The sequence below is a fragment of the Aestuariispira insulae genome, from assembly GCF_003385955.1.
GTDB lineage: Bacteria > Pseudomonadota > Alphaproteobacteria > UBA8366 > Aestuariispiraceae > Aestuariispira > Aestuariispira insulae.
In genome coordinates, this window is sequence record NZ_QRDW01000016.1 from 1 (window position 1) to 57,399 (window position 57,399).

Here is a 57,399-nt window from a genome sequence, read left to right on the forward strand (position 1 = left end):
TGACGCGGGATGGAGCAGCCCGGTAGCTCGTCAGGCTCATAACCTGAAGGTCGCAGGTTCAAATCCTGCTCCCGCAACCAAATAAAAACCCCCGCAAAAAAGCGGGGGTTTTTGTCTTTTATCCCCTAGTAATTGTTCAAACTGGACTCTTGGAAACGGCCTGATGTCAGGTGGTTTAACGTGATTGAAAATAATTATACAAATGTAAAATAGTAATTGACCCCAGCACTGGAGTTGCGTCATAACAATGCGGTAACACCTATTGAGGATGGAAAGGAATGGCATTATGGCGCCTATGATCAAATCCCTGTCAGCGGCCGGACGTTTTCTTGAAGTGAGTTGGGAAGGAATGGATCAACCGGTCCTGTATCCGGCCCTTTGGCTGCGTGATCATTGCCATGCGCCGCACAGCATGAATCAGGAAACCAATCAGCGCTCGGTTGACACCTTTGCCATCCCCACGGATATCGAACTAGAAACCGTTTCACTGGATCATGACAAAGTGACCGTGCATTGGCGCGCGGAAGATCCGGCCAGCGAATATCCCGTTTCTTTTCTGTGGAAGATGTCCGACCGGAAAACACAAGCGGAGACACATGAAAAGGCCCATTGGGCGGCAGCCGACCTGAAAGGCGCGCTGCCGGAGGAAGATTGGGCTGCCGTCATGGCGGAAGATAACAATGGTCTGAAAAGTTGGATGGAGAAAATTGACCTCCATGGCTTTGCCCTGGTCAAAGGGGTTCCCGCAACGCCGGAAGCAACCCAGGATGTGCTGCGCCGGATCGGCTACATCCGTGAGACCATCTTTGGTGGTTTCTGGGACTTTACTGCCAATCTAGCCTTTGCGGACACCGCCTATTCGAATGTCGAGATCGGGCCCCATACAGATGGTACCTATAGCATCGATTCACCAGGCTATCAGGCTTTCCATTGCCTGGAGTTTGACGGCACCGGCGGCGAGAGCATCTTTGTCGACGGGTTCAAGGTGGCGGAGGATCTTCGGCAATCCGATCCGGAGGCGTTTGAAACCCTGACCCAGGTCATGGTGCCGGCGCAATATCGTGGGGATGGTGCCCATCTGATGGCAGAGCATCCAGTGATTGGACTGGACCGGCAGGGGAATTTGAAAAAAATCACCTATAATAACTATGACCGGGCGCCCTTCCGGCTGGAGAATGATCTGCAGGATCGTTTCTATCGCGCGATCGGGCTGTTCCATGAAATGATTAATGATCGGGCCTATCAGCTGCGTTTCGGATTGCGTCCTGGCACGGTGGTGCTGTTTGACAATTGGCGGGTTCTGCATGCAAGGGAAGCCTATCAGGGCCATAGGCGGCTTTGTGGTGCCTATCACAATAAAGAGGATTTCTTGAGCACTCTCCGCCTGCTGCGGGAGTGAGCGCCAGGAAGGTCCGGTGGCGGCCTATTCGACGTGGAATGCCACCGGGACCAGCCTTGTGACCTGGGTTTCTTGGAAGCTGTCAGGGAAGGGGGGAAAAGATCCGACCTCCCGTATCATGGCGAGCACCGCCCGGTCCAAAATCTGGCTGCCACTGCTCTCCGTGATGGTATATGTCGAGATCCTGCCATTGGATTCGACGGTAAAACTTAAAATGGCCGTGCCGACAATGCCACGTTTCCTAGCAGCGCGGGGATAGCGTTTAGCGGCATTCAGCCTCTCGCTCACGATGGCCCAATAGTCGCCCTGGGACTGCTGGCTGGCCCCGGAAGACGCCTGTTGGACCGGTGCCGCGGCAGCAATGGCCTGTACTGCATTTATGTCTGTTCGGGTTGGGGCCGTGATGTCCGGCGAACCCATAGTGCCGTTCTGATCGTCGCGCTTTTCCATGTCCATTTCGGGTACTGGCATGTCGGTTGGTTGCGCTAGCGGCCTGGAAACAGGTTCCTTAAGATTTGCAGATAGTGGATTGGTCTCTTTGCGGACAGGCTCTTCCGGTCGGATCGGCGGCCTGGGAGGGGCCGGGCTTTTTAAAGCGACAGGCAAGGTTCCGTCAATAATCTCCGGCATAATCGGTGATAAAGGCTCACTAGTTGGCTGAGCCTGTATGGCGGCCGGCGGCGGCATTTCCAGGACCGATGACGGTTCGGTGATGTCCCGGACTGCCCCATCCGATAATACCTTTTGCCTGGCGCTGATACTTCCGGGCTGGCCGGCGTTCACTTGCGGGGCTGCGTCCGGTTGCTCAATGACCGGGTGGCTGGTGGGGGCGCTTGTCAGCATGATCACGGCACCGACGACGTTTTTGCCGACGGTCTCACCGGTCGAAACCAGATTGAGCTGGCTGGCCCCGGCGATGCCCACCAGCCCCAGGAACAGGGCGCCGGTAAGCGCGGCGGCTTTTTCGGATCGGCCATCGGCGGTGAGAATGTCCATGGGCCTTATTCCACCACGGCCAGTGTCACCTGTGACACACCCGCCGTGCCAAGGCGGGTCAACAGGCCGATGATGACGCGGCTGTTGCTGCTCTGGTCGGATTTGATCTGAATTGTGGGCGGCGCCTGCGTCTCGGATATCTGCTCTTCAATCACAGCGACGAATTCGGCCTCAGTCACCAAGCGGCCCTGATAGGAAAATTCGCCAGCCTGTGAGACGTAGAGCAGTAATGGGGTATCTGATCCCGGCCGGTCGCCGGTCCCTTTGAGAGGATCCATGTCAAAGGGCATGCTGTTTTGCAGGCTGCCGGCGATCATGAAGAAGATCAGCAGCAGAAAGACAATGTTGATCATTGGCAACGTGTTTTCGCCAATAGGTTCCGATTGATCCTTATCGGGCAGTTTCATGGCATGTCCACCAACGCATAGTCTTCAACCCCGGCTTGGCGCAACATCAGCAGGAGATCCAGGGTCTGCTGCATGGCGACACCATCGGCAACCTGTACCAGGATCCGGAGGGGTTTCTCACTCCTTTGTAGGGCTTCCAGCCTGCCGGGCAGGTCAGGCTTCCCGACGGGGACTTCATCCAGCAAAAGGCTGTGATCCGCGCGAATGGCGAGGATCGCAATCTGCTGATCGTTCGAAGCCGTGGCGGCGGGCGCGTTGCTGCCACCACGGATCGTGATCTGGTTCCAATCGAGGAAGCTGGAGGCCAGCATGAAGAAGATAAGCAGTATGAAGACCACGTCAATCAACGGGGTCAGGCTGATGCTGATGTCATCTTCTCCATGATGATCGTTTAACCGCATTCTTCCCATTCTCGATCCTGCCGTTAGTCAGCCATCATCATGAAAGCCCGTCCAGCCAGGGCCTGGCCGGTGGCACAGGGATATTCAATGTCGGGTGAAACCGGTTGGTCAGTTCCGCCAGCGCATGGCCGCTGCGCGGGCCAAAGCCCAACGTATAAAGCGTATCGACAGTGAATATCCGGCGGTTCTTGCCTGCCGGTGTTGCGGCCACATGGGGCAGGGCTCGCAGGCTGTCCATACCGCCAAAACGCTCAATCGACCGCCCGCCCATGATCAGGATATCGGGAGCAGCCTGGATCAGCGCTTCGGGAGAGACGGTCTTGTGGCTGATGAAGCTGTTGAAGGCGTTGGTGCCGCCTGCGAGCGATATCATGGTATGGGCGGCGGTGTCGCGCCCGCTGGCCAGGGGGGATGCCTGGCCGATATTATGCAGGAAGGCGACGCGGGGCCGGTCCGCACCGGTTCGTGCCAGGGTTTCCTTGATCCGGTCGCGGGTTTCGACGAAATCGGATCTTACCGTTTTGGCAAGGATACGGGCCTTTTCCTCAATGTCGAGGGCCTGGCCAACCTTCAGGATTTTGTCTGCCAACCCGTCGGGTGATGGTTGGTCAGGGATGACGGAAAGAACCCCGGTTTCCCGAAGCTGAGCCATGGTGGTCGCGGGGCCTGCATGTTCTGATGCAATGATATGGGTCGGATTGAGGGATAGAATTCCCTCTGCGGCGAGATTTCGCATATAACCCAATTGCGGAAGCTTAGTCAGTTTTTCGGGGAACCGGCTGGTTGTGTCGACAGCGACCAGGCGGTCATGCCGGCCCAGGGCGACAACAATCTCTGAGACCGATCCGCCGATGGAAATGATGGCCTCTTGTCCGGTGGCTTGGGCCGCTCTTGCCGCGAACGGGCGCGCGCCTGCGAGGCCCAGGGCCGCGGCACCAGCCAGAAAGTGGCGTCTTTTAATTTGGCAAGACTGCATGGGTTACGCCGCCTCCCGTGCCCAATCGGCAAGGCCATCCAGAATGGTCCGCCATTCGGGTGATTCCTTCTGACCTTCCTGGCGCTTACCGAACATCTGCAAGATAATGTCCCCCTGCTGGTCAAAGACCTCAAGCGAGCTGACGATGCCGTCTTTGGTGGGTTTGCGCACCAGCCAGCATTCGCCGATCTGATCTTCACGCAGATGCAGATTGAAATCGGGATCCAGTACATTGAACCAGGGGCCCATTTCCTTGAGATGTGTTACGGTCCCTGTGTGGATTTGAATGATCCCGCGATTGCCGACAAAGATCATGATGTCGGACTGGCGCTCGGCAGCCGCTTCCAGGCAATGGCGAAGCGCATGCGGTTCAACCGGGCGGGCCCAGTCGGTCCCGACCGCTTCCAACGCTCGCTTACGGGACAGGTCATATTTGCGCAGGATTCTGAAAAGCTGATGCACATCGGTCATCCCGGCCCAGGCTTCCTGGAAATCACCCAAATCTTCCTGTTGCAAGGGGGCGGAGAGCTCAAAGGCGGGTGCCGGTATCACATCCAGCACCCGGTCCTGCACCTCGGCCCGCAGGTCCTTAATCAATGCATCGAAGGCTTCGTGATCTGCGGTGTCCTGCGGATAGATTTTCTGAACCGCATCACCAGCCTGGTCGAAAATCTGGATGCTGCGGCGCAGCCCCTGTTTGGTCTGGTCTTCGACCAGGAACATACTGGTCCATTGACCAAGAAACAGGCGCAGATCGATGTCTTCGCCGAGAATGATCCCGCCCTGATTATTGGGCACGCGGACATTTTCGAAAATACCTTTGCGTTCATGGACCGCAGATTCATTGCGCACCAGGCTCATCACACGGCCAACCGCGCCCAGCCCATTGAGCAATAGCGCCCATTCAGGTGCCAATTTGGTAACGCCATCGCCAACGCGTGCGGCAACCAGTTGGGCTTCGGAAATGCCGATGGATCGTGCGGCATCGCGTGGCCGGATACCGGGGGTATTGGCCTTCGCCTGTTCGAAACGCACCAGGATTTCATCGGGTGAAAATGAGGGGGCGGGCTGTTCTTGTGTCACTGTCATAAGCCATCTCTGATCGGGCGCGAATTCCAGGTCGCACCAGGATTGTGAAAATAGGGTGGAGTGGCTTGCGATTGGGCTGGCTCTTCCAGAATGCGACAAGAATAATATTGATAATCATTCGCAAGTAAAGAGGGGAAACGGATTGACAGGGGGAAAATCTGTTGATAGCTACACCGCTAATGAAAATCATTCTCAATTGAGGGACATGATATGAAGGGGCAGATAGAGACATCATGGGTACCGAAAAAGAACCGGTTTTGACTAAGAATTCCGACAAAACGCCGGACATTCTGAAGAGCGAGGACCTGTTTCAAGGGGCCCGCGAGCTGATCATCCGCCACCGGGACAAGGATTACCGCCTGCGGATCACCAGTTTGGACAAACTGATCCTGACAAAATGATCCCAAAAAGCCGTCCTTTCGGAAGGCTTGAATTGAAAATCTGACAGGGAACCCCCCAGCAAGCCGACTGCCAGCCAGGTTTTTTCCCGACATCCATATTGTTAAAGGGAGCCTATGGTCATGGCCATGAGAGCATTTTCCGGATGCCGCCTGCTGGCATCAACAGCCGCCTGCGCGCTAATGTCCGCCACAGTTTTGGCGGAAGACAACAACCGCACCACACCCTCTCTAGATACGGTAACAGTTACTGCGACCAAGACGGAGCATTTGGCCATTGATTCCGCCGAATCGATTTCCGTTGTCACCCAGGAAAAAATTGAAGAATCCATTCCCGAGACGGTTGGAGACCTGTTGGAGGATCTGCCGGGGGTGGAGATGACTGGCGGTCCGCGCGGTGTTGCGGAATTGCCCAATATCCGCGGGCTTGGGGACAATCGGATCGTGATTAAGGTGGATGGAGCCAGAAAGAATTTTGATGCCGGTCACCGCGGGCGGCTGTTTGTCGATCCGGAACTGCTCAAGCAGGTGGATGTGGTCCGCGGGCCGTCATCAACCATTCATGGTTCCGGTGCCCTGGCCGGGGTGGTCGCCATGGAGACCAAATCTGCGGATGATCTCCTGGGCAAAGATGAGACCTATGGCTATCGCATGAAGCAGGGCTTTCATACCAACAGTGATGCCTGGCTGCAGAATTATAGCGCCTATGGCCGCCTGGGGGACAGCTTTGATGCAATTGCGATGCTCTCCCTGAAAGACAGCAACGATACCGCGCTCTCTGATGATTATGAGAATCGCAGCCTGAACGGTACCAGTTATAGCAACCGTCGCCTGCCAAACTCCGGTGACAATATGGTGACGGGCCTCTTTAAAACCCGCTTCACGGGATGGGAAGATCAGGTGCTCACGGCCAGTTTTTCACGCTATGACAATGATGATATGTCCTTCACAACACCCGATTCAACTTTTGACAGTACCACGCGTGATGTCAGCCGTCGCACGCGCGAGGACACTTATATCCTGAAATATGAATATGATGATGGACAGTCGGAATGGCTAAAACCGACGGTTAACCTCTATCATTCCGATACTGAGATTGACGAGATCGATCCGGGGACGAATGATTTTGAAGAACGCGATCTCTACACGGTGGGAATTGATGCCCATAACGAGAGCCTGTTCAGCATCGGTGAAGAAACCGACATGATTCTCACCTATGGCGTAGAGACCTATCGCGATCGGCAGGAAGGGCGTGAGAATGGCGCGCCGGACCTTAACTTCCCGGATGCGGTTGGTTTGTTCAGCAGTGCCTATCTGCAGGCGGAAACCAATGTCGGCGAAGATTGGACGGTGACCGCCGGTGGGCGCTTTGAATATTATGATATGGAGGCCAAAAGCCTAGGTGAAGAGCAGAGCGACACCGCCTTTTCTCCAAAATTCAGCGTGACCTATCGGCCGCTGGATTGGATCTCGCTGCATGGTCTTTATGCGCAATCCTATCGGGCCCCTTCCATGACAGAGCTTTTTGTGACCGGCACGCATTTCTTCGGCAATACATTTGTCGCCAATCCGGATTTGAAACCGGAAGAGGGCGAGAGCTTTGAATTTGGCACCGGCCTGTCTTTTGATGACGTTTGGGTGGAAAAGGATGCCTTGCGGGCTAAAGGAACCATCTTCCATACCGACTATAAAAACTTCATTCAGCAGACAGTCGGCTCCACCACAACCACTCGCGATAACGTACCCGACGCGCATATCAACGGTTTCGAGGCGGAAGTAGAATATGTGACTGAAATGCCGTTCATCCAGGTTGGCTATCACCAGTATCGCGGTAAGGATGAAACGAACAACATCTCGTTGAATGATATCCCGACCGATACCCTGACTGTGGAGTTCGGCTCCCGCGTGCCGTCGCTGGATCTGAAGCTGGGGACCCGGATCGAAATGGCGGACCGCCAGGACCGTTTCGGGACGGAAAATGCCTCAGCCGGGTTTGTGGTCGCTGATATTTATGCCTCCTGGAAACCGGGTGAGGATTGGTTGAATGGGCGCCTGCAGGGCCTGCGGGTCGATGCCGGTGTCGATAACGTCTTTGACAAATATTATCAGCGCCATCTGTCGAACCTGCCGGAAGAGGGGATTAACTACAAACTCTCCGCCAGCTATTCCGCAAGCTTCTGATGGGGTATTTCGGTTAAGAATGAGACGAGAAAGCCCGGCCATTTCGGCCGGGCTTTTTAAACTGATCAGTGCCGGGTTTCAATCCGTCGGATGAATTCCTCGAGGATCGAGCGATAAAGCGTATCCTTGATAACCTTGTCCTCGACCCCGTGATCCAGGCTGGGATTGTCATTGACCTCGATGACCAGGATGCCTTTCTCAGTCTCCTTGACATCAACGCCATAAAGTCCGTCGCCCATCAGGGCGGCCGCCTGTTTGGCGACCCGGATCACTTGCGCTGGTGCCTCATCGACCGCGAATGTCTTAAAAGAACCCTGGCGGAAACTGCCGTCTGCCTTGTGGTTGACGATCTGCCAATGTTTGCCTGACATCATATATTGGCAGACATAGAGCGGCTCGCCACGCAGCAGGCCGACCCGCCAGTCAAATTTGGTATAGACAAATTCCTGGGCCAGGATCAGTCTGGAATGCTCCAGCAGCTCGGCCCCATGGCGCAGAACCTGTTCGGCATTTTCCGCCTTATACATGCCTCTGGAAAAGGAGCCGTCCGGGATTTTCAAAATGATCGGATAGCCCATGTCACGCTCCAGTTCCGCGACCAGCTCGGGACCGAAATTGGCGCGGTTGATGGTGCGGCTTCTTGGTGCTGGAATCTTATGGGTTTCCAGAATCTCATGCAGATACACTTTGTTGGTGCAATGCAGGATCGATGAGGGATCATCTATCACCGCCAGGCCTTCCTGTTCGGCTTTTCTGGCAAATTCATAGGTGTAATGGTTGATGTTTGTATTGGTCCGGATGAACAGGGCGTCAAATTCCGGTATGCGCCGATAATCCTTGCGGGTGATGATTTCGACCTCCATCCGCATGGATTGGCCGATCCGGATAAATCGATCCAGGGCCGCCTGGTCTGATGGTGGCAGTGCTTCTTCCGGCTCCACCAGGATCGCCAAGCTGTAAAGGGCTGGCGGGCGTTCGCCGGATGGCTGTTTGCGCAACCGGGTATAAGATAATAGGGCCTCCTTGAAAATCGGGCCTTCCTCTTCCTGGATCTGATGCAGGCCGAGCGGCCGGATCGTGTGAATTTTCCATCGACTGCCAAAGCGGATTTCCAGGCGCATGGCCGGATAGCGAAAGATATCGAAACAAACATCGGCCAGTTTCTTGAAGCGACTGTCGGTGGCGCGGCCAAACAAGACGGTCAGCTGGAAGGTGCCCTCCGGCGGCTCCGTCAGCCGTTTGACGGTTTTGTTCAAAATGGCGTCAAGTTCCGGAAGGGAATCCGAATATTGGTTTTTCTCCTGCAGGATCAGGACATCAGCCACGGTCGGCATGGGGATCTGACCACGTGCTTCCGCCAAAAGAGAGCAATAATAGCCAGCAGACAGATATTTGTAATTCCGGCAAAGGTTAATCACGCGAGTGGTCTGGTTGCGGGCTTTGCCGGTCTGGGTCAGGAAGGTTTCTGCCGTCATCAGGTTCAGCCCTTCCATGGGCCACTTCCAGTCGGACATGCGGTCTACGATAATGGTGTAACGTGCCATGGCGTGTTTTATCCTTGCGGGCCAGGAATCTGATTGTGGGGTGGATCCATGATGATGGCGGCATAGTGTTTTTTGGCGCCAAAACGCATCATGCGTTCCAATTCTGCAGGTGCTATGGGAATCCCGATGCAATCAAGGTCACTACGGTTATCTTTTTCATCGGCAAAGGGATCGTTGATATAGAGGAAGCGATCGTCATGGGCGGTGACAACGACCCAATGCGGTACCTTATCCCCGGTCAGGCGATAGGTGCTGATTAGGACGATGGGAATCGCCCCCCGGTCTAGCTGCTCAATCAGGTTGCCGGCGGTCATCGGGGCCGGGCTGACCGGGATACCGGCTTCAGTCGCGCGGGCCTGAAAATCCTCTTCGACCAGTTGGACCACCTGGCGTTTTTCATCCGTGCGCACTGAATCCAGGAACATCCCGGTCTCGTCGCTCATGGAGACCGACACGGGAAAACCGCGTTTATGGGCGGCAAGCGCCAGCCCCAGCGCACCGCAGCCGCCATGGCCGGACGTCATGAAGATGGTCGTGGCCTCACGCCAGAGCTTCAGTTCCAGGATACGATCGGCCGGGATATTGGGCGATTGCGCCCGCATCGCCATAATCAGGCAGGAAGGGCCGCAGGTGAAATCCAGGGTCTGGCGATAATAGGGAACCCGATCCAGATCACGGGCCAGATGTTTGGCCAGATGCTTTTCCATCCGGAGTGCGTCGGCGTGATCCTCGTAATAGTCGAGATACCGCGCAAAAACCTTATAACCTTCGCGACGATAAAGATCCTGGGCCGCCTGGTTATTCTGGTGAACCTCCAGGCGGATCCTGGTGGCTTTATGGTCAAGCGCGCTTTCTTCCGCGGCGTTGATCAGCGCGCGGCCAATGCCCCGGCCCCGTGCCGATTGTGATACCGCAATGGAATAGAGCCGTGCCAGGGAGGTGTTCTTGTGGAACAAAACCAGGGAATAGCCGAGAAGGCGGCTGTCTTCTTCAAAGACAAACAGACAGGCATGGGCCTTGGTCAGGAAATATCGAAATCGTCTTGGGGATAATCGGTCCGTTCTGAAACTGCTATTCTCAAGATCCAGAAGGGCGGGGATATCTTCTCGGGTCGCAATGCGGATCATTTTTTTCTGCATCTAGGTCAGATGCTTAAACGCGCATCCAACGGAATAGTGCATGAGCTTTGGGCGAAGCGCAAATCAAACCTTGCAGCCGGAAGGCGGAAAACCGAATAGTTTTTTAAAGGCGGTCGAAAAGCTGGCCGGGCTATCATAGCCGGCCTGATAGGCGGCCTCGCTGACGGGCTTTCCCTCCAGCTCGATTGCCTGCTTGGCGCGGGTCAGCCGTTGCTCGCGGCAGAATTCCGCTATGGTTTGGTGATAGGTGCGCTTGAAGGCATTTTGCATGGATGCAATGCTCATGCCCAGAATGGTTGAAAGGCCGGTCAGGCTGATTTCTTCATCCAGATGGTCGATGATATGTTGGCGCACGCATTGCGCGCGGCGGGCCTCTCTGGTGGAAGGCAGGCTGTCCTGGCGGGCTGGGGAGAGGCTGGCGATCGCTTCATGAACAATTTCCATGGCTTTCCCTTCACGGGACAATACCTGCAGCAGATGGGGGTCGTTGCCGGGATTGATCAGTTGTTCCGCGAGGGACAAGGCATGATTGGACGGCTTCCAACAGCCGATGGACAGATGTTCGCTCAGGATGGCCGGGAAGGTTTCATGGAGATGTGACTGGTCATCCGCCAATCGCAGCAACCATTCCCGTGGCACCACAATCAGGGCCTTCCTGATATGCGTGCCCTTCTTTGAAAGCCGTTGCATCGGCTCTGTTCTGGTCAGGTTCCAGAATTGTCCGGCGGGCCCCGTTCCCCGCCCCAGTGTGAAGGATTTTTCTGCCAGGCGCACATCCAGGCAGCCCTCCAGCGTGATGGCGACCACAAAGGCCGGTTTCATCAGCCACTCTTTCACCAAGTCATGCATCTCGATGGTGTCGGTGGCGTGTATTTTTAGCCCAGTGAGGCCGTCATGGTCATGCATCCTGCCCCGCACAACCAGATCGTCCGGCAGCAGTTGGGGGGAGGTCACTTGGAAGGGTTCACTGTTTCCGGCGGGCGGCCGCATGCTCAGACTGCGCAGGGAAATGCCGGTATCCCGGGCCCGTTGCCTGCTTGCCGAAATATCCTGCTTATCGTCCTGTCTCAAAATCGGCCCCTGTCTCAAAGTCGGCTTGCCCCGTTGATGCGGGAGCGGTTCATGCGGTCGGAGAATGTAATTGGATTAAGAATGATTCGCAACAAATCATTCTGAACGAGGCCAAGTCCTTCCAGGCCGGTTGATGTTGATGATGGCCATGCACGCCAGTCGGGAATTTTGTTCTTTTGCTGAAGTCTTTTGCGATTTCTCGAATGGCAGCCGCATGGAAACCTCTTTTTGCGATTGATAATAAGAACCACTCGCAATAAACGTATGTGCAATGGAGGGGTTTGTGAGCTTTTGCAGTAGAAAAAACGGCCGGTCATATGGTGCGGCTTTGGCCATGGTGTCACCGATGGTCCTGATGAATTGTGGCATTTCCGCCTATGCCCAGGACGCATCTGGTGGAGAGGTGACGATTCTGGAACCGATCGCGGTAACCGCAACCGAAGTGGCACCGGGTGGTGTGCAGATCGGTGAGGAGGAACTGGAGCGGATCAACCCGACCAATATTAAGGATGTTTTCACTAACGAATCCTCGGTCAATGTCAGCGGTGGCTCCGATGTTGCGCGCAAGGTCTATGTCAACGGTTTCGAAGATACCAACCTGAATGTGAAGATCGACGGTGCGCGCCAGGTCAATTCCGCTTTCCATCATCTGGGAACCGCGATCATTGATCCGGGATTGTTGAAATCCGTCCGGGTGGAAACCGGTGTCGGGCCAACGGATGTGGGGCCAGGTTCTCTTGGCGGCTCCATTGCCTATGAAACCAAGGATGCCCGTGACCTACTGGACGGGGATCAGCAATGGGGCGGCTATACCAGCCTGCAATATGACACCAATGGCAATGCCCATACGGAAGTCCTGACCCTGGCCGGGCGTCACGAAAACCTCGAGTGGATGGCCTACCGTTCCCAGGAAGGCGGTAATATCTATGAGGATGGTGATGGTAATGACGTGGCTGGCACCAAACCGGATATGGAAAACACCATCGCGAAATTTGCGCTGAACGGTCGGGAGGGCGGCCGCCTGGAAATCCAGGGTAATTATCTCAAAGATGAGGCCGTGCGGCCGAACCGGGCTAATTTCGGGGCACTGGTCAACGGATCACCACCAACCTTCCAGGAGTTTGACCGCAAGACATTGACCGTTTCCTATGTGGATGAAGCACCGACGAAGAATTTCAATCCGGAAGCGGTGTTCAGTTTTAACCAATCATCCCTCTTTATCCATGACCTGCAATTCGGTTCCAACCTACGGGACCTGAAATCCGAAACCACCAGTTATAACGGAAAATTGGCCAATACCTTCACCACCGGCCTGGGGATTGCGGAGAATGGCAGTGTGTCGACCGGCGTGGATTTCTTCCACGACACCGGCCATGGCGACATCTCTGATTCTTTCGCCAGCAATGTTTCCCTGGTGAATGAGGAAACCTCCTTGAATGGCGGTGTCTTTGTCCAGACCCGCTTGAATATGAGCAAGGCATTTCGGTTGAATGTGGGCGCGCGTTATGACCAGCAGCGTTTTGAGGGGATCGATGGCACGACCATCAATACCGGCGGGGTCAGCGGCAGTGCGAATGTTGAATATGATTTCCTGCCCGAATTGACGGGCTATGCTGGGGCGGCCAGTACTTTTGGCGGTATCCCGCTTGGGGAATCGGCGATCTATAACTTTGCCAGCCAGTGGAATTACGATGGCCTTAGCGCGTCCCGTTCCAAAAGCTATAAGGCTGGCTTCAAGGGGGAAAACGGTCGTTTTTTCGGCGATTTCCACGGCTATTACACTGAAATCGATGATAGCCACGACCGGGGCAACGCAACCCGGAATTCAACCCGCGATATCAAATCACTGGGTTGGAACTTGTCTGGGAAGTTCCAGGAGGAAAACTGGTATCTCCGTGCAAGTTTTTCCGATAACCGCCTGCGCTCCAACGGCTTGCCGCTCAGCAGCGGTAGTGCCTCATATCATGGCTTACAGATGGGTACCCAGGCGACATTGGACGGGGCCTATGATTGGTATGACCACGGCATCCGGGCTGGTGGCAGCATCGAATATTCCTTCACTGACAATACCTACGATACTGTCACCTTGAAGCAATATAAGGTGGTGAATGTCTTTGCCGAATATCTGCCGGATGCTGTGGACGGCCTGACCCTTCGGTTGGATATCCGAAACCTCCTGGATGAGACCTATGTGGACCGTGCCACGTCGGGTGTCGATAACAGTTCCGCCGTTCCCTACAACGAACCGGGTCGTAGCGTGCTGGCGACCGCGAAATATGTATTCTAGGGGGGCAGGGATGACGCAATCACATTTCTCCCATGCGCGGGTGGCAACGGCCTCGGCGGAAAAATACCTCCGCCAGCTATGCAAGCATTTTGCCCATAAAGTGCCGGTGGAATTGGATCAGCAAAAAGCCCGGGTGGACTTTCCGCCCGGACCCTGCCTGATGATGGCGGATGAAACGGCGCTGTCATTCTATTGCCAGGGCGGTAGTGCCGACGGTTTGGCGCGAATCCAACTGATCATCGACGATCATTTGAAACGGTTTGCCTGGCGGGAGGAACCGGAGATCCAGTGGGGGGAAGGTCTGCCATTTTCGGTGGTGTCAGGCCGATTGCCGGGTCTTTCGGACTTTGCCGCAATGGAGGGGGAAACGTGAACGATAACACGGGAGGGCGGTTTTGTTAGATCGCTCTGATCTTCCCTTACTTATCCTAGCGATTTTCTTGGCGCTGGGCCTGCAAACAGGCCTGGCGATCCTCTTTTATGATGCGTCCGACATCGGTGCCCGTGCACCTGGTAGCGGCGGTAGGCAAGTGGCGATCACTCTGGTGGCGGCGCAGCAGCAGATTGCGCAGATTCAGGCCGGGCCGCAGGATCAAAGTGACAGCGAAGCTGAAACCGTGGCGGATCCGGTGCAAGAATCCCTGCCGCATAGGGAAGAACCGATAGAGACGGTTAGCGAGATTATTCCTGAGCCTCTGCTGCCTGAAACGGCCACGCCGGTTTCGGAACCCGAAAAAACAGCGGATCCGGAACCTGTGCAGGGACCCCAGCTGCCCACGGCGGCAGAGGCAGATTTCCCGAAAACCAAACCTGTTGTTTCCAAGCCCCCCTTTCCCCGCCCGGTCAAAAAACCTGTTCGGCGCAAACCGAAAAAGACCGAGGCCGCAACTGAAGCTCAAAAACAGAATGTGGTTCGGGAAGCAACCGTGTCGCCGGCAAGCGCCAAGCCGGTGACGGTGGTGAAACAAAACAAACCCCGAAAAAAGACCGGCGAAGACGGGGTCCATGCAAGATCCACCTTGGCGCAGGACGGCTGGGAAGGCGCGTCAACGGACCGTACCAACCAGGAAGGCGGACAAGCGGTGATCGGCAATGACAGCGATTACGCCTTTCAGGTCCGGCTGTGGCTGGAACGCCATAAGGTTTATCCCAAAAAAGCCCGGCGCAAGCGAAAGCAGGGGATTGTCACACTCTATTTCCGCGTCAGTCGGGACGGACGGGTCCTGGCACAGGACATCCGACAGGGATCGGGTCATGAGATCCTGGATGAAGAAGTTTTGGCCATGCTGAAACGCGCCCAGCCGCTGCCGCCCCTGCCGGACAATGTCAAAGGCGCTTATGCCGACATGATCATACCCATCGATTTTTCCCTGCGCGGCAATCGCTGATGACGGAGGGCAAGATGACATTCCAAGAAAGGCTGATAAATGAATAGACGAGATTTCCTGTTAACCCTCGCCGGTACGGTGCCGGCTTTGATGTTGGCCTCCCGTCGGCCTGCATTGGCTGCAAAGAGCGAGCGGATCGTTTCGATCGGGGGCGCGGTGACAGAAACTGTCGCGGCTCTGGGGGCAGCAGACCGTTTGGTGGCGGTGGATACAACCAGCCGCTTTCCAGTGCCGGTTCAGGGGCTGCCGCAGGTGGGCTATCTTCGAACATTAGCGGCGGAGGGCATCTTGTCCATGGGGCCTACGAAAATTCTGGCAAGCGCGCTTGCCGGGCCAAAGGTGGTTTTAGACCAGTTGGCGGCCTCCGGGTTGCTGCAAATGATCCCGGACAAACCAACTGCCGACGGGGTGGAGGCAAAAATCCGGGCCGTCGGGGAGGCTCTGGATCTGGATGCCGAGGCGGAGGAACTGGCCCGGCAGGTTTTGGCGGATATGGCCGAAGTGAACCGGCAGTTGGATCAGGTGCAGGACCGGCCGAAGGTGGCTTTCCTACACAATGTCGGCCGGGCCGCACCGTTGACCGGCGGGCGGGAAACCCCGGCCAGCGCCATTATCGAATTGGCGCGCGGGCAAAATGCCTTTGCTGATTTTGCCGGCTATAAAACCGCCGCACCGGAAGCCATGATCGCCGCAGCGCCCGATGCGATCATCATGACCGGAGGCGCGATTGAGCGGTTTGGCGGTATGGAGGCGGTGCTGGCCTTGCCGCATGTGGCAGGCACACCGGCAGGAAAGGCCGGACGTATCATCAAAATTGACCGGCTCTATATGCTGGGGTTTGGTCCCAGAACGGCTCATGCGGCAGCCGATTTGGCCCAAGCGCTGCATCCGAAGCTGGATCTTGCGGGGCTGCCGGAACGGGCGTGGACACAATCATGATGGTACCAGCAGGACAAACCCTGTCCGGCCGCCGCGAAAGCTTGCGGCCGCTTCTGCTTCCCGGCCTGGCGATGGCTCTCCTGGCGGGGGTGCTGGCCAGTTTGGCGATTGGCGCATCCTCCATACCGGTCTGGGATGTCGTTCGTGTCCTTCTGTCCCAGATCGGGTGGATGGATCCGGTTGAGACCGGCAAGGCCCATCAGGAGTTGGTGGTGCTATCCTTGCGTCTTCCGCGGACCATCACGGCCCTCATGGTGGGCGCGGCCCTGGGGCTTTCGGGGGCGGTGTTGCAGGGCGTGTTTCGCAATCCTCTGGCGGACCCGACCCTGGTGGGCGTGTCCAGCGGTGCTGCCTTTGCCGCTGCGGCGACCATCGTCTTGGGCGGCACATCCGGGATGGCGGTGGTGATCGGCTTTTTCGGGGCCTTTGCTCTGCCGATTTGTGCTTTCTTAGGGGGGCTGGCCACCACCGGCCTGCTCTACCGGTTTGCCACCCGGCAGGGGCGCACATCGGTCGCGATCATGCTGTTGGCGGGAATCGCCGTTGGTGCGTTGGCCAGCGCCGGAACCGGGATGCTGATCTTTCTCAGCAATGATGAACAACTGCGCGATATCACCTTCTGGATGCTGGGCAGTGTTGGCGGTGCCACCTGGTCGACAACCTTGCCGTTGCTTTTGTTGCTGCCGGTTTTTGCCGGGATCATTTTTGTCGCACGTCCGTTAAACCAGCTTTTGCTGGGCAATCGGGAGGCCCGTCTGATCGGGGTGAATGTGGATCGGTTGGTCCGCTGGCTGATTGTGGCGGTTGCCTTGAGTGTTGGGGCGGCGGTTTCCGTATCCGGAATCATCGGTTTTGTCGGCATTGTGGTGCCGCATTTCCTCCGGCTGATCACTGGGCCCGATCATCGTTTTGTCCTGCCGGGCTCGATGTTGTTGGGTGGGTTGCTGCTGATCGTGGCGGATATTCTGGCCCGGACCCTGTTTGCCCCGGCGGAGCTGCCGATTGGCATCCTGACGGCGATCATGGGCGCACCCTTCTTTCTTTGGCTTTTGATGAAAATGCAGCGGCGGTTTGGAGACTGATATGCTTAAAGCGCACTCGATATCTTTGACCCTTGGCGGGCGTCGGCTGCTTGCTGATGCGTCGCTCTCGGTTCAGCCTGGTGAAATGCTTTGCCTGTTGGGGCCAAACGGGGCCGGGAAATCAACCCTGATCAAGATGATGACAGGGGAAATCCAACCCGATGAGGGTCTAGTGACACTGAATGAGACAATGTTGGCCCATTATCACCCGGCGGAACTGGCTGATCGGCGTGGAGTGCTGTCACAACATACCGATCTTGCCTTTGGCTTCACAGCGGCGGAAGTGGTTGCGCTCGGGGACCGGCGGGGGACATGCGTTCCCGAAATGATCTTCTGGGCGCTGGATCAGGTGGGCATGGTGACCAAGGCGCGCCAGGAATATCCAACTCTGTCCGGAGGCGAGCAGCAACGGGTCCATCTGGCCCGTGTCCTGTTGCAACTGAGGCTGGGGCATGAAGCGGGAAAGGATCAATATCTGATCCTGGATGAACCAACCGCCAGTTTGGATCTTGCCTATCAGCAGCGCGTTCTGGAATTGGCGCGATCCCTGGCGCGGGATGGCCTTGGTGTTCTGGCTGTTCTGCATGACATCAACCAGGCGATGCGGTTTGCCGACCGGATCGCAATATTGAAAGACGGCACGGTCCAGGCGGAGGGCGCACCCAAGGCGGTCGCCACCGCGGATCGGCTATCGGCGGTTTACGGGGTTCATGTGGATCTGTTGGAAGATCCTGTGACCGGGCTGCCCTATATCATCCCGCGTGAGCCGGTGGCGTTGACTGGATAGCCGTTAGAGCACCGTATGGAAGCCCGCATCTACATAGGCGACATTGCCGGTGATGAAGCGGGCCTCATCGCTGACCAGAAAACGGGCAAGGGCACCGACATCGTCAATTCCAACCACTTCATGTTCTGGTGCTTTGGCCCGGGCTTCCGCCAGCAGCTGTTCGAAATCCCGGATGCCGCTGGCCGCCCGTGTCATCAGCGGCCCGGGGGAGAGCGCATTGACCCGAATACGGTCATTCCCCAGATCGCTGGCCAAATAGCGCACCGCACTTTCGAGCGCCGCCTTGACCGGGCCCATTACGCCATAGTGCGGCACGACTTTTTCACTGCCATAATAGGTCACGGTCAGCAGAGAACCGCCGTCATCTCCCCGCTTCAACAAAGGTTCCGCCAGGCGGGCCATGCGCAGGAAGGAGTGGCAGGAAATATCCATGGCTTTGAGGAAACCCTCGCGGGAACAATCCACCACCCGGCCGTGCAGATCCTCCATCGGGGCAAAAGCGATGGAATGCAGCAGGAAATCTAATCCACCCCAGCTCTCGCCAATCACTTCGAACAAATCGGCCATCTGCTGATCATCCTGAACATCCAGCGGCAGAATGATCGGGGAATTGATCTGCTCGGCCAGCGGGCGCACGAACCGTTCCGCTTTTTCATTGAGATAGGTGACCGCTATTTCCGCGCCGGCTCCGTGGAAGGCTTTCGCGCATCCCCAGGCGATGGAATGTTCGTTTGCAATGCCAACTACGAGGCCTTTTTTGCCTTCAAGGCTCTTCATGGGGACCCCCGGGGTTCGACTGACAATTTGGAAGCACTCTATTGTGCGCTGCAGCAGATTGTAGCCCCAAGCCGTTGGCCGGGATATGAAGGTTCCATGAAAAAATCCTTGGCGGACAGGATGGTTTAGTCTTCTGGTTCCAATGCTTGCCGGCAGCGTGCGATGATTGGCGGCAGGGCCGGATCTTCCGGATGGGTTTTCTCGATTGCCTCGAACAGGTTAAGCGCTTCCGCAGGCCGGCCAGCCTGCAACGCGTCATAGGCCATTTGCCAGTCCCGAAGAAGGGCTTGTGTCTGTTTGCCGGCGTCATCAGATCGGCCGAGCAGTTCGAACAGGATGATCGGTATGCTGGCTCCTTTGGGGATGACCTGATCGATGGGCCGGAACAGAAATCTGTCCCGGACCCGGTCTCGCACTTCCTCGGTTACCAGGATCTGGGTGCCGTAATGTTTGTTGATGCCCTCAATGCGAGAGGCCATATTCACCACCGAGCCAAACGGGGTGTAGTTCATCCGGTCGCTGGATCCCACATTGCCGATGGCGCATTCCCCGACATTCAAACCAAAGCGTGTACAATATTCCGGTTGGCCCGCCGCCGCCTGTTTGCGGTTGAATTCCTGCAATGCCGCCTGTGCGTCCAGGGCGGCTTCGCAGGCATGGGCCACATGATCCGGATTTTCCTCAGGCGCGTTCCAGAAGGCCATGACCGCATCGCCGATGAATTTATCGACTATCCCCTGACGGTTCATGATGCATCCGGTCATGACCTCGAAATATTCTGACGTCATGCGTAAAAGCTTATCAGAGGGGAGTTTTTCTGCAAAACTGGTAAAGCCCCGGACATCGGTGAACATGATGGAAATCTCTCGGCTTTCCCCACCCAGATTCGACGATTCCGGGGCCGACATGATCTTCTGGACCAGTTGCCGCGGCACATAGCGGCCGAAAACCGTCAGCCCCTCCTGCATCCGTTTCATGGCGCTGGACAGCTGTGCGATTTCCGATATGCGGGATTGGATGTCGAGGCTGCTGCTGAAATCCAATCTCGCAATCTGACCGGCGATATGGGCTACCTGGGAAATCGGCGCGGAAATCAGGCGCGAGAGCGAGACCACGAAAATCAGACTGGCCGCGACGATGAGCGCGGCGATGATCAGGGACTGGATCAAAAGCGAATCCACATCCTTGTTTAATTCACTCATTGGGGCGGAGACAGTCAGATAAACATTGTGATCTTCTTCTGGTCGAAGCCGCCCGATATAGACCATATGATCTTCACCGGCGGCTTTTACGATACGGGCCTTGCCGACGGCGTTTTGCTTGAAAAGCGATTCAATCGCCCGCTCAAGAGCGCCGGAGGATTGGGGCAAAACCCGTGCTTCCTGCTTATCCGTCCGGTGCAACAATACTCCGTCTTCGGATGCTAGAGAGATAAAAGTCCTGGGGGAAAGCCTGATGGACCCAAGCAGATTTGAAAGATCCGGCAGGGAAAAATTGACCGCGATCACGTCTTGGCCATTTGTGAGGGGGGTTGCGACCGTCATACCGACCTGGCCGGTGTGGCTGAAAATATGGGGGGGTGTCAAAATCGACTGCCCCCGCTCCAGGGCCAAATGAAACCAATCCATGGATTCCGGGCTGATTTTCTTGTCATCCAGATCCGTCATGGCGGTGACGACAATTTGTTCATCCAGGAAAATCCAATGCGCTTTGTGCGATTCTTTGATCGGCACCACCCGCTCGACCGCGTACAGACTATCGGCGGGGGCGATGATCCGAATTGGATGATCCTCCGGCAACCGGTCGATTCTTGCGATATAGAGATGTGGTCTTGCCCTGCCGGCGAGATAAGCGCCGGTCATTGACTGGAAATTCGCAAAAACCGGCGTGAGCGCGCGAATGACGATTTCAGCCGCGTCAGGATTGCCATCGAGCGCGGCTTCGGTTTCCGGGACCTGCGCCAGTGTCATCTCGATGATCGAACCGGCATGAAAGCGTGCGGTGACATACCGCTCGAGTGATTCTTCCGCGTGAGTAATCAATTGGGCGGTGGATTCGTTGCGCAATCCAAGGCCGGTTGAATAGCCGAGATAAATCAGGGCGGAAGCCAGAAGAAAGGTGGTCAGAGAAAAGATCACCAAAATTTTTACATAGAATGGATGTTTCACGCGCAGTCCCGTCCGATTGGCGGTGTTTTCAAGATCATAGCGCCATGTTTATTCCGGATCAAAGTCCTAAAGGTGAATGGATGTTTTGTAATCTTCTATTCCGCTCTATAGCTGTAATTCCATCGCGGTTCGAATGAAGAATTTACGGTAATTTGTTACCGTCCCTAGCAGTGGTTAGTCTGCTAGTTGAAAATTTCTTCAAAAAAGACATGGCCTTATTTGCAAAAAAAGGATTTAATTGGTCCACAGTTTCTCAAGTGAGAGAAAACCGGATCCTCGCCTTATGCGATAAACTTAACGTGGACAGGCGTTGCACGGGGGCAAATTTACAGGAGATCTTCATAGATGTTGAAAAGAACCTTGAAATCCGTCGGGGCTCTCGCCGTTGTGGCAGGGCTGGCTTTGTCCGGCAATGTTAATGCAAGTGAACTCACCGATTTGAATATCCTGGCACAGGCCGATGAAAAACGCGGCGCGCTGATGGGTGTAAACTGGAAACTGGACGTGACGGCCTCGGAAGGCAATTCAACCCTGGACGTGACTGCACGGAACGAAGACTTCCTTGCTGTTTACGAAAAACCGGACAATCAACGTGACGAAAAGATTCTGGAGCGCGGCCAGAACATGTGGTTCATCAAACCGGGTGTTCGCAACCCGGTGCCGATTTCCCCGCGTCAGAAACTGCTGGGTGCCGCTTCTTATGGTGACATCGCTTCCCAGCGTTGGACCAGCGACTATACCGTTTCCAACCGCAGCGACGGTGTTGTCGACGGCAAGAGTGTTTATGTCTTCATCCTGAAAGGCAATGACCACGCGACATACGAATCCCTGCGTCTCTATGTTTCCATGGATACGCTGGCAGCTGTAAAGTCCGAAATGATGACTGCTGACGGCAAGTTGCTGAAAACCGCAACCTATGCTTATGGCAACATGGCTCCGGGCCGCACCGGCAACACCCCGATGATTTCCGAAATGGTTATCACCGATGCCAATGGCGGTACCACCACGCTGACCTACAGCAAGCCGACCTTCTCGAATGTCAGCGCCGACAGCTTTGCCCTTTCCAACGTGATGGGCAACTAATCCTTCTCTAGGATTGGTACAAAACTGTTAAAGCGAAGGGGTGGGCCTTGTCCCGCCCCTTTGTTGTCTCTGCTGTTGTGAAGTGAGTATTGTAATTGGACATGACTGATAATTCTCCGGAAGGATGCCCGATGACCCGGGCGGATATTGAAAAGCTGTTGCCCCACAGGAAACCGTTTCTGCTGGTTGACGAAGTGACCTCGGTAAAGCCGGGGCAAAGGGTGACGGGCCTGAAATTTCTGGAACCCGACGATCCCGTGTTCGAAGGGCATTTCCCGACCGACCCGATTATGCCCGGTGTGTTGATCGCCGAAGCATGCGGTCAATTGGGGGCCATCGCCCTGGCGCTTGAATCAGGGGATGTTGATGAACGGGCGCAATCGGGCAAGGCGACGGGCTATCTGGCCTCGATCAACAAATTTAAATTTCATTCGCCCTGCCGCCCGGGAGATACGTTGGAAATGACTGTTAGCGTGGGAAAACGTATGCAGTCGCTGATCCAGTTGGTTTGTGCCGTCAAAACCGGAAGAAGAAAAGTTGCCTCTGGTGACTTGACGGTGGCACTACAATAACAACATATTAGGCCTATCGCGTTCACACGCGGGGGCATATAGGCAGTTACACAACCCATTGAAGGCACGGGTTAGGAATACATATGCAACAAACTGTTTTGGCGCTGGTTTCCGAACGAAAAAAACTGGTGTCCACGATCAAGGATCTGGTGATCGAGAATCTCGAACTGGACCTTGAGCCCCACCAAGTCGACGAAGACTGTCCCCTCTTTGGCGTCGGATTGGCGCTTGATTCAATTGATGCGCTGCAGTTGGTCTTGAGTGTCGAACGGGAGTTCGACATGACGGTTCCGACCGATGATGTGACCATTTTCCGGTCCATCAATACCATCGCGGATTTCATTGAACGCTCCAAGGATTGACAGTCATGACCATGCAAAACGCAAACACACCCCTGTCCTTTGAAACGGTCCAGGAGATGTCCGCCGCCTATGATGCCGTGCGCAGCCGGATCGGCCTGACCGACATTAGCGATTGGGCGAAACTGAAAGTAACCGGCTATGACGCCCGCGAGTTTCTCGACCGGGTTCTGACCGGCAATATGCAACAGCTGGGCGAAAATGAAATCCTGCATACAATGGCTTTGGATGCGGACGGGAATTTCCTGACCGATATTCAGGTGCTGGGCGGATTTGAGGATTTTATCCTGCTCACCCCCGCCGACCGGGCGGATGCATTAGCCGCTGCGATCAAGCCCGATGCGGATGAAGAGGTGGAGGTCGTTGATCTTGGCCGTGATTATTGTTTGATCCGTGTTGACGGGCCGGAAAGCGCGGACCTGCCTATGGCAATCCTGGGCGGTGCGGTTGCCGGCATGCGGATTATGGCTTTCGCTGAAGCGGATCTGGGGGATGCCACGGTGACCGTGGGCCGAATTGGCACCACGGGCGAATATGGTTATTTCTTCCTGACGGATGCCAGCAGCCGCGATACGCTTTTGGCGGCAATCCGGGCGGAAGCGCCGGATGTGGTGGATTGCACCGCAGATCTTCATCGCCTGCTGCAACTGGAAACCCGTGGTTTTAACGCTTCTGCCGATCGGCCGGGGGGTGAACATCCGCTGGAAGCCGGCCTGCACTGGATGGTGGATTTCCAGAAACCGGAATTTGTCGGTAAAGACGGATTTTTTGCCAGAGCGAAAGAGGCCCCCCATCACATGGTGTGTATCGCCCTGGATGAAACCCGGGTCGTGCCGGAAACCAAGACGCAAATCCTGGACGGTGATGGGAATGATGTTGGCTATGTGGCCAATGCTGCCTGGTCTCCGACCTTAGAAACGTCGATCTGCCTGGCTTATCTCAAACGGGATATGGCGGCGGTCGGGCTTCCGGTATCCATTGCCGGGCAGTCGGGTCGGGTTGTTTCCGCGCCCTTCTTCATCACGAAAAGCAACTCGGCGCGCTAGAGGGGCCGGCATTGACGGACATAGCCGGCATTCCCAGACTTGCCGAAGCTTTTATAAAGCATGCCGCCGATGAACCTGCGCGAACCGCGCTGGTTCTGGGCGGCAGGTCTTTCAGCTATGGCGATCTGGATGCGCTATCAAACCGGATAGCAAATCGCATTCATCTTGAAACGGGTGGGCGCAATCTTGCCTGCGCGCTTTTCACCGGGCGCAGCCTGCACGGGTTTGCGGCCATCCTGGCCTGCTTCAAGGCGGGGGCCTTTTATGCTCCGTTCCCCGTCCGGGATTTGGCCGCCAACCACAGAGATGCGTTCGGACAGCTCGCACCCGCCCTATGCCTGGCGGATCGCTCGGGTTTGAAGGCATTGTGCGAACTTCTTGCGGAGGACGCCGCGCCGCATACCGTGTTGCTGCTGGATCTGGCAGAGCTGCCGGAAAACATGTCTTTACCTGAGCGGCATCGGGTGATCGGTTCCAATAGCATTGACCAGATGGCGGCGGTGTTCGACCCGGTTGCCTGCGGGCCGGATGCCCTTGCCTATCTGATGTTCACCTCGGGCTCGACCGGAAAGCCGAAAGGCGTGCCAGTCAGCCATGGTAATCTACACGCCTATCTGGACGGGATTTCAGAGGTTATGCCGGTGCGCCGGGAGGATCGCTGCACCCAGCTGTTTGAGTTGACATTTGATCTTTCGGTGCATGATTACGCGGTCACCTGGTGTGCCGGGGCTGCCCTGCATGTGCCGGATGGGGAGAAAATCCTGACCCTACCTGATATGGTGCGGGACCAGGGCATCACTGTTTGGTTTTCGGTGCCCTCTGTGATTGCCCTGATGGATCAGTTCCACCAGATGAAGCCGGACGGTTATCCCGGCCTGCGGCTGGCTGCCTTTTGCGGTGAGGCCCTGCCGTCAAACCTGGTGCGGACATTTGCAGAGGCGGCACCGGGGGCGGAGCTGTTCAACCTATATGGCCCGACTGAGGCCACCATCGCCTTTACCGGCTATAGAATAGAAACGATCGGTGAGGGGATCGAGCCAATCGGCCGGCCGCTCGCTGGACAGGAGGCTTTGATCATCGGTCCGGATGGGCGGGAATGCGAGGTCGGTGAAATGGGTGAGCTGTGCCTTACCGGTCGTCAGGTGGTTGCGGGATACTGGCTGGCGGAACAGGAGACCGGACGGTGTTTCGAGGAAGCGGAAAACGGTGATATTCTCTATCACTCCGGGGACCTTGCCCACCGGGACGAAAACGGGTGCCTGCATTTCCACGGCCGCCTGGATGACCAGGTCAAGATCCGGGGATACCGGGTGGAACTTGCCGCTATTGATGCGGTTTTGAGCGAACTGGCCGGTGGCTGTCGGGTTATGTCCCTGGCATGGCCTCCGGACCGGCTCGGCAATCCCACTGGTGTCATCGCCTATTGTGAAGGAACAGGGATCGACGGAGAAGCCCTGATCGCACGATGCGAAAACCACTTGCCCGCCTATCTGGTGCCTAAGAAAATCTATAGCCTGGACCAACTGCCGATGAACCGGAACGGGAAACTGGATCGGAAGGCACTGTTGGCCCGGCATGAAGAAAGGAACGGTTGATCGTGGAAACGATAACCAAACAGATTTGCCGTTTGCAGGGGCAGGTGACCAGCTTGCAGAGCGGCCTGAATCCCCTTCCGGAAGCCCTTTTCCAGGAAGAGGATGGTGCCATCCGGTTGCGCATTAAGGCAGCCGGCCATGCGTTGATGGCTTCCCTCCGCTGTAATGGCGAAAGCCTTGTTGACGCTCAGATTGACGCGGGTGGTGAAGCCCTGTTGGAAGTGGGCGCATTACCTGCGGGTCAGCAGGTGCTGCGTCTCCACTGCCAGGTGGATGGGGCCCTGGCACCGGTGGTCACCCATATCGCCTATGTGCTCTCCGGCGATCTGGCAACTTTCCGGCATGAAAGACAGGGCGATCCTTTGGTAGATGCCATTGGAGAATTGCTGGAGAAGTGGGATCTGCCAGGCGGGGTTATGGCCAGCGCCCAGGAGAAAGGCGAAATCCAGTCAACGGCCATTGGCTGGGCAGATGCGGCTGCAGGCGTGCCGCTCAATGAAAACCATCGATTTAGGGCGGCTTCCCTCGGGAAGGTGATCACGACAGCGTCGATCTATCAGCTGGTGGAGCAGGGCAGCCTGTCATTGGATATCCCGGTGGCCGAAGCCCTGGGCATGTCGGATCGCCATGCGGCGGTTTTTGAGGGGGCCAGCATCAAACATCTGTTGCGTATGTCCTGCGGGGTTCAGGTGGATTCGGCTACCGGCGCGCCATCGCCTCTGGAGGCGGGTACCCTAGCGGAAAAACCGGATCTGCATTCGATTGTTTCCCGAGACTGGCTCGAGCAGGTGCTGGATACCGCCCAGCGTCATTTCACACCGGGCGAAAAATTCGATTATCACACGGATAACTACTGGCTGTTGGGCCGGATCATAGAGCAGGTCAGCGGGATATCCTATGCGGATTACGTGATCCGCAATATTTTCCAGCCGCTGGGCCTGAACGACATCTGCCTGGCGACCACTTTTGCCGATGGCCGTCATCCCGATGAAGTGATCTATCATGAAGGGGACTGTCCGCCGGAAGCGCCCCAGGCGGCGATGGGCGTTGAGGGCATGGTGCCCGCCCCCTATCAGCGGGTTATGCCGATCCGCGATGCTATGGGCGGCTGGCTGGTGACCGCGGCCGAGATGGTGAAGCTGAACCAGCATCTGACCGATCTGGCGCCTTCGCTTGTCAATGAGGCCAGCCTGGAAGGGATGCTCGGTCGGGAAGGGGCGGCCCCGATGCCGACCGAATGGTATTACGGCGATGGATTATTTGTGCAAAACCCGGCGGGCCGGGGGCTTACTCCGCAACTGGTCTGGTGGCATTTTGGCCTGGTGCCGGGCTGTTCTGGCCTGTTGGCGCGGATCCGCGGGCGGCATATTTCTCTGCTGGTCAATGGCGCACCGGTAAAGCAGAATATCTTTCTGGCCACTCTCTGGCGGGTGGTTTTGAAAGCGGTGGGACGGTGAGGGGCGCACGCGTGACGCAATCAAGACGAACAGTATTGGAAGCGGAAAACCTGGCCAAGCATTTCGGCAAGACCGCCGCAGTGAATGATGTCAGCCTGAGCACGAAGGAAGGCGAGATCCTGGCGATCCTGGGCCCTAACGGGGCCGGTAAAACCACGCTGACCGAATTGCTGACGGGGTTGCGTCAGCCGGACAAGGGCACGGTCAGGGTTTTGGGCGATCCGCCGAGCAGCATGCGTGCAAGGAACCGGATTGGCCTGACCCCGCAGAATGTGGCCCTGCCGAAAACCTTGAAAGTGAAAGAGCTGTTGCCCTATGTGGCTGCGCATTTCGATACACCCCTGCCGGTGGATCTGGCGAAATCCTGGTTCCTGCTGGATGGCCTGATGGACCGCAATGCCGGTGATTTGAGCGGCGGTCAGATGCGCCGGGTGGCGCTGGCGGCGGCCTTCATGGGCCAGCCCAAGCTGGCCTTCCTGGACGAACCGACCACCGGCCTGGATATCCAGGCCAAACGCGCCTTGTGGAAATCGATCCGGGCGGCGGCCCACAGGAATGTTCAGATTACCCTCACCACCCATGACCTGGATGAGGTACAGGAATTGGCGGACCGGGTGATTGTCATCAACCGGGGCCGGATCTTGCTGGAAGACAGCCCGGACCGGGTGCGCCGCCGTTTGGGGCATAGGAGGCTTTCTTTCCGGAGCGCGCCGGTCAACGGTGATGCACCGTTCCCTGGCGCGGTTCAGGAGGCCGGGCGCTGGGTGGTTGATGTCGCAGATGGCGATCAGGCTGTCCGCGATTTGGTTCGGTCCGGGGTGGCCTTTGAGGACTTGGAGCTGGCCCCAGCCAGCCTTGAGGACGCGATCCTGGCCGAGTTGGAACGCAGCGAACAAGCGGACAAAGGGACGGTTTCATGATTCTTCTGCATTTCCGTTTCATCCTGCTGCAGCTCTTCCGCATCCCGGCTTTCCTGGTGCCGACAGTGCTGTTCCCGACCATGCTCTATCTGTTTTTCGGCGGGCCTAATGGTGGGGATCTGATCGATGCGCAATTTCCGCTGGGGTCGTTTTGCGTCTTTGCCGTGATGGGTGTGGCTTTCTATCAGTTTGGGGTCGGGATTGCCGATGATCGCGGGTCGCCGTGGGAAAGCTTCATGCGGGTTCTGCCGGTGACCCTGTTCCAGCGATTCACCGCGAGGATTATGGCTGCCGGCGTGATTGCCGGGCTGGCGATCCTGTGTCTTGGCATTGCTGGCTGGTCCTATGGCGTGACTTTTTCATTCGGCACCTGGTTCGGGGTCGGCCTCGCCCTGCTGGCCGGGACGATTCCCTTCTGCTTGTTCGGGGTGGCTTTGGGCTATTTGGCTCCGCAAAAAGCGGCAGTGCCGATTGCCAATTTGATTTATCTGCCACTGTCCTTCCTGGGATCGGTGTGGAGCCATCCGGACAGTTTGCCGGAAGGCGTGGCGGCCTTTTCGCCCTATTTGCCCTCCAGGATGTTTGCCGAACTGGTCTGGGCCGCGATTGATGGCCGGTTCAACCTGCCGCAATTGGGCTGGCTGGCGCTATATGCCGTTGCTGCCTTTGGGCTGTGCGTCTGGGCCTATCGGCGCCATGAAAGCCGGGCTTATACCTGATTGTTGATGAGTGAGTAAAATTGTCGATGTTGAAACTGGTTGATCTGACGGAAGAGACTGCGCCAAAGATCCGGGATCTGATGTATAAGGTCTTTGGCTACAGCCATTCGGGCAAACATCTCTATCAGCCTGCAGAGCTGCTGGCGCGTTATCAGCGCGGTGATTTTGTGCCGATGATGGTGGCGGATCGGGAGGATGACCGCCTTTTGGGCTATTTCGATATGGGCTTTCCCTTCGGCGGGCGGGATGTCGCCTGGTTCGGCTGTCTTGCGTTGGATCCGGACCTGAATGAAATGACACGTATGGCGGTGCTGAACACCTTGTTGAAAGACTGCATCGACAAGGTTGGCAAAAGCTTTCGTTATGACGGTCTGCGCCTGGTGATCACGACCGACACAGTGGACCATACCCTGTCCCAGCGCCTGTCCGGTCAGTTTGGCTTGATCAATGTGGGGCTTTTGTTTGCCACGGTACCGACTGGCGGCCATCAGTTCCGCGGCGGTTACCGGCCCCAGGGCGCGGCGGTGGAGATCCGTCAGGGCCGCCGCCCTGAGGTGCTGTCGGTTTATCCTGCCTATAAATTCCTGGATCCCTATGATTGTTACCTGGCGCCCGACCATGCGGAATTGACCCTGCCGCTATATGAGGCGCTGGACCTGCCGGTGACCTTCCGGGAGGTGCCTGCGGAACCGGCGGACAAGATGACAGTGATGAGGGAATATCCGGATCTGGGCCGGGGGATCGTGACCCTGGAAATCGAGCGGATTGGTGAGGATATTGAAACAGTCCTAAAAGAACGTGTGGATCATTTCCGGACCGGCTACATCCCGGCCATACATGTGTTGGTGCCGCAATATCCCCAGGACCCGGCTGTGGCGCATCAGGTGTTGGCTGGCCTTGGTGGCCTGTTTGGCGGGCTGTTCCCAAGGTTCAAAGGTAGGGATATGATCCTGATGCAACTGGTGGATCCAGATGAACGTCTGGTGGATGAAAGCCGCCTGAAGGATGAAGCTGCGCGCAAGGTTGCGCATATGGGCCGGGAGGGCTGACCCCATGGGCCGTCGGATATTGATCACAGGCGGGGCCGGGTTTGTCGGGTCGAATCTGTCGCTGCATTTGAAAGCCGAAAATCCAGGTAATGAAGTGATCGCGCTTGATAATTTGAAGCGGCGCGGATCTGAATTGAACCTGTCGAGGTTGGCTGCCGGCGGCGTTGTCTTTCAGCATGGTGATGTGCGCACAACAGAGGATCTGGCGGCGGTTGGCGCGGTGGATCTGCTGATTGAATGTTCGGCAGAGCCCAGTGTGCATGCGGGCCAGGATGGCAGCCTGGGTTACCTGATCAATTCCAATCTGATCGGTGCGATTAACTGTTTTGACCATGCAAGGGCCCATGGCAGCGATGTGATTTTTCTTTCCAGCAGCCGGGTATATCCCATTCCCGTCTTGCGGGACCTGCCTTTGGTGCACGAAGGGGGCCGTCTGGACATTCCGGCTGGGCATGCCGGTACCGGCTGGTCCTGTGCCGGCATCTCGACGGACTGTCCATTGTTGGGGCACCGATCGCTTTATGGTGCGACCAAACTGTCGGCGGAATTGTTGCTGGAGGAATACCGGCAAAGCTTCGGGTTGCGTACCATCATTAACCGATTTGGCGTGCTGGCCGGCCCCTGGCAGATGGGCAAGGTGGATCAGGGTTTCATCGCACTCTGGGCGGCTCGCCATCTTTTTGGCGGAGAGTTGAAATATCTCGGTTTCGGCGGGTATGGGCATCAGGTCCGCGACGTCTTGCATGTGGCGGATATGTGCCGGTTGATTTCTTTCCAGATCCAGCAGATGGACAAGCTGTCCGGCGGCATATTCAACGCAGGTGGCGGCGCGGACAACAGCATATCCCTGGCGGAACTGACAGAGGAATGCCGGAAACTGGCTGGGCGGGAAATGTCGATCCAGCCGGTTGCGGAAACCGCTGCGGTGGATATTCCCTGGTATATCACGGATAATTCGGCAGTGACCGGTGCGACCGGCTGGACGCCCAAGATCGGCATCAAGTCGCTTTTGGAAGATGTGTTTGGTTGGCTGGACGCTAACCGGGCGCTTTTGCAACCAATCTTTTCACCGGAGGGGGCAGGCACCACCTCCAAAGAAAGGCAAAAACCACAATGACGGTTGCCATCATCACCGGCTCTTCGGGGCTTGTCGGCGCGGAAGCCTGCCGTTTTTATGCGGCCAAAGGTTATGATGTTGTCGGGATCGACAATGACATGCGCCAATCCTTTTTCGGCAAGGATGCCTCAACCCAATGGTCCCGGCAGGAACTGGAGCGGGATCTGAAAGGGTATCAACATGCGGCAGTTGATATCCGGGACCGCGAGGCGGTCGATGCGCTTTTTGCCCGGTTCAAGGGCAATATCGCCGTGGTGATCCATGCGGCGGCCCAGCCCTCCCATGACTGGGCGGCCAGCGATCCGATCACGGATTTTACCGTGAATGCCAACGGCACCATGGTGATGCTGGAAGCTTGCCGCGCCCATGCGCCGGACGCAGCGTTCATCTATTGCAGCACCAACAAGGTTTATGGCGATACGCCCAATAGTCTGCCCCTGATGGAAGTGGAAGGCCGCTGGGAGCTGGATCCAACCCATCCCTATGCCGCCCATGGCATTGATGAGGAGATGTCGCTCGACCGGACCAAACATTCCCTGTTTGGTGTCTCTAAGGCATCTGCCGATTTAATGGTGCAGGAATATGGCCGCTATTTCGGTATGAAGACCGCTTGTTTCCGGGCTGGCTGTATCACGGGGGCCGGACATTCAGGCGCACAGTTGCACGGTTTTCTTTCCTATCTGATGCGCTGTGCGATTACCGGCACGCCCTATACGATCTTCGGCTATAAGGGCAAGCAGGTGCGGGACAATATTCACGCCCATGACCTGGTCTCCGCCTTCTGGCATTTTGGCGAGACCCCCTCGCGGCCGGGCGTTGTTTATAATATCGGCGGGTCGCGCCATGCGAACTGTTCCATCCTGGAAGCGATTGCCCAATGCGAGGATCTGACGGGCCGTGAGATGAACTGGACCTATAGTGATGAAAACCGGATCGGGGACCATGTCTGGTGGATCAGCGATGTACGCCGCTTCCAGGCGGATTATCCGGATTGGTCCTTCAAATATGATCTGAAGGCCACGCTGAGCGAGATGCATGATGTGATGAAAGCCCGCTTGGCGGGTGAAGCCGCCTGAAAGGAACGGAAAACATGGTCAGACCGCCGCTTCAATCATCCAGGGCCGCCATGGCGGCGGTCCGGTCGGGCAAGGATGACGGTGCTTTTCTATTGCAAAAAGAGACTGTGGGTTCAGTCCGGGTGATTTTTGATATCGGCGGGCATCAGGGCGAGACCAGTCGCCGCTATGTTGATCTCTTTCCACAAGCCCAGATCCATTTTTTTGAGCCGCAGGAAAAAGCACGGGCAAAGGCGGAAACGCTTTTGTCCGGGCAGAATATTGTCTTCAATAGCAGTGCCATGGCCGAAAAGGCCGGTGAAGCCACCTTTTTCATCAATGGCTTCACCGCCGCCAGCTCCCTCCAGCCCGCCCATGAAAAGGCCGGAGAAAACTGGCCTGCGGCGGCATTGAAGATCCGTGAGGAAATCAACGTGCCGGTGGATACGGTCGATGATTATTGCGCTGCCCGTGGGATCGAAGCCATTGATATCCTGAAAATCGATGTCCAGGGCCATGAGTTGAAGGTGCTGGAAGGTGCATCAGCGATGCTTGGCGATAAGAAAATCCGGCTGGTCTATTTCGAATATATCCATTGCGCGACCTATGCTGATCAGGCGGATATCGCAGACTATATCCGCTTCATGGATGATCATGGCTACCGGATGCTGTCCATTTTCAATCTTGTCCAGGGAGCAGGCGGCCTTAATCAGTGCGATCTGCTGTTTAAACCGGCAGACCGCGACTGAGGGTTAACCGGCCATGTGCTTTTCCAGCGCATCGGCCACTTGGGAAAGCGTCTCGAAATAGGCGCTTTCCTGAGGCGGCAGATCCAGGCCGAAGGTTTCTTCGGCACCGGATACCAAGGCCACATGGGCAAAGGAATCCCAGGCGCGGGTTTCTTCCATGCTGGTGGTCATGCTCAAGTTGTCGGCTGGCAGGTCGAAGGCTTCGGCCGCCAGCCGGATCACGGTGTTTTCGATCTGGTCCCTGGTCATCAATGGATCATCCCGCCATCAACGGTGAGGGTCTGGCCCTGGATGTAAGACGCCTCGTCAGACAGCAGGAATGTGACCGCATTGGCGATCTCTTCCGGCTGGCCGAAACGGCCGTTGGGAATATAGCCCAGATATTCCTTCTTATGTTTCGGGCTTAATGTCTTCAGCATATCGGTCTCGACAAAACCCGGAATGACGCAATTGGCCCGAATTCCGTATTTCGCCAGTTCCAGGGCAAGGGTCCGGGTGAGCGCGATGACCCCGCCTTTGGCAGCAGCATAATTCGACTGGCCCGGACGACCGCTTACCGCCGTGGTTGAACTGATATTCACAATCGCGCCTGATTGCTGGCGCATCATGGTTTTTGCCGCAGCACGGCAGGTCAGGAAAGGCGCGGTCAGGTCGGTCTGTAACACCTGGTCCCAGGCATCCTGGGGCATCATGGCGACAAAGGCATCGCGGGTAATGCCTGCATTATTGACCAAAAGGTCGATGTTGCCTCGCTCAGAGAGGATCTGTGCCATGGCATCCTCAACCGCCTGCTGATTAGCAACATCGAAGGGGAGCAGGCTGACGGTCAGGCCTTCCTCGGCCAGTTCGGCGGCGAGATTGTCCGCGTCGCGTTTGCCGCGGCGGTAATTGACATAGACATGGGCCCCTTCCCGGGCCAGCCGTTTCACCACTGCGGCCCCGATGCCCCGGCTGCCGCCGGTCACCAGGGCTGTTTTTCCTTCAAACTTCATCACACACCATCACTTTTGCAAAACATCAGGGAGACGGCCGTGCCGCCAATGGACAGGCCGTTTACCAGAACCGATTGCGGCTGGCCGTCCGGAGATTTCCCTTCGATCATTCTCACATTCCCTGCGGGCAACAGTCGCTCAGGCCCGGCGGGGAAGAAGCCCTCGCTCAGCCCCAATACCGCCGCGCAGGCGTTAAAGGCTGGGGTTGCACCGCTCATCCCGAAGAGGCTGCCGGGCGCGGAGACCTGCAGTTGCGGGCGGGTTGCCTGCAATTGCTCCAGGGCCTGGCGTTCACCCTGATCAATACCAGGCTGACCGATGGCACCACTCAGGATCATATCGGGCTGAAGGCCTGCCTGCGAGATGCAGCTTTCCATAGTCCGGGCAATCGAGGCACCAGAAAAATCGGGCGCGCCGCCAATGGCGTAGGCAGCCAGTTCCGCGAGAATTCGGGCTTTGCGTGTCCGGGCCGATTTCTTGCTTTCCAGGACCAGGAAGCCGGCCCCTTCGCCAAGCACCGCACCATTGGCACGTGCTTCATGAAGGAATAGGCCTTGGGCCTCGCCCTCACCCATGTCCGGCGAAAGCTGGCGGGTGGCGCCGTAACCCGCCAGTACTTGCGGGGTCAATTCGTCACAGCCGCCGACGATAATCGCATCGGCCTTGCCGGCCTGGATCAGTTGGGCGCCCAGGGCGATGGCCTGGGCACCGGAGGCCATGCCGACTGTGGTGACTATATTCGGGCCGCGCAAACGCAGGTTGACCGAAACCAAGCCGGAGCAAGCGTTTAACACTGTATTTGGGAAATCCTTGGGGTCAGCATCGCGCAGACCGCCGGTAGCGATCTCACGGTAAAAGCTCTCGCAGCTGCCTGCCGGGCCGCGGTCGGTGCCGATGAAGACACCGGTCCGTTCCGCCATTTCCTTGCTGACCCGGAGCTTGGCATGGGCCAGGGCTTGATCAGCGGCACAGACAGCCAATTGACCTAACCGGTCCGCGCGTCGGATCTTGGTCCTGGTCAACTTGGCCGGGTTAAAATCTCTGATGGCACCAGCCAGCCGGGTAGGTTGTCCTTCCAGGGCAAGGTCATGATCCTCTGTCAGGCCGCTTGTACCGGATTTGAGTGCTGCCAGGAGAGCGTCGGCACCGATCGCATTGGGGGCAATAACACCCATGCCGGTAACAACCGGGGTGAGATCGTCCATGTCTTTTCCAGGAAGGGCGGTGTTTTCCGCCCCGGGTCGACTGATGACAAGGGCGGCGTTATTGCCGCCAAAGGCAAAATTCTGACTGATAGCGTGCTTGATTTCTGCCTTGCGACCCTGATTTGGCACATAGTCGAGATCACAGCCCTCGCGTGCCTGGGTGAAGTTGGCCGTCGGCGGCAATTCGCCTGTAGCGACTGCCATCACGGTCATGGCCAGTTCCACACAACCTGCGGCTCCCAAGGTATGGCCCGTAGCCCCCTTGGTGGAAGAAACCGCAATTTTGGCCGCATGATCGCCAAAGACCTCCCGGATTGCGTTTGTTTCACAAATATCATTGGCCTGTGTGCCGGTGCCATGGGCATTGATATAGCCGATATCCTCTGTCTTCAGGCCGGTCGCGCCGAGTGCTTCGCGCAGCAGGCGTTTCTGATTGCGGCCGGACGGGTCCGGGGCGGTGGGGTGATAGGCGTCGGCCCCAAGCGCATAACCGCTCATTTCCGCATAAATCCGCGCACCGCGCCGGATGGCGTCCTCTTCCCGTTCCAGCATGAAAAAGGCGGCCCCTTCTCCGAGTGACAAGCCAATCGGGTCACTGAAAGGCGCACAACGGGCGGTGGAGACATTTTTCATTGCGCTGAATCCGGCGAAGGAAAATTCGCACAAAGGATCAACACCACCAAGCAGGACGCGATCCGCAAGCCCGCTATTGACCGCTTCAAAAGCTTGCGCCGCAGCAAGGGTGGATGCGGTGCAGGCAGTGGCTACCAGGGATCTGGCCCCGGAAAACCCGGTTGCTCGGCACAAAATATCCAGACAGATATGGAACGGGTAAAAATGAGCTCTTGGATGTCGGCTGGGCCCGTGTTTCAGGACATTGCGGTAATATTCCATGCCGGAGGTCATGCCGCCAAGCGACGTGCCCAGATAAAGCCCGGTCTTCGCCTTTTGTGCATCATCGAGCTGAATGCCGCTGTCGGACAAGGCTTCGTCCGCGGCAACAAGCGCCAGTTTGTGACAGCGGTCCAGCCGCCGTTGATCACGCTTGCTCAGTTTTCCGGAAAGGGCTGCGTCGGATACTGCCCCAACCAGGTCGGTGGGGTAGGCGTCGGCGGGCCAGGGCGTATTATGGCCGATACCGCTTTCGCCTTTAAGTGTATGTTTCCAGCAGCTGTCTTTATTCTCTCCCAGGGCAGTAAGAAGGCCAATGCCAGTGACCACCACTTTTACCATAGATCAGGGTTTCCTCTTTCGATCTGCCTGCCTGATCCCCATCAGGACATGGGTAAAGTTAACCATAAATCAAGGGACTGTCATATTCATTCTGTCTGTTGGCCGGTTTATTTGCCCCGTTTACGGAAGCGGGCATATTTTTCCGATATTCGTCTTGCCAGTATTTGTGATTTTGTGTTGATATATGAAACCGTTGCTAGGGGGCTGGTGACAACTCAGAGGCGGAATGACCAGAATGCGTGATGAACCCTGGCCAATCCAAAAAGCGTTCAGCAAACTGAAACAGAATTGGTTTTTTTCCTGTTTATTTCAGGGGCTGGCCGTTCTGTTTTTTGCCGTTGCCTTTTTCATCACCCCATCAAATTCCCCTGCTGCCGGAAAAGCCGACTTTGAAGCGGTGAAGGAAAAATTGTTGATGACCTGGAACCATGACCAGGCCCTCTACTTCACCTTGCAGATGCGAACGGAAAAAGATGGGCCGGTGGTTGAGGAAGTTTCCGTCGGCATGTCACGGCATACCCGTACCTTTGAATATGAAAAACCTCATCGTTATCAAGGCGATGTTCTGGTTATGGATGGCATGCGTATTCATCTTGAAGAGGAGCATGGCCATGAGGCTATGCGTCCGACAGTGTTCCGCGATCTGATCAATCGAAAGCTATTCTGGTTTGGCAGCCAGCTATTCGGCGATTTCTGGGCCGAATTTGGAGCCGATGAAATGGATCCGGCCGTCACCAGTCACCGGCAGTATCTGTTTGAGGAAAATGATCCGCTCGCCCCGATTGAATTGATGAAGGTGATTACCGATCGTGCCACGAATGAGCCGATTTCTGGCCAGATGTTTGATTACGAGCGGGATGAGACCTGGGAGCTTGTCTTCGGGAATAACAACAGTCTTGAAGTGGAAGGTGTATCCCATCAGTTCGTTTCTTCGATACAACTCACCCAGGATAGCGGCACGACCTATTACCTGAGCATCTCAAAAATGCATATCGGTAGCCCGGATCATATGCTGCATGGACTGGCAATTTCACATGAATGATATGTCGCGAATTCGTCCTTTTTTGTTTGCGGCGGGACTGACGTTGATGGCGCCCGGGGCGTTGACCGCTGAGGAAACCGGCCCGGAAAAGAATGAATATGCGCCGGAGCCAGGGGGGTTGGAGACATTCTGGAATGATGTCAGATTCAATGGCGAGATCAGCAGCCTTTATACGCACACAAACCCTGAAGAAGGCATCGTCAATCCGAACAACAGTATCAAACGGATTGAAACCGGAAATTGGAATACGGTTGCGCGAACGGAGTTTTCCTACAAGAACCGTGCCGCTGGTATCAATCTCCGACTGGAACCCTGGTTCAGTTTTGAACGTCATTTCTTTGACCATGCCGGCGGAGCGCCCTATTCCGAAGAAAATATCCAGATTGGGCGGTATCAGGCGAAATTTTCCGGTTTGATACCGCGCACCACGCTCGCCGCCCAGCGCGGGATTGTGGCTTGGGGGCCGGCCTTTTTCGGATCGCCTTCCAATCCGTTTCCCGATACCAGCAGCACGGCAAATCCGCTGGAAGAAGAATTTGGCTCTGACTTCCTGTGGATGAGTCATGCCTTCAACGGCACCTGGAGTATGAGCGCCTATCAGAATTACAGCCGGGGTTCGATTGATTCCGTGGACAGTAATCCGTTCAAGCGGGCGGGAACGGTGGCCGTCCATTACAACAGCTATAATTACAATGTATCCCTGCTGGCCGGGAACCAGGAAGATTATGGGCCGATATACGGCGCTTATGGCCAATGGACATTGGGGGAAGCAACCGTTCTCTATTTTGATGCCGGTCTCCGCAAGCGGGGCCGGGCCCGCTATCCGGTGGAGTCGTCAAATATCCTTGGCGGCACCTACAATAGCGGGAAAGCGGTCAGAAAGCCTGAAATTGTTGTGGGCGGTTCCTATACCACGGCGGATGACACCACTTTTTACGGGGAATACCTGTTCCAGGGATCGGGCTACAGTAAAGGTGAGCTGGACCTGGCGCGTGATATCGCGCTCGCCGCCAATGAAAACCTGGTTGGTGCACCGGCGCTGTCAGAGGGGACGCTCGGCCTGGCGGCCCTAAACGAACTTCCCTATCTCGGACAGCATAATGCCAGCCTGATCGTTTCTCGCTCGATTGGGGATTTTGATCTGACCTTCCAGAATCAAACCAATATGCAGGATTTTACCGGTCGGCTTTATGGCAGCGTGGTTTACAGCTATGGCCCCGCCAAATTCACTCTGTCACTTTTGCAGGCTTATGGGCGTGAAGGGGGAGCTTTCCGGCAATCCGTTGATACCCAGGTTGTTTCCGGCATGTTGCTGAGGTTCTGATCCCATGAGCAGATTGAAACATTCTCCGGCGGTGATGCTGTTCCCCGGACAGGGGGCCCAATCCGTTGGCATGGGTAAGAGCCTGGCAGCGCAAAGCCCGGCGGCGGCCAACCTTCTGGACCGGGCCGATGAAATTTTGGACTTTCCGCTCAAAGAGATCCTTCAGCGCGGGCCAGTGAAACTGCTAACCCGCACGGATATTTTGCAGGCCAGCATCTGCACGGTCTCTGCCATGGCATGGGCGGTGCTGGCGCCACTGGCGCTCAAACCGGTTGCCATGGCTGGTCATAGTCTCGGGGAATTGAGCGCATATTATGCCGCAGGGGCGTTTGATTTTGAAACCTTTATCACGCTGGCAGCCAAACGCGGTGCATTGATGCAGGCGGCAGCCGAAGCTAGTGGCGGGACCATGGTGGCTTTGACTTCGCGGTCGGACGAAATGCCCACAGCGGCGGAAAAGCTCTTGGATGAGGCGGGTGAAGCCGATATCTGTCTTGCCAATATCAATTCCGGCCGACAGGTGGTTTTGTCGGGGGATGAAACCGCACTTGGCGTACTCGCCGATCCGGCCCGTGCGTTGGGATTGCGTGTGACCCGTTTGCCGGTTTCAGGTCCCTGGCACAGCAAGGCTATGTCGCCGGCAGCTGAAGAATTTCGGGACGTGCTGGAACAAATTGATGTCAGCGATATCGCAACGCCTGTATGGAACTCGCTCGATTGCAGACCGGTTATCAAGGCTATTGATATCCGGGAGCGGCTGGCCAGGCAGATTGATAGGCCGGTCAATTGGCTGGGCCTGATGCAGGCGATGCGCCGTGACCATGAAAATGCGATCTGGATTGAGTTGGCACCGGGAAAAATCCTGACCGGGCTGTTGTTGGATATGGATCGGCAGGCCCAGATTTTCCGCTCTGAGACCGCTGTACAGTTGCGGCGGCTCCAGCAGCATTTGGAAGAATGTAACAGTGAAGGAGGCGGTCCCCCGTCATGATCGATAATTCATCTCATCCCCGCGCCCGGTTAAAGGGGATCAGCAAATCCTATGGCGAGGGTAGCGCCTGTCAGGAAGTGCTGCACGCGATTGATCTAGATCTGCCGGAAGGATCCCTGACCTTGCTGGAAGGGCCGTCGGGAAGTGGCAAGTCGACAGTGTTGAATATCCTGGGCCTGCTGGATCGACCGGACCAGGGTGAAATCGAAATTGACGGCCGGATCATCGGGCAATGGGCGGAGCGCAAGCTTGCCAATCTGCGCAATGAGGAGATTGGTTTTATCTTCCAATCCGCAGATCTGATACCACGCATGACAGCGCTGGAAAATATCCGTCTGCCGCTTGATATCCGTGGTGTTGCCCGCAAAGAGGCCAACAGCCAAGTGCGTGAAATCCTGGACAAGCTGAATATGGCTGAATTGGCGAGCCAGCCACCGGAAAAGCTCTCCGGTGGCCAGCGCCAACGTGTGGCGGTTGCCAGGGCCCTGGTGACCCGGCCCAAACTTTTGATTGCCGATGAACCCACGTCCAGCCTGGATGGAGACAACGCTCGGCAGACGGCATCAGCGATCCAATCGCTCTGCCATGAATTGGGTACGGCCGTGATCCTGGCGACCCATGATGCCAGGCTTCGGGAATTTGCCGACCGGATCCTGCATCTGGAAGATGGCAAGCTGACCCCGGACACCGTAACAGATGCGGCCGGGACGGCCTGAGGAAAAACAGATGCTTTCATTTCGATTTTCCCTGATCAACCTGCTGCGCCAGAAACGCCGGACCCTGATCACCTCCATGACCCTCATCGTCGGCCTGATTGCGGTCAATCTTTTCCAGGGCTATCAGTCCGATACGGTGGAATCGCTCGCCGAAACCGCGGCCTATGGTGAAATGCTGGGCCATCTCGGCGTGATGAAGGAAGGGGCCGACACCAAAGGCAAGATTGATGAAATCACCTATATGTTCGATGGGCCTGAACTGGCAAAAACCCTGGCGGTGATTCGCCAGGACCCGGATGTGGCACTGGCGGCGGCACGGATGAATCTTTCCGGCCTGGTCAGCAATGGCAAGAACAGCATTATTTTCCTGGCAGTAGCTATGGATCCGGCGGTTTTGCAGGATTTTCAAGAGAAATTCGATTGGCGTGGCGAAGGCCAGCCGTTGGTGGCGGGGGATCTGACCGAAGGACAGGTTGCCAAAGGCCTGGCGGAAATCATGGAAGTGGACACCGGGGAATTTCTGACGCTGTTTTCCACGACGGTCAAAAACCAGATGAATGCGGTGGATGTCCAGGTCAAGGCGACCTATCCCACGGGGTCGACTGCAACGAATGATAAATTCATGATCATCCCGCTGGCTTTGGGGCAAAAGCTCTATCGTACGGAAGGTGCGCACCAGATTTCCGTGGTTTTGAAGGATGGAGTCAAATTGAGTGAGGCTAAAGCGCGTTTGGAGGCCCAGCTTGAACAGCTCGACGGGATGCCGCTGGAAGTGAAAACCTTCCGCGATATGTCCGCCTTCTTCAAAGGCGTTGAGGATATCTACAACATGATATTCGGATTCCTGTTCCTGATCGTTCTGGTGGTTGTGCTGATGGGGGTTTTCAACACCATGACCATGGCGGCGATGGAACGGGTACGTGAGATCGGCATGCTGCGTGCGCTCGGCATGACGCCCAACCGCATCCGCCGTCTGTTTGGCATGGAGGGATTGGTGTTGGGGCTGGTGGCCGGCATTCTTGCCACCTTGGGCAGTGCCGGGATTGCGCATTTGATCAATATTTCGAATATCACCTATACCCCGCCGGGTATTTCCGGCGCGGTGCAGCTCTATATCGCCATGGTACCCGGCAAATGGATCGGCAATATGATCTTCCTGGCCCTGTTGGCAGGCGTGGTATCCATTTTCCCGGCCCAGGTGGCAATCCGCTGTCAGGTTGTCGATGCGCTCCGGCATAGCTGATGGGGGGGCAAGCTGATTTTCCGATCCTGTTGTCGTGCGTTGGCACCATGGGGGATCTCATGCCGGTGCTGGCGACGGGCAAACTGATGGCCTCGGCCGGGCATCCGGTGGAAATCATGGCCAATGAGGTTTTCCGAGATCATATTGAGCGCAGCGGGATTGGCTTTCACCCGATTGGAGATAAGCCAGCGTTTGACGCCTTTGTCGGTGGAGCGGCCTGGCGGGACAAGGACAGCGGCTGGGCGGCCTTCCTGCGGGAAGGAATTCTGCCCTGCGTTGCACCGGCGGCGCATTATGTTGAGACCTTTGCCGCCCGTCATGGCCGCCGGTGCCTAATTGTGCCGAACAATTATTCCTATGGCGCGCGTTGGGCGGCGCGGGCCGCCCGGTTGCCATTGCTTAATCTGGCGATCCAGCCCGGCATGTTGCGGGGGCTGAACCCGGCCCAAGCCTGCGGGATTGATCTGCTGCCGGGGGAAAAAGCGTCTTATTGGCGTTCCATGCGCGCCGCTGAAAGCTATCTCTATAAGATTTACGGCAAGCAGGGGACCGGATCGACCACCGGCCTGGCTCATCTGTTCCGCGAGGCGGAGCCTTGTGATCCGGACGAAAACTATCTGGCCCTGTTTCCTGAATGGTTTGAATGCCCGTCACCGGATTGGCCGGATAATTTCCAACAAACGGGCTTCCCCCTGATCGATACCGGGGTGGTGGAGCCGCTCTCGGATGATGTGGAAGCGTTCCTGGCTGCAGGTGCAGATCCTGTCGGTTTGTTTTGCGGCAGTTTCATGCAGGAGGCGACGCTGTTCTTTGAACGTGGGCTGGAAGCCTGCAGGGCAGCGGGGAAACGTAGTCTGATCATCAGCCGCTATCCCGAGGATTTGCCGTCATCCCTGCCGGATGACTGTCTTGTGGTGTCCCAGGCGCCCTTTGGCCAATTGCTGCCCAGGCTTTCTGCCCTGATCCATCACGGCGGCATCGGTACGGTGGCCCAGGGGATGGCGGCGGGGTTGCCGCAATTGATCATGCCGCTCCGTTTTGAACAGCCGGATAATGCCGATGGAATTGTAAGGTTGGGGGGCGGCCGTGTGGTGCCATTGGGGGATAGCGCGGATGTCGGCACTATATTCAAGGATTTTCTGGCGCAGGACGGTCTTTCCGAAACTTGCGAGAAACTTTCCGCGAGTATGAGGTTGGAAAATCCCTTCAATTCCACTATAAAGATTATGCACCGGGTGGCAACGGCACATGACATAGGATGACGGCATATGCCTTTAACCAATGATGTGGTTTCTAAGATCCGCCCGGTTGATTCATTTATAGATCAAGATGTTCTGCGTCGGTTTCCGGCACTGGCCCGCTATGGCCGGGATCTGGGGGACACCCCCCTGATCAACGTGCCGGGCCCAAAAGGCGGTGCGCGCCTGTTCGCCAAATGCGAGTGGGATAACCCCTCCGGTTCGGTCAAGGACCGAACCGCTTTTGCCATGGTTCACGATCTTCTGGCGCAACTGCCAGGGGATGATCTCTCCGGCCACAAAGTTTTGGAATATAGCGGCGGCAACCTGGCCATTGCTCTCTCTCTTCTCTGTCAGGGACTTGGCCTGGAAAACACGCTTGTGTTTGGCAGTTATGTGCCGGATGAGTCAGTCAAAAAAATGCGTGTCCAAGGCTCGGATGCTGTGATCATCGACAAAGATCTGGGCTTTTGGGAAGTGGTGCAGCATGCGGTCCGCCTGTCGGACGCCAATCCAGACTGGCATTTCCTGCACCAGCATGAAAATGATGCCAATCTGCGGATGCATGAAATGGGTACCGGGGCGGAGATAGTGACCGATCTGGCGGCGCTGGGCCTGACAGCGGATAGCTGGGTTGCCTCGATTGGGACTGGTGGCACCTTGATCGGGGTTCAGCGTGCCCTGGCCGCAGCCAATCCGGCGTTGCAGACCTTTGCCACCACTCCGGCAGAGTTGCCTTACGGGACCGAAGCGCCGGCAAACGGCCTACCCAAATTTGATGGATCTGGCGGGCTGGGTTGCGGGCGCAAGCAGCCTTTTGTCGCGCCGGAAGAAAGCCGCATCACGGGGCATGTCACTTTAGGGTTTGAAGAAACCATGGCGGCGATGCGCCTGTTCCGTGAACTGACCGGTGAGTGGATCGGGTCGTCCGCGGCGGCAAACTGGCTGGCGGCCAGCCGGATGGCTTCCGATCAGGACGCCGACAGAGTTACGGTGATGGTCTTCCCTAGCAAGCCAAGTGCCGGGGAGATCGAAAAGGCATCAGCCTATTCACTCGATGAGGTGAAAAAGCTTACTGGGCTGAAAGAATTAGTCTGAAAAATGTGAGCACGGATTAAAGGGCGGGGCCTTTGCCCCGTCAGTTATTCATTGCCACCAATTCCGAACTGACCTTCTGGCCCAGATATTGTGTGCGCAGCCTGTTCCAGACGGCGGATTCGATGAAATTGATCAGGACCGTATTGGTTTCCGCGACAAGCGGGCTGTTTTTGGGGAAGAGCAGGGATACATACTCGGTTTCGTGATGGATCGGGGAAATGGCAAGGGGGGCTTCTGCATGCCGCCTGGCGAAATAGACCAGCTCAATCCCGTCGGCGACGATCGCATCCGCGCTGCCATCAAACAGGGCGTCCGCCGCCAGATGTATGTTGGGGAAAATGTTATGGCGCAGATGATGGCGGTTGAGATAGTCAATGCCGCTGCTATTGGCCGGGGTAACAATCCTGAGATTCGCCAGATCTTCTTCCCCGTGGCTGGCTACGGTCATTTCACTGACCGTGAAAGAAGAGGTGATCAGCGCGATATAGCCTGCGGAAACCGTGATCCCGATGATCAACAGGCCGGTTGCGAACAACCGTCCCCGCAATGAGCTGTTCTTGAAGACATCCGGTTCTTGTGCGGTGACCAGCAGAAAAGACCAGATCGCGCCGTTGAGAAAGCGCAGACGACCGTGATCGATCTTGAACATCTCGGGGTTATTGTCTTTTTCCATCAGCCAGAAAATGGTGCCGCCGAATACCATCAGCAAAACCAACACGCCCAGGATATAGAGAATGGTGTTGGAGAAGAGGCGCTCCACGATTCTTGGAAAGGCGGATTCCTCCCGTTCCAGACTGGCGATGGCGAAACTGGAATGCAGATAGGGAAAGCCGAATTCCAAATGCCGGTAATCCTCGGAATTGATATCGAAATCCCCAATGGCCAGATCGGCGGTGCCGTCTTGTAACGAGCGTTTGGCGATGGATGCGGTCATCGGGCGGAATTCGTATTCCAGTTCAAGGTCGCGGGCGATCTGGGTCCATAATTCAATGCCAAGTCCGGTCCATTGATCTTTCTTGCCATCTTTGCGGACGACAAAAGGCTCAATTTCGACAATCGCGACGGTGAGTTTCTTTGCCGCTTCTTGTCCAAAGGCTTCGGGAGAGGGAAGACCAAGAAAGAGCGGCAGCGCCAAAAGCAGGGCGGTCAGGTAGGACGGGAATGGGAAACGGGGCATCGGTGCACCTGCAATCGGAGTTGGTCTTAAAGTGGCATGGCTCAATCGCCCAGCCTTCATCTCAGTTATAGCCGGTGCCGGGCAGGCGTGCCAATAGAGGTTGAAAGTAAATGGTTTCAGTTAGTTCGCGGTGGATGTAAACTTTCAGCCGACTGATTTCCATATCGGAGATCCTCATATTTCCTGTCTCTGGGGGATAATGATGGGCAACCATGATGAGTTGATTTGCGCTTTCCTGTTAAGCGGTGATAAGCCGGGTCGGGAATTGAGTTGGCAGGAAGTACAGGATTGGACCCCGGATCAAGGGAATATCTGGGTCCATTTTGACTGTACCCATCCCGGAACCGGTGATTGGCTGCGGGCGGAGAGCAGTATCGCCCCTTATGTGCTGGAAGGGTTGCTGGCGGATGAGACGCGGCCCCGATGTGATAGCTATGATGAAGGCGCGCTGATTATCCTGCGCGGGGTCAATCTCAATCCTGATGCCCGTCCGGAAGATATGGTCTCGATCCGGGTTTGGGCTGACAGCAGCCGTGTAATCACCACACGCCTGCGTCGTCTGATGGCGGTGGATGATATCCGTAATCAGATGCCGACGGGCAAAGGACCGGCCACGCCTGGTCAGTTTCTGGCAAAGCTGGCAGGACGGTTGATTGACCGAATGGGCCCGGTGATCGACACATTGTCGGATCAGACATCGGAACTGGAAGAGGCACTGATTGGGTCCGAAGAAGAAAGCAACCTGGAGGACATGCGCCACAAGCTCAATGAATTGCGGCGGGTTGCCATCGCCTTGCGCCGCTATATCTCGCCCCAAAAGGAAGCCTTGCGCCGTCTGAACCATCTTGATGAAGACTGGATGGAGGAAGAGGTTCAGGGCCCAATGCTGGAAGTTGTCGACCGGATTACCCGCATTAACGAGGAATTGGAGGAAATCCGGGAGCGCGCGTCCGTGATCCAGGATGAACTGGCCAACCGCCTGGCCCAGCGCATGGGCGGTACCATGTATCTATTGACCTTGGTCGCGACGATCATCATGCCGCTTAGTTTCGTGACCGGCTTGCTAGGGATTAATGTCGGCGGTATCCCAGGGTCGGAAAACCCATGGGCTTTTGCTATTGTCTGCGCAATGATGGCGGCGGTTGGCATTGGCATGTTCATGTTGTTCAAGAAAATGAAATGGCTGACGATCCCGAAATAACCGGGTTGGAAAAATCGTATGAGTATCACGGAAATATTGAAAATGCTGGGCGACCTGATTGGCAACCAAGTCGCGGCCTCCTTGTTGTTGATTATTCTAGTGGCGGTGATCCGGATGATCGCCAGCAGCTATCTCAACCACCGCACGGATGTGGAAGGCGACCAGCGTCGCCGGATCCTCTCAAACCTCCGCAATGGGTTGGCATTGGCGGTGCTGATCGGGTTGATCTTCATCTGGGCACCTGCCCTTCGCACCTTTGCTCTGTCGCTGACGGCCTTCGCTGTTGCAATCATTCTGGCCACCAAGGAATTGATCTTGTGCATTAGCGGTTCATTTTTGAATGCCAGCAGCCGCGCGATCCGCGTGGGTGATTGGATCGAGATCAATGGCAAGCGTGGCGAAGTGGTTGACCAGGCCCTGATGTCAACCACCATCCAGGAATTAGGGACGGGACCGCAGGCCTATCAATTCACCGGCCGCGCCATCGTGTTGCCCAACAGTATCTTTCTGGCGGCGCCAGTCACCAATGAACAGTTTTACCGCCGTTTTGTTTTCCACAATTTCTATATTGTCGGAGCGGAAAACACCGATGCGCAGGCCTTGGCCGACACCATGCTACAATCGGTCCGGCGGGATATGGAAAATCATCAGGAATTGGCCAGGCGCTATATTGCGCTGATTGAAAAACGCACCGGTGTCACAGTGGGGGAACCGGAACCGAAAGCCCGATTCACGACAACCAATGAAGGGCGGGTCAGTGTCTCCGTGACCGCGTTCATACCCACCCGGGAAATTTCTTCGATTGAACAGCGGGCCATCAAGGCGGGGTTGGATGAATTGCAGCGCCAATCGATGGAAAAACCGGAGAGCGCGCAGTCGCATATTTCCCAGATGGGAGCCGGGGGATAGCTTTTTCCCACGGGCTAGGCGGGATTTACTGCCAGCGTTTCTGTATCCCCGATCAATTCCCTGACGGATCGGCATGCTTTTTTCATTGCGGGATGCAGGGCCTCAATCAGCTGTTGGCATTCTTCTTTTTCGCTATGTTTGGCGGCAACGGCCAGATCTGAGCATAGGGTGAATACTTCCGTAACGGAAAGATTGCCGGCAACGCCTTTGAGGGCGTGGGACAGCTCGTGAACGCCGGTCATGTCGCCTTGTTGGAACCGTTTGTCGATCTGATCGATCATACGCTCATAGCTCTCCAGAAATGATGTGAGCATCTGAGCATATAGTTCCGGCGATAGGCATCGTTCAACACCCTCTTCATAGTTGAACCCTGGATAGCGGGCATCGGGCTCATGCTTGCGCTGCTTGACCAAGGCCGGGGCGGGTTTGCCGTCGGTCAAACTGGCGATCTGCTGGAAGAGCCTGGGGAAGTCGATTGGTTTGGCGGCAAAATCATCCATGCCGGCCATGGCATATTCTTTTCTTTCATCCAGCATGACACTAGCGGTCAGGGCAATGATCGGAACCCTTTTTTGCTGGGATTCAGCTTCATATTGCCGGATTTGGCGGGTCGCTTCCAATCCATCCAGCTTGGGCATCTGGATATCCATCAAGATGAGGTCAAAAGGCTCCTGTGCGCTCAAGATTACGGCATCAAGGCCGTTTCTGGCGACGCGGACATTGTGGCCCAAAGCCATCAATCTTGTGCGCGCCAGCTCGATATTTTCCTCGATATCTTCTGCCAGCAGAATGTTTAGGGCCTTTGCCGGACGGATGAAATTCATGGCATTGCTTGTCTGGGGAATAGGCGTTTCTCCTGCCGCCGCTTCTTTAAGGGTGAGACTGCAAACGAAGGTGCTGCCAGTGCCGGGCTCACTGGTCACGGTGAGCGTGCCGTTCATCATCTCAATCAGCTGTTTGCTGATGGAAAGCCCTAATCCAGTGCCGCCGAAGCGCCGGGTGGTGGAGGTGTCGGCCTGGGTAAAGGGTTTCATAAGCTCTGACTGTCTTTCTTCGGAAATGCCGATGCCCGTGTCGGTCACGCAGAAGGTCAATTCCCCGGTTTTATTCGGTCTGCTGATGGACAAGGTGATTTGTCCCTCTTCAGTGAATTTCACGGCATTGCCGACCAAATTGATCAGGATTTGCCGGATGCGGGTTGGATCCCCAAGCCAGGTTTCGGGGACCTCTGGTGCGATTTCTGAGAAGAGTTGCAGTCCTTTTTCCCGGGTTTGGATTTCAAATGCGAGCAGAATTTCCTCAGTTAACCTGCGAAGGGAGAAAGGAATCTCCTCCAGCTCCATCCGGCCATTTTCCAGCTTGGCGATATCCAGAATATCGTTGATCAGATCCAACAGCATGCGTGCGGAATGCTTGGCAATGGTCAGCTGACGCCTCGGCTCTGCGGGCAGGTCGCTGTTTTCCAACACTAGGTCTAGAAAGCCCAGGACCGAATTCATCGGTGTGCGGATTTCGTGGCTCATATTGGCGAGAAACCGGCTTTTGGCGCTGTTGGATTGAATGGCAACCTCAGCCGCGACCTCTGCGGTGTGGGCTTTTTCCTCTGCCTGTGCCAGTTCAGTGATGTCCATCGCCATGCCCAGAACAACGGGCTTATCTTCAAATATGAATGGAACTTTATAGGTATGCAGGATATGGGTAACACCCTGAATATCGGTGAATTCTTCCCGTATGGATTCCCGACTTTTGCCACTATTGATGGCTTGCAGGTCATTGGTTCTAAAAGCGGTGAGTTCGTCAGGATTGGGGTGAAGCTCGCTCTGCAGTTTACCGACAAGACCTTCCGGTGTTTCATCATACATTTTGGCCATCTGCTCGTTCGCCATCAGATAACGCCCATCTTCATCCTTCACGAAGATGATCGCGGGCGAGAGATCCATCACAGAGTTTAAGAGCCGAGAGCTTTCCTGAAATTTGTCGATCATATGCTGCAGAGAACGGGAGAGCATGCCTGTCTCATCTTGTGCGTGGCTGACAGGGATCGCCTGGCTTTCTCCCAGTCTGACAGCGCGCGCATTTTGGGCAAGCTGGATGAGAGGCGAGGTAATCCGCCGGGCCAGGATCGCGACAACCAACCCGGCCACCAGGGCAACTGTCGCCAAAAGCAGGGGCAGTGTGAATTGCAGATCATCCAAGGGGGCCAGCAGTTCCTTCAAATCCTGCTTCACCACGACAAACCAGCCGAGATCGGGGAGGTGATGGGTGGCGACAAGTACCGGTTCGCCGCGATAATCCCGAATGGTTTCTGTCTTGTCCTTCGATGTGTCTGTGAGCTGGAAAAGGGCCAGATTATCTTCGCCGGGGTGGAAAACGCGGTTGAACATCGCGTTGGTGTTGAAACGTGTGAGTGTCAACAGGCGGAAACTGTCGGTGGGCTGTGATTTAAACAGCAGGATTTCCCCTGTATCTCCCAAAGACGGCAGATTGGACAGCAGATCGAACAGGTCATTCGCCCAGATTTCAATCTGTAACTGGCCGAGGTTTTCGTTCTCTATGGATAGGGGGCCTGCCAGCACAAGAACCGGATGTCGGCTGTTTGGCCAATAAATTTCTGCGGTTTTGTCAGGTAAAATACCGCTAAACTCTTCTCCAACAGTCAGCACGGAATTGAAGTCAGGTGTCAGGATGGTGATGGACCGGATCAAGGGGTCCTGTTGGCGGGTCGCCTCCAGGATGGTCTGCATGACATTCCGGGCGTCAGGATTGCCGGACAAATATTCACGGAACGAGCGCCGCAATTGCCATTTGCTGATGATGGATCCCAGGACCCGCTGCTGTCCCTCAACAATATCCTGAAGGTGACGGCTATTTGTTTCCGCCAGGGTTTCAAAATGAAGCTTGCTACTCTCAATCAGTGACTGTCGGGTATGAGAGAGCAGAAAAGGCCCGATTATCAGCCAGGCAACAATCAAGGTACACAGGAAAGAGAGAACCAGTTTGCTACGGATACGCATGGATTATTCAGGCTGCCTTTCCCACCCCATTGTTTTGTGGCTGCTTCTGCCAATCCATGTGGCACTAAACTAGCAGGAAAGACTTAATAAAAGGAAAAAGTTCCCATATTGAAAAAACAATCAACCGGTGACTTTCATCTTGAGAGAAACGGCGAAACAATCTCTAGTATAACAGGAAAAAAGCTGTAACAATTAACCACGATGACGTTGCTTAATTGGCTAAATAGGGACGGATTATTTTATTTCAGCATCAGGTTTTTTTCGATTGCTAAAGAAATTTATTCTTATTGCCAATGGTTTCAGTCAATGGTTGCTATTACACCAAAGGGACGTCATATTTCTGACATAAAACATGAATATTTCAGTCACATAACGCTCATATTGCTGAAACCGCAATATGGAAGAACGGCGCGATACAGTGCGATCAATAGGAGTTGTCTCCCGTGGAACCGATGCGTTTTAGAAATCTTGAAATCCGTTTGGCTGAAGATGAGGCCGATCTCGTTGCGGCGCAGACACTGCGCTACAAGATTTTCTATGATGAGATGGGCGCACAACCCTCTGATGCATGCATTGCGGCGGGCCTGGATATGGATTCCTATGACCCTGTCTGCGACCATTTGCTGGTCATTGACCTGGATCGCAGCCAGCCGGGCGTCCCCTGTGTTGTTGGCACATATCGTTTGTTGCGCGCATCTGTCGCGGAGCGCACCACAGGTTTCTACACGGACGCGGAATTCGACCTGGGTGGATTGAAGGATTATCCGGGCGAGATCATGGAACTGGGGCGGTCCTGCATTGATGCGGCCTACCGCAAAAGCGGTGCCATGCAGCTTCTCTGGAGTGGAATTGCCCAATATATCTATCGCAATAACGTGGATATCATGTTTGGTTGCGGGTCCATTCACGGAACCGATCTGGAACAGGCCAAACTGGTGATGTCTTATCTGCATCACTATCACATGGCACCGAAAAACCTGCGGCCGGTGGCACAGGAATCCCGTTTCATTGATATGAACCTGATGAAAAAAGATACGATCGATACCGCGCTGGCTCAAAGCCAGATGCCGCCACTGCTCAAAGGCTATCTGCGATTGGGCGGTTATGTGGGTAAGGGCGCAGTGATCGATCATGAGTTTAATACGATCGATGTTTGTGTGGTTGTGGAAACAGCCAACGTCACCGGCAAATATATCCGGCATTTCACCAAGGATCGTGAACGCAATAATGCTGCTGACAGCGGCACCGTCGCGGAGTGAGCAGGGAGCCTGACTTGTCTGGAGATCGTGCCTCTTCAGGGGGCAGTTCACTTGTCACAGAACGCCATTCCTCCTTCCGGGCCAGTATTAACCTGGCTGCTTTCCTGCTGATGGTGGTGGTTTTGCTGCCGCTTTATGTGCTGTCCTATCCCCTGGGGCGGCATACGCAGCGGATCTTTGCCAAGGCTTTTTTCAAATATTGCAATATCCTGGTTGGTTTGAAGGTCAAGCGCAGTGGCGCGAAACCCAATGGTCGGGGCACGCTCTATGTGGCCAACCATGCCAGCTACCTGGATATACCCGTGCTTGGCGCGCTGACCAATGGCCAGTTTGTGGCCAAATCGGAAGTGCGCGGCTGGCCGGTATTTGGCTTTTTGGCGGCCATTGCCCGGACCATTTTTGTTTCCCGGCAAACCTCACGCATCCCCCAGGAACGGTTGGAAATCGCCAGCCGCCTGGCACGGGGCGAGAGCATCTTTATCTTCCCCGAAGGCAGCAGCAGCGACGGCACCGGTGTTTTACCCTTCCGGCCGGGCCTGCTCTCGGCGGTACATGCCGATCCGGACCTTGTGATCCCGGTCCAACCTGTCTCTGTCACTTATGGGCCGGAAAGCAAGAAAAAACCGGTCCAGCCGAAAGAAGTCCGCGATCAATATGCCTGGTATGGCGATATGGAATTGGCACCGCATCTCTGGTACCTGTTCGGCATTAGCCGGAAAATCCGGGTCAATGTACATTTTCATGAGCCGCGCCCGGCGACGGAATTTGAAAATCCCCGTGATTTGGCGATTTGGGCGGAACATGCCGTGGCGAAAGATATGGCCCAGCGCCTGCCTGGCATCGGCAAGGCCCCCCGCGACCCGGAAGAACAGGTCAAGCCGCTGCAATTGGTCGTCGAAAACGACGAGGACCCAAAAAAGCTCAAAGGGCTTCGCAAGATGAATTGATGTGGGGAAGGCGTTGGCCCACGGCCATTCCTGGTTTCCCCTTTTCACGAACGACCAGTTTTTGTACTGTCCGGCGGATGGGCCCGCAGGGACGACCTTGCCGTTGACAGGGCCATTTCAGGGGACGACCCTTGAATGGTATCCCAAGGAGCTGTGCCATGAGCGGACTCACAAACCTCGAACAATTGATCCGGTCCATGGAGCCGGTGCTGGCGCCGGAGAGATATATCTTTGTCACCCTGCAGCCGGATGAATTGCTGCCCTATGGCCTGAAGCCACGCATGGTTTTTGAGGAAGAAGAGGGCACCACCGTCATCTGCCGCCAGTCGGAGGCGGCTGACTATCATCTGAACGGCCAGTTCCCCTGCCGAATGATTACGTTGAATGTGCATTCCTCGCTGGAGGCGGTCGGTTTCATCGCCCGCATCGCCACGCGCCTAGCTGCGGAAGGGATGGGGGTTAATCCGGTTTCAGGCTATTTCCATGATCACTTGTTTGTGCCGGAAAGTCGCGCCGATGACGCCCTCGACTGCTTGCGGGCCATGATCACGGAGGTAGGCGCATGACCATCCGGATTGCCGATAAATGGTTCGCCCTGAGAAAGGTGGATGAAGATATCACCCATCTTTGGGAGCCCCATGTCGCTCCGTTGATCCAGTGTAACATCTGGCATGTGCGGGGATCCGAGCGCGATATGATCGTGGATACCGGTCTTGGCATCGCCAGCCTGCATGATGCCACCCGCCACTTGATCGACAAACCGGTCGATGCGGTGGCGACCCACACCCATTTCGATCATGTGGGCGGGCATCATGAATTTGAAAGCCGTATCGTGCATGCGGCCGAAGCCCCGCAATTGCGCCAGCCGCCAGAGGCCACCTTGCGGGGGGATATTTTGCGCGATTGGTTGGGTGAGGATTGTGGATATGACATCCCCGATGACTTGATCCACAGCCTGCCCCATGACGCCTATTGTCCGGATCATTATTGCGTGGCCCCGGCGGAACCCACCCGTATTGTCGAGGAAGGGGATGTCATCGATCTGGGGAACCGGCAGTTTGAAATTCTGCATTTGCCGGGCCATTCACCCGGCGGGATCGGCCTATGGGAGGCCAAGACCGGGATCCTGTTTTCCGGGGACACGGTGTATGACGGGCCGTTGCTGGACCAGGGCGAGGATGCGGATATCGACGAATACATTCGCTCCATGAAGCGTTTGCGAGAAATGCCGGTATCTGTCGTGCATGGTGGCCATGACCCAAGCTTCGGGCGGGAACGGCTGGTTGAGCTTTGTGATGCTTATCTGAGGTCCAAGGGGGCTTAATTCTGGAAACCGGCCAAAATCCGGGTCCGTCGCGTGGTCAATACCCCTTCATCAAATCGATCTACAAAGCAAACAGATCAGTATGCGAATATAAAATCACCTGGCGTGGGGATGGCGATTAGGTGCCATATTGGATGTCGATCACTTCCAACTCGTCTTCTCCGGCCGGTGTGCGTACCAGGACCAGATCACCCACTTCGGCCTTCATCAAGGCACGTGCCACCGGCGAGATCCAGCTGATTTTGCCGTTCAGGCTGTCGGTTTCATCTTCGCCGACAATCTGGATGGTGATCTCCTGCTCGCGGCTATTCTCATAAGTGACGGTCGCGCCGAAAAACACCCGGTCTTTATTGGGTTGTTCGCTGGGGTCGACGATTTTTGCCTTTTCCAGCCGTTTGCGCAGGAAACGGACACGCCGGTCAATTTCGCGTAGTCGTTTCTTGCCATAGAGATAATCACCGTTTTCGCTGCGGTCGCCATTGCTGGCCGCCCAGGAAACAATATTGACGATTTCCGGGCGTTCTTTTTTCCAGAGATGGTTCAATTCATCCTGCAGGGATTTGTAGCCGGCAGGGGTGATGTAATTGGGGCGATCCATGATGTGCGTTATACCTCGGGGCAGAAAAACCGGAGGCGGCGGAAACCATCCGCCGCCCCGTCAGAATAACCGCTTGTGATCAGCTTTTCAGTTTGTTTGCGCAGGCCAGCTCAACACAGGCGCAGAAAACCTCCATGGCCTGTTTGATCTCATCCACGCCGGGCATGGTGGGCGCGATGCGGATATTGCGGTCGCGCGGATCCTTGCCATAGGGGAAGGTGGCCCCGGCCGGGGTCAACTTGACCCCCGCATCACCGGCCAAGCGTACCACTTCTGCGGCACAGCCATCCATCACATCTACACTGACAAAATAGCCGCCTTTTGGTTCGGTCCAGCTGGCGATGCCCTTGCCTGCCAGGTTTTTCTCAAGCGCGTCCAGCACGGCTTTGAATTTCGGCGCGATCAAATCTGCATGGCCGTCCATATGCTTGTGCAGGCCTTTCATGTCGCCGAAGAATTTCACATGGCGCAGCTGATTGATTTTGTCCGGCCCGATGGAAGAAAAGGACAGTTTCTTCTTGGCATCCGCAATGTTGTTTTCACTGGCGGCCAGCACTGCCACGCCGGAACCGGCATGGGTTATTTTGGAGGTCGAGCCAACCATGAGCGCACGGTCCGCATTGCCGGCGGCCTCACAGGCTTTCAGAAGGTTTTTAACCTCGGCCAATTTGCCTTCGATACGATGCACCGCATAGGCATTGTCCCAGATGATGCGGAAATCACCGGCGGCCACGGGCATGGCGGCCAGACGGTCCACAACCTCGTCTGAATAGACACAGCCGGTCGGGTTGGAATATTTCGGCACGCACCAGATGCCTTTGATCGTGGCATCGGATTTGACCAAGGCTTCCACCTGGTCCATGTCCGGGCCATCGACGGTCATATCCACATTGACCATCTCAATGCCCAGCCGTTCGCAAATGCCGAAATGGCGGTCATAGCCGGGAACGGGGCAGATGAATTTAATCTTGCCATGGTCTTTCCACGGCTTGTGGCCCGGCATGCCAAAAAGCATGGCACCGGCCAGAATGTCATACATGATCTGAAGGCTGCTATTGCCGCCGATCAGGATCTGGCTGGTGCTGACATCCATATAATCGGCAAACAGCTTCTTTGCCTCTGGGATGCCGTCCAGGATGCCATAATTGCGATAATCGGTGCCATCTTCGCCAGCAGTCTCACCCGCGCCGACAATGGTCAGGATATCGTCGCTGAGGTTAAGTTGATCGGCGGCCGGTTTGCCGCGGGTCATGTCCAAAGCCAGGTTACGGCCCCGCAGGGAATCGTAATTCTCCAGGGCGGCGGCCTGAAAGGCGTCGAGTTCTTTGGCGGATTTGGAGGTCAAGGTCATCGTTAGTCAGTCCCGATTACAATAGTTCCCATGCGCCCAGATTTCGGGGAGCATCAGGTTGCAGAAGGCGGGCATAATCGTGAATTTCTGAGGCTTTGCCAAGAAGAAAGGCGAAGAAAGCCTCAGGATTTGCTGTCTTCGCGACGCCTTGTGAGATAAGCATAAACCGCACCGGCGGCCATGCCGAAGAAATGCCCTTCAAAGGAAATATGGCTGGCCAGCGGCAGCAGGCCGTAAACCAGGCCGCCATAGAAAAAGATGACAGCTAATGCAATGGCGATTGAGCGAAAATCGCGGTGGAACATGCCCTTAGCCAGAAGATATCCGAAAAAGCCAAAGACCAGGCTGCTGGCGCCGATATGATAGGCGCTGCGCCCGATCAGCCAGATCATGGCACCGCCGACAAGGGTGACAAAGGCCGTGAGGCGTATGAAATGCTTCCGGCCATCCAGGGCAACCGCGATTCCGAGAATTAGCAGTGGTAGGCTATTGGATAGAGCATGATACAGATCACCATGAATCCAGGGGCTGAGCGGAATACCGATCAATCCGCTTAATTGACGGGGAAGAATGCCCCATTGCACGAGGCTGTGATTCAAAATCAGGTTGACGATCTCCACCGCCCAGAGGGCGAGCAGGGGAAATAAGGCAATCTTGAGGCTTTTGATTCTTTCCATTGTAACCTGATCCGGTTTGCGTATATATCCGGGGCCTGTCCGGAGCGGCCTGCAGAGGTTTTCGCGCCGTTCGGTGTCAGGGGACAGTTTTGGTCCCGAAAACAATGGCGAAAAATTAGATGCAAATTCGATCTATTTTGTTGCCACTTTAATCAATTATTTAGTTATCGCTGTTCTACTTTAAATGCTTTTAAATAAAAGCATGATCAATTAGTTGCCTAGTATTGATTTTCAGTTCGGGCAACTTGCTGTAGAACATAGTGAGGGGCATTATGTTTTCCAAGAAACAAATGACCGCCCGCCCGGTGTTAAGATCAACCTGCACCCTGCGGGCCATGCTGGCCGCTGTTTCCGCAGGCTTCTTGTTAAGCGCGTGCGGCACTCCCAGCTATGTGAATGAAAACCGAAGTCGTGCGGAAATGGGCAATGACACGCCCTCCGTGGAAACCGTTTCCTATAAAATTCATAATGCCTTTCGGGAGCAGCCGCCACTATGTGTCGCTGTGCTGCCGCTGGATGATAACGGAAAATTGGAACCATCACAGCGTGAAGGGGTGCGTCGCATTTTCTATGCTCAACTGGCCCCGCAAAAGAAACGTGATGTTGAACTGCAGGATGTGGATAATGCGCTCCTGGCTTTGCCGGAAGAGTTTCGGGATGATCCGGTGGCACTGGGATATGCGTTGGAATGCGATACGATGCTCACCGGTCGAATCACCCATTATGGCAGCGGGTTTTACGGGCTTTATTCCAATGTATCGGTCGGTGCGGATGTCAAATTGATCCGTACCACCGATGGGGCTGTTCTGTGGGAAGGCCGTCATGTGGCGAGCAGCCATGGCGGCTCCGTGCCGTTCACGCCGGTGGGCCTGGTTTCCGGCATGGTTCGTGCCGCTAATAATGTGAATGGAGAACAGCTGGACCGTGTGACCAATGACCTGGCCCGCCGTCTGGTGAGCACCATTCCCGACAATACCGAATTTCTCTATGCCAGAGTGCCTGCGATCAAGCTGCGCACTGGCCCGGGCTCGGATTATCCGGTGGTCGATCTGTACCCTGCCGCGGGAAAACTGGAATATATCGGCCCGTCAGAAGATAAGGACTGGGTGA

General features: G+C 56.0%; 54 protein-coding genes and 1 tRNA gene (1 of these 55 only partly in view). 36 read left to right on the plus strand and 19 right to left on the minus strand.

Translation table 11 applies throughout. From position 1 onward, the window contains the following. The first annotated feature begins 3 nt into the window (after positions 1-3). Positions 4-80: transfer RNA gene (locus DFP90_RS20960), tRNA-Met, on the plus strand. A gap of 206 nt (positions 81-286) precedes the next feature. Further along, entirely contained in the window at positions 287-1,399 is a 1,113-nt protein-coding gene (locus DFP90_RS20965; protein WP_181905488.1) for a trimethyllysine dioxygenase, read from the plus strand. Between the two features lie 24 nt (positions 1,400-1,423). On the opposite strand, the gene DFP90_RS20970 is transcribed toward DFP90_RS20965, so the two are convergent. From DFP90_RS20970 to DFP90_RS20990, 5 genes are read right to left on the minus strand one after another with little or no spacing between them, the layout of a single operon-like run. Beyond that, positions 1,424-2,395: an energy transducer TonB gene (locus DFP90_RS20970; RefSeq protein WP_115939186.1), complete on the minus strand. Its 972-nt coding sequence runs from the start codon at positions 2,393-2,395 to the stop codon at positions 1,424-1,426. 5 nt (positions 2,396-2,400) lie between these two features. Then, positions 2,401-2,802 carry an ExbD/TolR family protein gene (locus DFP90_RS20975; RefSeq protein ID WP_115939187.1) on the minus strand — a complete coding sequence of 134 codons (402 nt, stop codon included), beginning with the start codon at positions 2,800-2,802 and terminating at the stop codon, positions 2,401-2,403. Further along, on the minus strand, positions 2,799-3,203 hold the full coding sequence (locus DFP90_RS20980) for an ExbD/TolR family protein (protein ID WP_181905489.1): 405 nt from the start codon (positions 3,201-3,203) through the stop codon (positions 2,799-2,801). The genes DFP90_RS20975 and DFP90_RS20980 overlap by 4 nt, the downstream gene beginning before the upstream one ends. A gap of 37 nt (positions 3,204-3,240) precedes the next feature. After that, positions 3,241-4,179 (minus strand): heme/hemin ABC transporter substrate-binding protein, encoded by a 939-nt coding sequence (locus tag DFP90_RS20985; protein WP_115939191.1) that lies wholly within the window; start codon positions 4,177-4,179, stop codon positions 3,241-3,243. Between the two features lie 3 nt (positions 4,180-4,182). Next, complete coding sequence (locus DFP90_RS20990; RefSeq protein WP_115939193.1) at positions 4,183-5,268, minus strand: hemin-degrading factor; 1,086 nt, start codon at positions 5,266-5,268, stop codon at positions 4,183-4,185. Between the two features lie 233 nt (positions 5,269-5,501). On the opposite strand from DFP90_RS20990, the gene hemP reads away from it, so the two are divergent. Both hemP and DFP90_RS21000 read left to right on the plus strand, forming a co-directional pair. Further along, positions 5,502-5,669 carry a hemin uptake protein HemP gene (hemP, locus tag DFP90_RS20995; RefSeq protein ID WP_115939195.1) on the plus strand — a complete coding sequence of 56 codons (168 nt, stop codon included), beginning with the start codon at positions 5,502-5,504 and terminating at the stop codon, positions 5,667-5,669. 120 nt (positions 5,670-5,789) lie between these two features. Further along, the gene (locus tag DFP90_RS21000; protein WP_181905490.1) at positions 5,790-7,847 is read left to right on the plus strand and encodes a TonB-dependent hemoglobin/transferrin/lactoferrin family receptor; all 2,058 of its coding nucleotides are present in this window, start codon (positions 5,790-5,792) and stop codon (positions 7,845-7,847) included. A gap of 65 nt (positions 7,848-7,912) precedes the next feature. On the opposite strand, the gene DFP90_RS21005 is transcribed toward DFP90_RS21000, so the two are convergent. The 4 genes from DFP90_RS21005 to DFP90_RS22990 form a co-directional block, all read right to left on the minus strand. Further along, the gene (locus DFP90_RS21005; protein ID WP_115939199.1) at positions 7,913-9,391 is read right to left on the minus strand and encodes a RimK family protein; all 1,479 of its coding nucleotides are present in this window, start codon (positions 9,389-9,391) and stop codon (positions 7,913-7,915) included. An 8-nt stretch (positions 9,392-9,399) separates the two neighbouring features. Then, on the minus strand, positions 9,400-10,530 hold the full coding sequence (locus tag DFP90_RS21010; protein WP_218044770.1) for a GNAT family N-acetyltransferase/peptidase C39 family protein: 1,131 nt from the start codon (positions 10,528-10,530) through the stop codon (positions 9,400-9,402). 63 nt (positions 10,531-10,593) lie between these two features. Next, positions 10,594-11,601: a helix-turn-helix transcriptional regulator gene (locus DFP90_RS21015; protein WP_115939201.1), complete on the minus strand. Its 1,008-nt coding sequence runs from the start codon at positions 11,599-11,601 to the stop codon at positions 10,594-10,596. A gap of 96 nt (positions 11,602-11,697) precedes the next feature. Beyond that, on the minus strand, positions 11,698-11,937 hold the full coding sequence (locus DFP90_RS22990) for a hypothetical protein (RefSeq protein WP_181905491.1): 240 nt from the start codon (positions 11,935-11,937) through the stop codon (positions 11,698-11,700). Here DFP90_RS22990 and DFP90_RS21020 point away from each other — a divergent pair. Genes DFP90_RS21020 through DFP90_RS21045 form a run of 6 tightly spaced genes read left to right on the plus strand, consistent with a single transcriptional unit; the run spans position 11,936 to position 18,084 of the window. Continuing rightward, positions 11,936-13,888, plus strand: a complete 1,953-nt coding sequence (locus DFP90_RS21020) for a TonB-dependent receptor domain-containing protein (RefSeq protein WP_181905492.1) — start codon at positions 11,936-11,938, stop codon at positions 13,886-13,888. The two genes, DFP90_RS22990 and DFP90_RS21020, sit on opposite strands and share 2 nt — an antisense overlap. A gap of 10 nt (positions 13,889-13,898) precedes the next feature. After that, a complete protein-coding gene (locus tag DFP90_RS21025; protein WP_115939205.1) occupies positions 13,899-14,261 on the plus strand; it encodes a DUF2218 domain-containing protein in 363 nt (120 codons plus the stop codon). Between the two features lie 22 nt (positions 14,262-14,283). Beyond that, positions 14,284-15,276, plus strand: coding sequence for an energy transducer TonB (locus DFP90_RS21030; protein ID WP_115939207.1), 993 nt, complete (start codon positions 14,284-14,286; stop codon positions 15,274-15,276). A 39-nt stretch (positions 15,277-15,315) separates the two neighbouring features. Then, on the plus strand, positions 15,316-16,215 hold the full coding sequence (locus DFP90_RS21035; RefSeq protein ID WP_115939209.1) for a heme/hemin ABC transporter substrate-binding protein: 900 nt from the start codon (positions 15,316-15,318) through the stop codon (positions 16,213-16,215). Continuing rightward, the gene (locus tag DFP90_RS21040) at positions 16,212-17,297 is read left to right on the plus strand and encodes a FecCD family ABC transporter permease (protein ID WP_245957144.1); all 1,086 of its coding nucleotides are present in this window, start codon (positions 16,212-16,214) and stop codon (positions 17,295-17,297) included. Before DFP90_RS21035 ends, DFP90_RS21040 begins: the two co-directional genes overlap by 4 nt. 1 nt (position 17,298) lies before the next feature. Further along, positions 17,299-18,084 (plus strand): heme ABC transporter ATP-binding protein, encoded by a 786-nt coding sequence (locus DFP90_RS21045; RefSeq protein WP_115939211.1) that lies wholly within the window; start codon positions 17,299-17,301, stop codon positions 18,082-18,084. Positions 18,085-18,087: 3 nt separating this feature from the next. Here DFP90_RS21045 and fabI read toward each other — a convergent pair whose 3' ends face one another. Both fabI and DFP90_RS21055 read right to left on the minus strand, forming a co-directional pair. Next, on the minus strand, positions 18,088-18,861 hold the full coding sequence (gene fabI / locus DFP90_RS21050; RefSeq protein ID WP_115939213.1) for an enoyl-ACP reductase FabI: 774 nt from the start codon (positions 18,859-18,861) through the stop codon (positions 18,088-18,090). 125 nt (positions 18,862-18,986) lie between these two features. Beyond that, positions 18,987-21,029: an adenylate/guanylate cyclase domain-containing protein gene (locus DFP90_RS21055; protein WP_115939215.1), complete on the minus strand. Its 2,043-nt coding sequence runs from the start codon at positions 21,027-21,029 to the stop codon at positions 18,987-18,989. Between the two features lie 345 nt (positions 21,030-21,374). On the opposite strand from DFP90_RS21055, the gene DFP90_RS21060 reads away from it, so the two are divergent. The 12 genes from DFP90_RS21060 to DFP90_RS21115 all read left to right on the plus strand — a co-directional run bounded on the left by DFP90_RS21060 (position 21,375) and on the right by DFP90_RS21115 (position 32,750). Next, positions 21,375-22,112 carry an outer membrane lipoprotein-sorting protein gene (locus tag DFP90_RS21060; RefSeq protein WP_115939217.1) on the plus strand — a complete coding sequence of 246 codons (738 nt, stop codon included), beginning with the start codon at positions 21,375-21,377 and terminating at the stop codon, positions 22,110-22,112. 131 nt (positions 22,113-22,243) lie between these two features. Continuing rightward, positions 22,244-22,684, plus strand: coding sequence for a 3-hydroxyacyl-ACP dehydratase FabZ (fabZ, locus tag DFP90_RS21065; protein ID WP_181905493.1), 441 nt, complete (start codon positions 22,244-22,246; stop codon positions 22,682-22,684). 83 nt (positions 22,685-22,767) lie between these two features. After that, the gene (locus DFP90_RS21070) at positions 22,768-23,046 is read left to right on the plus strand and encodes a phosphopantetheine-binding protein (protein WP_115939222.1); all 279 of its coding nucleotides are present in this window, start codon (positions 22,768-22,770) and stop codon (positions 23,044-23,046) included. Positions 23,047-23,051: 5 nt separating this feature from the next. Next, complete coding sequence (locus DFP90_RS21075) at positions 23,052-24,089, plus strand: glycine cleavage T C-terminal barrel domain-containing protein (RefSeq protein WP_115939224.1); 1,038 nt, start codon at positions 23,052-23,054, stop codon at positions 24,087-24,089. Positions 24,090-24,100: 11 nt separating this feature from the next. Beyond that, positions 24,101-25,684 (plus strand): amino acid adenylation domain-containing protein, encoded by a 1,584-nt coding sequence (locus DFP90_RS21080; protein WP_181905494.1) that lies wholly within the window; start codon positions 24,101-24,103, stop codon positions 25,682-25,684. A gap of 2 nt (positions 25,685-25,686) precedes the next feature. Next, a complete protein-coding gene (locus tag DFP90_RS21085) occupies positions 25,687-27,141 on the plus strand; it encodes a serine hydrolase domain-containing protein (RefSeq protein ID WP_115939229.1) in 1,455 nt (484 codons plus the stop codon). A gap of 11 nt (positions 27,142-27,152) precedes the next feature. Then, complete coding sequence (locus DFP90_RS21090) at positions 27,153-28,061, plus strand: ABC transporter ATP-binding protein (protein WP_181905495.1); 909 nt, start codon at positions 27,153-27,155, stop codon at positions 28,059-28,061. Then, complete coding sequence (locus DFP90_RS21095) at positions 28,058-28,780, plus strand: ABC transporter permease (protein WP_115939234.1); 723 nt, start codon at positions 28,058-28,060, stop codon at positions 28,778-28,780. The genes DFP90_RS21090 and DFP90_RS21095 overlap by 4 nt, the downstream gene beginning before the upstream one ends. 26 nt (positions 28,781-28,806) lie before the next feature. Then, positions 28,807-29,829, plus strand: coding sequence for a hypothetical protein (locus tag DFP90_RS21100; protein ID WP_115939236.1), 1,023 nt, complete (start codon positions 28,807-28,809; stop codon positions 29,827-29,829). Between the two features lie 4 nt (positions 29,830-29,833). After that, positions 29,834-30,946, plus strand: coding sequence for an NAD-dependent epimerase/dehydratase family protein (locus DFP90_RS21105; RefSeq protein WP_115939238.1), 1,113 nt, complete (start codon positions 29,834-29,836; stop codon positions 30,944-30,946). Further along, a complete protein-coding gene (locus tag DFP90_RS21110) occupies positions 30,943-32,022 on the plus strand; it encodes an NAD-dependent epimerase/dehydratase family protein (protein WP_115939240.1) in 1,080 nt (359 codons plus the stop codon). The genes DFP90_RS21105 and DFP90_RS21110 overlap by 4 nt, the downstream gene beginning before the upstream one ends. A 14-nt stretch (positions 32,023-32,036) precedes the next feature. Beyond that, positions 32,037-32,750 (plus strand): FkbM family methyltransferase, encoded by a 714-nt coding sequence (locus tag DFP90_RS21115; RefSeq protein WP_115939242.1) that lies wholly within the window; start codon positions 32,037-32,039, stop codon positions 32,748-32,750. A 3-nt stretch (positions 32,751-32,753) separates the two neighbouring features. Here DFP90_RS21115 and DFP90_RS21120 read toward each other — a convergent pair whose 3' ends face one another. The 3 genes from DFP90_RS21120 to DFP90_RS21130 are packed head-to-tail and all read right to left on the minus strand — an operon-like array spanning position 32,754 to position 36,180. Further along, entirely contained in the window at positions 32,754-32,999 is a 246-nt protein-coding gene (locus DFP90_RS21120; protein ID WP_115939244.1) for an acyl carrier protein, read from the minus strand. Beyond that, on the minus strand, positions 32,999-33,742 hold the full coding sequence (locus DFP90_RS21125) for a beta-ketoacyl-ACP reductase (RefSeq protein WP_115939246.1): 744 nt from the start codon (positions 33,740-33,742) through the stop codon (positions 32,999-33,001). Before DFP90_RS21125 ends, DFP90_RS21120 begins: the two co-directional genes overlap by 1 nt. Beyond that, the gene (locus DFP90_RS21130) at positions 33,742-36,180 is read right to left on the minus strand and encodes a beta-ketoacyl-[acyl-carrier-protein] synthase family protein (protein ID WP_115939248.1); all 2,439 of its coding nucleotides are present in this window, start codon (positions 36,178-36,180) and stop codon (positions 33,742-33,744) included. The genes DFP90_RS21125 and DFP90_RS21130 overlap by 1 nt, the downstream gene beginning before the upstream one ends. A gap of 235 nt (positions 36,181-36,415) precedes the next feature. Between DFP90_RS21130 and DFP90_RS21135 the strand changes: the two genes are divergently transcribed. The 7 genes from DFP90_RS21135 to DFP90_RS21165 are packed head-to-tail and all read left to right on the plus strand — an operon-like array spanning position 36,416 to position 43,832. Further along, positions 36,416-37,222 carry a hypothetical protein gene (locus DFP90_RS21135; protein WP_115939250.1) on the plus strand — a complete coding sequence of 269 codons (807 nt, stop codon included), beginning with the start codon at positions 36,416-36,418 and terminating at the stop codon, positions 37,220-37,222. After that, positions 37,215-38,546, plus strand: coding sequence for a hypothetical protein (locus DFP90_RS21140; RefSeq protein ID WP_115939251.1), 1,332 nt, complete (start codon positions 37,215-37,217; stop codon positions 38,544-38,546). Before DFP90_RS21135 ends, DFP90_RS21140 begins: the two co-directional genes overlap by 8 nt. Positions 38,547-38,550: 4 nt before the next feature. Further along, positions 38,551-39,537 carry an ACP S-malonyltransferase gene (locus DFP90_RS21145; protein ID WP_115939253.1) on the plus strand — a complete coding sequence of 329 codons (987 nt, stop codon included), beginning with the start codon at positions 38,551-38,553 and terminating at the stop codon, positions 39,535-39,537. Further along, positions 39,534-40,253: an ABC transporter ATP-binding protein gene (locus DFP90_RS21150; RefSeq protein ID WP_115939255.1), complete on the plus strand. Its 720-nt coding sequence runs from the start codon at positions 39,534-39,536 to the stop codon at positions 40,251-40,253. Before DFP90_RS21145 ends, DFP90_RS21150 begins: the two co-directional genes overlap by 4 nt. Positions 40,254-40,263: 10 nt before the next feature. After that, positions 40,264-41,496, plus strand: a complete 1,233-nt coding sequence (locus DFP90_RS21155) for an ABC transporter permease (protein WP_181905496.1) — start codon at positions 40,264-40,266, stop codon at positions 41,494-41,496. Beyond that, positions 41,496-42,758, plus strand: coding sequence for a nucleotide disphospho-sugar-binding domain-containing protein (locus DFP90_RS21160; RefSeq protein ID WP_115939259.1), 1,263 nt, complete (start codon positions 41,496-41,498; stop codon positions 42,756-42,758). Before DFP90_RS21155 ends, DFP90_RS21160 begins: the two co-directional genes overlap by 1 nt. A 6-nt stretch (positions 42,759-42,764) precedes the next feature. Then, the gene (locus DFP90_RS21165) at positions 42,765-43,832 is read left to right on the plus strand and encodes a pyridoxal-phosphate dependent enzyme (protein WP_115939261.1); all 1,068 of its coding nucleotides are present in this window, start codon (positions 42,765-42,767) and stop codon (positions 43,830-43,832) included. 40 nt (positions 43,833-43,872) lie between these two features. Here DFP90_RS21165 and DFP90_RS21170 read toward each other — a convergent pair whose 3' ends face one another. Then, positions 43,873-45,009, minus strand: coding sequence for a transporter substrate-binding domain-containing protein (locus DFP90_RS21170; protein ID WP_181905497.1), 1,137 nt, complete (start codon positions 45,007-45,009; stop codon positions 43,873-43,875). 199 nt (positions 45,010-45,208) lie between these two features. Here DFP90_RS21170 and DFP90_RS21175 point away from each other — a divergent pair, with 199 nt between their 5' ends. Both DFP90_RS21175 and DFP90_RS21180 read left to right on the plus strand, forming a co-directional pair. Then, positions 45,209-46,210: a zinc transporter ZntB gene (locus tag DFP90_RS21175; protein WP_115939265.1), complete on the plus strand. Its 1,002-nt coding sequence runs from the start codon at positions 45,209-45,211 to the stop codon at positions 46,208-46,210. 18 nt (positions 46,211-46,228) lie between these two features. Next, entirely contained in the window at positions 46,229-47,119 is an 891-nt protein-coding gene (locus DFP90_RS21180) for a mechanosensitive ion channel family protein (protein ID WP_115939267.1), read from the plus strand. Positions 47,120-47,133: 14 nt separating this feature from the next. Here the strand turns inward: DFP90_RS21180 and DFP90_RS21185 are convergent, their stop codons facing one another. Next, positions 47,134-50,133, minus strand: coding sequence for an ATP-binding protein (locus DFP90_RS21185; protein ID WP_115939269.1), 3,000 nt, complete (start codon positions 50,131-50,133; stop codon positions 47,134-47,136). A 452-nt stretch (positions 50,134-50,585) separates the two neighbouring features. Here DFP90_RS21185 and DFP90_RS21190 point away from each other — a divergent pair, with 452 nt between their 5' ends. The 4 genes from DFP90_RS21190 to DFP90_RS21205 all read left to right on the plus strand — a co-directional run bounded on the left by DFP90_RS21190 (position 50,586) and on the right by DFP90_RS21205 (position 53,663). Continuing rightward, positions 50,586-51,392, plus strand: coding sequence for a GNAT family N-acetyltransferase (locus tag DFP90_RS21190; protein ID WP_115939305.1), 807 nt, complete (start codon positions 50,586-50,588; stop codon positions 51,390-51,392). Positions 51,393-51,406: 14 nt separating this feature from the next. After that, positions 51,407-52,339: a lysophospholipid acyltransferase family protein gene (locus DFP90_RS21195; RefSeq protein WP_115939271.1), complete on the plus strand. Its 933-nt coding sequence runs from the start codon at positions 51,407-51,409 to the stop codon at positions 52,337-52,339. 158 nt (positions 52,340-52,497) lie between these two features. Further along, a complete protein-coding gene (locus DFP90_RS21200) occupies positions 52,498-52,905 on the plus strand; it encodes an ACT domain-containing protein (RefSeq protein ID WP_115939273.1) in 408 nt (135 codons plus the stop codon). Further along, positions 52,902-53,663 carry an MBL fold metallo-hydrolase gene (locus DFP90_RS21205; RefSeq protein ID WP_115939275.1) on the plus strand — a complete coding sequence of 254 codons (762 nt, stop codon included), beginning with the start codon at positions 52,902-52,904 and terminating at the stop codon, positions 53,661-53,663. The genes DFP90_RS21200 and DFP90_RS21205 overlap by 4 nt, the downstream gene beginning before the upstream one ends. Positions 53,664-53,781: 118 nt before the next feature. On the opposite strand, the gene greB is transcribed toward DFP90_RS21205, so the two are convergent. From greB to DFP90_RS21220, 3 genes are all read right to left on the minus strand, one after another. Next, positions 53,782-54,261 carry a transcription elongation factor GreB gene (greB, locus tag DFP90_RS21210; RefSeq protein ID WP_115939277.1) on the minus strand — a complete coding sequence of 160 codons (480 nt, stop codon included), beginning with the start codon at positions 54,259-54,261 and terminating at the stop codon, positions 53,782-53,784. A gap of 79 nt (positions 54,262-54,340) precedes the next feature. Then, positions 54,341-55,612, minus strand: a complete 1,272-nt coding sequence (locus DFP90_RS21215; protein WP_115939279.1) for an aspartate aminotransferase type Ic — start codon at positions 55,610-55,612, stop codon at positions 54,341-54,343. 122 nt (positions 55,613-55,734) lie between these two features. Next, entirely contained in the window at positions 55,735-56,289 is a 555-nt protein-coding gene (locus tag DFP90_RS21220) for a rhomboid family intramembrane serine protease (protein WP_115939281.1), read from the minus strand. 272 nt (positions 56,290-56,561) lie between these two features. Between DFP90_RS21220 and DFP90_RS21225 the strand changes: the two genes are divergently transcribed. Then, positions 56,562-57,399, plus strand: the 5' portion of a protein-coding gene (locus DFP90_RS21225) for an SH3 domain-containing protein (protein ID WP_115939283.1). Its footprint extends 161 nt past the window's final position; only the first 838 of its 999 coding nucleotides appear in the window; the start codon lies at positions 56,562-56,564; its stop codon lies beyond the right edge, outside the window.

Excerpts from the sequence above, each read along its gene's own strand:
- DFP90_RS20965 (WP_181905488.1), top strand. The coding sequence starts at position 287 with ATGGCGCCTATGATCAAATCCCTGTCAGCGGCCGGACGTTTTCTTGAA.
- DFP90_RS20970 (WP_115939186.1), bottom strand. The coding sequence starts at position 2,395 with ATGGACATTCTCACCGCCGATGGCCGATCCGAAAAAGCCGCCGCGCTT.
- DFP90_RS20975 (WP_115939187.1), bottom strand. The coding sequence starts at position 2,802 with ATGAAACTGCCCGATAAGGATCAATCGGAACCTATTGGCGAAAACACG.
- DFP90_RS20980 (WP_181905489.1), bottom strand. The coding sequence starts at position 3,203 with ATGCGGTTAAACGATCATCATGGAGAAGATGACATCAGCATCAGCCTG.
- DFP90_RS20985 (WP_115939191.1), bottom strand. The coding sequence starts at position 4,179 with ATGCAGTCTTGCCAAATTAAAAGACGCCACTTTCTGGCTGGTGCCGCG.
- DFP90_RS20990 (WP_115939193.1), bottom strand. The coding sequence starts at position 5,268 with ATGACAGTGACACAAGAACAGCCCGCCCCCTCATTTTCACCCGATGAA.
- hemP (WP_115939195.1), top strand. The coding sequence starts at position 5,502 with ATGGGTACCGAAAAAGAACCGGTTTTGACTAAGAATTCCGACAAAACG.
- DFP90_RS21000 (WP_181905490.1), top strand. The coding sequence starts at position 5,790 with ATGGCCATGAGAGCATTTTCCGGATGCCGCCTGCTGGCATCAACAGCC.
- DFP90_RS21005 (WP_115939199.1), bottom strand. The coding sequence starts at position 9,391 with ATGGCACGTTACACCATTATCGTAGACCGCATGTCCGACTGGAAGTGG.
- DFP90_RS21010 (WP_218044770.1), bottom strand. The coding sequence starts at position 10,530 with ATGCAGAAAAAAATGATCCGCATTGCGACCCGAGAAGATATCCCCGCC.
- DFP90_RS21020 (WP_181905492.1), top strand. The coding sequence starts at position 11,936 with ATGGTGTCACCGATGGTCCTGATGAATTGTGGCATTTCCGCCTATGCC.
- DFP90_RS22990 (WP_181905491.1), bottom strand. The coding sequence starts at position 11,937 with ATGGCCAAAGCCGCACCATATGACCGGCCGTTTTTTCTACTGCAAAAG.
- DFP90_RS21025 (WP_115939205.1), top strand. The coding sequence starts at position 13,899 with ATGACGCAATCACATTTCTCCCATGCGCGGGTGGCAACGGCCTCGGCG.
- DFP90_RS21035 (WP_115939209.1), top strand. The coding sequence starts at position 15,316 with ATGAATAGACGAGATTTCCTGTTAACCCTCGCCGGTACGGTGCCGGCT.
- DFP90_RS21040 (WP_245957144.1), top strand. The coding sequence starts at position 16,212 with ATGATGGTACCAGCAGGACAAACCCTGTCCGGCCGCCGCGAAAGCTTG.
- DFP90_RS21045 (WP_115939211.1), top strand. The coding sequence starts at position 17,299 with ATGCTTAAAGCGCACTCGATATCTTTGACCCTTGGCGGGCGTCGGCTG.
- fabI (WP_115939213.1), bottom strand. The coding sequence starts at position 18,861 with ATGAAGAGCCTTGAAGGCAAAAAAGGCCTCGTAGTTGGCATTGCAAAC.
- DFP90_RS21060 (WP_115939217.1), top strand. The coding sequence starts at position 21,375 with ATGTTGAAAAGAACCTTGAAATCCGTCGGGGCTCTCGCCGTTGTGGCA.
- fabZ (WP_181905493.1), top strand. The coding sequence starts at position 22,244 with ATGACCCGGGCGGATATTGAAAAGCTGTTGCCCCACAGGAAACCGTTT.
- DFP90_RS21070 (WP_115939222.1), top strand. The coding sequence starts at position 22,768 with ATGCAACAAACTGTTTTGGCGCTGGTTTCCGAACGAAAAAAACTGGTG.
- DFP90_RS21075 (WP_115939224.1), top strand. The coding sequence starts at position 23,052 with ATGACCATGCAAAACGCAAACACACCCCTGTCCTTTGAAACGGTCCAG.
- DFP90_RS21095 (WP_115939234.1), top strand. The coding sequence starts at position 28,058 with ATGATTCTTCTGCATTTCCGTTTCATCCTGCTGCAGCTCTTCCGCATC.
- DFP90_RS21100 (WP_115939236.1), top strand. The coding sequence starts at position 28,807 with ATGTTGAAACTGGTTGATCTGACGGAAGAGACTGCGCCAAAGATCCGG.
- DFP90_RS21105 (WP_115939238.1), top strand. The coding sequence starts at position 29,834 with ATGGGCCGTCGGATATTGATCACAGGCGGGGCCGGGTTTGTCGGGTCG.
- DFP90_RS21110 (WP_115939240.1), top strand. The coding sequence starts at position 30,943 with ATGACGGTTGCCATCATCACCGGCTCTTCGGGGCTTGTCGGCGCGGAA.
- DFP90_RS21115 (WP_115939242.1), top strand. The coding sequence starts at position 32,037 with ATGGTCAGACCGCCGCTTCAATCATCCAGGGCCGCCATGGCGGCGGTC.
- DFP90_RS21120 (WP_115939244.1), bottom strand. The coding sequence starts at position 32,999 with ATGACCAGGGACCAGATCGAAAACACCGTGATCCGGCTGGCGGCCGAA.
- DFP90_RS21125 (WP_115939246.1), bottom strand. The coding sequence starts at position 33,742 with ATGAAGTTTGAAGGAAAAACAGCCCTGGTGACCGGCGGCAGCCGGGGC.
- DFP90_RS21130 (WP_115939248.1), bottom strand. The coding sequence starts at position 36,180 with ATGGTAAAAGTGGTGGTCACTGGCATTGGCCTTCTTACTGCCCTGGGA.
- DFP90_RS21135 (WP_115939250.1), top strand. The coding sequence starts at position 36,416 with ATGCGTGATGAACCCTGGCCAATCCAAAAAGCGTTCAGCAAACTGAAA.
- DFP90_RS21140 (WP_115939251.1), top strand. The coding sequence starts at position 37,215 with ATGAATGATATGTCGCGAATTCGTCCTTTTTTGTTTGCGGCGGGACTG.
- DFP90_RS21145 (WP_115939253.1), top strand. The coding sequence starts at position 38,551 with ATGAGCAGATTGAAACATTCTCCGGCGGTGATGCTGTTCCCCGGACAG.
- DFP90_RS21150 (WP_115939255.1), top strand. The coding sequence starts at position 39,534 with ATGATCGATAATTCATCTCATCCCCGCGCCCGGTTAAAGGGGATCAGC.
- DFP90_RS21155 (WP_181905496.1), top strand. The coding sequence starts at position 40,264 with ATGCTTTCATTTCGATTTTCCCTGATCAACCTGCTGCGCCAGAAACGC.
- DFP90_RS21160 (WP_115939259.1), top strand. The coding sequence starts at position 41,496 with ATGGGGGGGCAAGCTGATTTTCCGATCCTGTTGTCGTGCGTTGGCACC.
- DFP90_RS21165 (WP_115939261.1), top strand. The coding sequence starts at position 42,765 with ATGCCTTTAACCAATGATGTGGTTTCTAAGATCCGCCCGGTTGATTCA.
- DFP90_RS21170 (WP_181905497.1), bottom strand. The coding sequence starts at position 45,009 with ATGCCCCGTTTCCCATTCCCGTCCTACCTGACCGCCCTGCTTTTGGCG.
- DFP90_RS21175 (WP_115939265.1), top strand. The coding sequence starts at position 45,209 with ATGATGGGCAACCATGATGAGTTGATTTGCGCTTTCCTGTTAAGCGGT.
- DFP90_RS21180 (WP_115939267.1), top strand. The coding sequence starts at position 46,229 with ATGAGTATCACGGAAATATTGAAAATGCTGGGCGACCTGATTGGCAAC.
- DFP90_RS21185 (WP_115939269.1), bottom strand. The coding sequence starts at position 50,133 with ATGCGTATCCGTAGCAAACTGGTTCTCTCTTTCCTGTGTACCTTGATT.
- DFP90_RS21190 (WP_115939305.1), top strand. The coding sequence starts at position 50,586 with ATGCGTTTTAGAAATCTTGAAATCCGTTTGGCTGAAGATGAGGCCGAT.
- DFP90_RS21200 (WP_115939273.1), top strand. The coding sequence starts at position 52,498 with ATGAGCGGACTCACAAACCTCGAACAATTGATCCGGTCCATGGAGCCG.
- DFP90_RS21205 (WP_115939275.1), top strand. The coding sequence starts at position 52,902 with ATGACCATCCGGATTGCCGATAAATGGTTCGCCCTGAGAAAGGTGGAT.
- greB (WP_115939277.1), bottom strand. The coding sequence starts at position 54,261 with ATGGATCGCCCCAATTACATCACCCCTGCCGGCTACAAATCCCTGCAG.
- DFP90_RS21215 (WP_115939279.1), bottom strand. The coding sequence starts at position 55,612 with ATGACCTTGACCTCCAAATCCGCCAAAGAACTCGACGCCTTTCAGGCC.
- DFP90_RS21220 (WP_115939281.1), bottom strand. The coding sequence starts at position 56,289 with ATGGAAAGAATCAAAAGCCTCAAGATTGCCTTATTTCCCCTGCTCGCC.